Consider the following 50,119-nt stretch of genomic DNA (forward strand, 5'->3'; position numbering starts at 1 on the left):
CTCAAGCGGCAGTGGATGCTCTGGTTGCATCAGGAATTGGTATTGGCGCATCAGCCATTCAGGCGGATGGCAGTGGTACCATCACCCAAAATATTAAAGTCAATATTTTATCTGCGGCCACACAAGGTGAAGTTGCATATTTGACTAGTGATAGTGACCGTACAATTGCCACAACAGGCGGAACGTCAACCATTACCGTTAAAGCTTTTAATAGTGATGGCACAGCCTTAGGCGGTAAAACAGTTAAATTGAACCTAAACAATGTCCCAGCAGGTCTGGATGTTAAGGTTGATGCCGCAACGAAAACAACGGCTGCGGATGGTACAGCTCAGTTTAACGTGACCTATACGGCACCAACAGTTTTAACACCTGAACAGATCAAGGCATTATTAGCAGGCATTCAAGCCCTTGCAACGTATACCAATAGTGCAGGCAAGAATACTACTCAGAGTACTATGCTACAGTTCTATGCTGATCAAGTGAATATTCAGCGTATGGACTTGGTGGTTGAAAAAGGCTTGGCTTTAGTCGTAAACACTACGACATCACAGGAGTTATTAACAACCGTCACCTTAAAAGATAAAGATGGTAATCTGATTAAAAACCGTCAAGTGACAGTATCACTGGATGATCTAGGTACAGATAACAACATCCTATTTACAAGTGTGAATTTTAAAGGCGTGATTGGTGGTTCAACTGTTGTTTCAACAGATGCCAATGGTCAGGCAGTGGTGACACTGGAAGTTCATCCAGATACTCAGAAAGCAGTTGATGCGCTTGTTGCCTCGGGGATCGGTATCCGTGCTGCGGCAGTACAAGGTGATGGTTCAGGCACAGTGACGCAAAGCTTAAAAATCAATGTGTTATCTGAGGCATCTCAAAATGAAGTGGGTTATTTAACCTCTGAGAGTAATAACACGATTGCCACAACAGGTGGTTCATCGATTATTACGGTGAAAGCCTTTAGTGCAGACAATAAAGCACTGAGTGGTAAAGCGGTTAAATTAAGCCTGAATAATGTACCAGCAGGTGTCAATATTCAAGTTGATCAAGCCAGCCAAACAACAGATGCAACAGGTAGTGCTAAATTTAATGTGACTTATAATGCCTCTACCAGTTTAACCCCTGAACAGATCAAGGCGTTGCTGGCTGGTATTCAGGCAAGTGCAACCTACACGACTAGCGCAAATAAGGCAATTACACAAAATACCGTCATCCAGTTCTATGCGGATCAAGTCAATATTCAACGTATGGACTTGGTGGTTGATAAATCAGCTTTAGTGATGAATACCACAGCGGCACAAACCGTTAAAACCACAGTCACCTTGAAAGATCGCGATGGTCAGGCCATTAAAAACCGTCAAGTGACCTTGGCCCTGAATGCAGAAGCTGTCCAAAATGGCGTGAGCTTCGCTGCTGCTGGTGGTTTAATTGCGGTTTCAACTGATGCAAATGGTCAAGCGGAAATTATTTTAAGTATCAATCCAACCTCTCAAGCGGCAGTGGATGCTCTGGTTGCATCAGGAATTGGTATTGGTGCATCAGCCATTCAGGCAGATGGCAGTGGTACCATCACCCAAAATGTTAAAGTCAATATTTTGTCAGAAGCATCTCAAAATGAAGTGGCGTCCCTAATTACTGAAAGTAACAATGCGATTGGTACCGCAGGTGGTACATCAACAATTACTGTTAAAACATTGAATAGTGATGGTAAGGCACTAGGTGGTAAAGCGGTTAAGTTAAGTCTGAATAACGTGCCAGTTGGTTTGGATGTTAAAGTTGATACTGCAACTCAAACAACTGCTCTGGATGGTACAGCACAGTTTATCGTGACTTATACTGCACCAACTAATTTAACAGCTGAACAGATCAAGGCATTGCTGGCTGGTATTCAAGCCAATGCGGTCTATACCACCAGCACCAACAAAAATATCACACAGAGCACCATGTTGCAGTTCTACGTTGATCAGGCAAATATCCAGCGTATGGACTTGGTGGTTGATAAAGCCGCATTGGTTGTGAATACTACAGCTGCACAAACGGTTAAAACTACGGTTACGCTCAAAGACCAAAATGGTCAGGTGATCAAGAATCGTCAAGTGACCTTGGCGTTGAATGCAGAAGCTGTCCAAAATGGCGTGAGCTTCGCAGGTGCGACAGGTGGCCTTGTTGTAGTTTCAACGAATGCCAACGGTCAGGCGATTATTGATTTAAATGTCAATCCAACAACTGAAAATGCAGTGAATGCCTTAATGGCATCGGGAATTGGTATCACTGCTTCCGCAGTACAATCTGATGGTAGTGGGACAGTTACACAAAATACCAAAGTAAGCATTAGCTCTGAAGCAGTTGGTTATATGACTGTGAACAGTTCTGGACTGATTGCGACAACTGGCGGTACTTCAACCATTATCGTTAAAGCGTTTAATAGTACAGGTACAGCTTTAAGTGGTAAAACGATTCAGTTAGGCCTTAATAATGTGCCAACAGGTTTAGATATTAAACTTGATATGGCAAGCAAACCAACAAATGGCAATGGTGAAGCAACATTTACGGTGACTTATAATGCAGCAAAAGTTTTAACACCTGAACAGATCCAGGGCTTATTGTCAGGGGTTCAAGTGATTGCAACGTATACCAATAATAAAGGTATTAATACAACGCAAAACATGACGCAACAATTTGCGATTGATCAAGTCAATATTCAGCGTATGGACTTGGTGGTTGAAAAACCTAGCTTGGTAATGGATACCAGCACACCTCAAACAGTTTTGACCACAGTCACTTTAAAAGACAAAAATGGTAATTTGATTAAAGGTCGCCAAGTAACTTTAGCGATTGATAACTGGGGTGTTGATAATAACATCATTAGAAATAGCGTTAATTTTAAAGATGTTATTGGTGGATCAACCGTTGTTGAAACAGATGCAAATGGTCAGGCTGTTGTTGTCTTAGAAGTTAAAACTACGACGAAAGAAGCAGTAGATACTTTGGCTGCATCAGGCATTGGTATTAGTGCGTCAGCTACGCAGGGTGATGGTTCTGGTACATTTACACAAACAACCCAAATCAATGTAAGCTCTGCTGCTACATTATCAGAACTCAGTTATTTAACACTGGATAATGTAAATGGTGCAATTAAGACAACAGGTGGCACAACAACTCTTATAGTAAAAGCCTTTAATAACAAGGGCAAGGCGCTTGCAGGTAAGTTAATTAAACTTGCTTTAAATAATGTTCCAGCAGGTTTGACGATTAACGTCACCCCAACAAATCAAACAACAGGAGCTGATGGTTCAGTAAACTTTACTGTAACTTATACTGCTCCAGCAAACTTAAGTGCTGAACAAATTAAAGGTTTATTGGCAGGTGTGCAGGCAACGGCAACTTATACTCATGATGCAGGTACAAATGTGACACAAAATACGGTGTTACAGTTTGTAGCAGATGAAGCAGAAGTTGCTAAAGATGCACAACGTGTAGAACTGGTGACTTCAAAAGGTATTGTTACTGCTGATAATGATACTTTCACCTTTACCACGAAAGTATTTGATAAAGATGGTAACCCACTCAAGGATAAATTAGTCGGCTTTGGTTTAAATGCTGCAGCGACTGCAAATGGTGTAACCTTTGTGGGTGGTGCAAGTAAAAAGACAGATGTAAATGGCAATGCAACCTTTACAGTAAACGTAAAAGCTGGCAATGATCAAATGATTGAAAATTTGGTTGCTAATGGTATTACACTTGCTGCATCTGTTGTACAAGCTGATGGTTCTGTACTGAGCCAAACCATGCAGGTGATGGTGAAAGCTCCAGTTGCAAAAGATGTTGTAGCATTAACCACAACATTGTCAGAGCCAGTAATTTCAGTTTTAGGTGGTACAAGCATTGTAGCTGTTAAGGCTGAAGATGCGAATGGCAATCCTTTGGCAAATAAAGAAATTAATTTTGGTTTGGCGGCAGGTTTAAGTTCACGAGTCAAAGTGGATAAGACCAGTGCGACAACCAATGTAAATGGTATCGCTTATTTTACTGTGACGGTAGAGAATGGTGATAGCATTGATCAACTGTTAGTTGAAAAAGGTATTACTTATGCTGTTTCAACCTATAACAATAACAGTACGACGCAGCCTGTTGTTACTCAAGTTGGTAGAGTGAATGTTTCTGTGCCAACAGAAGCAATGAACCTAAGCATGAATACATCAAAAGATGATTTATTGGCAAGTGGCGATACTTCTGAAGTGTTTGCTAAATTAGTTGATAATACGGCAACAGGGATTAAGAGTTATCCTGTAACATTTAATGTGATTGATTCTGCATTAAATGGTGTGACGATCAATGGTCAAGAAACGGCTGTTATTACAACTGACACAAGTGGTAATGCAAAAGTCACCCTGAAATTAACTAAAATTACAGGCAAGCAATATACGGACTTATTGGCAAATGGTGTAGATGTTCGTGCTTCAATTACTTTACCGAATGGGGTTGTTCGTACCCAAACAGTTCATTTTAATGTGAATCAGCCAAGCAGTAATTACCATCTTGTATTTAGTAATGTCAGTAAGTCAGCCATGGATGTGAATGGTGATCGTTCAATTGTGACGGTGACGTTGTTGGATCGAGCTAATCAACCTGTACGCAATCAGGAAGTCACACTTGCAGCAAATAATGCAGGTGGATTAACTATTGGTAATCCTGGTTCTAGTGGTCCAGTCAATACAAGTGGTGGGCCAGTAACAGTCAAAACGGATTCAAATGGTAATGCTTTCTTCTCTGTTGCTATTAATGGAGCAACTGTAGATAAAGACTTATTATTGGCAAGTGGTATTGAGTTAACAGCAACGAATACGGATGAAATTGGTGAAAAAGCCACTCAAATTTATCGTATTGCAACAGTTGATAATTCAGGTACAACAACAGTACAACCTGCTCGATATTCTTTACGTATTGCAGCAAAACCAACCATGAGTGTACGTGATGACACAGCAGATGTTACTGTGACTTTACTTGATACGAATGGTGGTGGTGTTTCTGGAAAATATATTACGCTAGGTCTTACTGATTTTGCTCGCAATGGTGCTGTTATTGTTGGTGCTTCAGGTTTAACCACTGATGCGAATGGTCAGGCTGTGTTTAAAATCAAGGTAGATGAAAATGCACGCCGAAATTATACAGCTACCGAATTCGTTAATGATGATTTGCATTTGACAGCACGCTTTAGTGAAACAGGCTATGCCGATGCCACACAAATCTCAATGATTGATATCGTACAGGCTGCAGTACAAGCACCTGTTGCTTCAATTGTAATTGGTGTCAATCCAACAGAAGTCGCATCTTCAAGTGATGGAGTTTATTACACCAAGAATATGTCTGTGAGTGTGGTTGATTTTGATGGTAAGCCATTAGCTAATCAAGTCGTCACTTTAGATTCTACACCACTGACGTATATCAAAGGACGGAACTTATGGGCATTGGCTCCGAAAGCTGGTTCTGATCCAGCACAGAAATGGGTGTTTGCAGGGCAGCCATACTATGATGGAGCTATTACGCAGGATACTGCAAATATCTATACAAATGCTGGAGTAAGAAGACATAATAACTATACACCGTCTGATACAACGGATGATGTGATTGTAAGTAATATTTATCTGGATTCTTTTGGTCGACCAGTGAATAGTAATGGTACAGTAACTGATTTAACAGATGATGTTCTGCTCAATCCAGCATCAAATAATGTCCATGCATGTGCAGCAGACCCAGCAGGTACGGCTGTGGGAGCGAATAATACGCCTGTGAAAGTGGTGACGTTTGTGAGCCAGTCTGGTGCCGAGCAAAATACATTTACCACTGATGCTAATGGTAAGTTTGACTTTGCCATGCGTTATCCAAAAATCTATGCACAGTGGTTAACAGTGCAGGTAGGAGCATCAGCAACTGTTGCATCATTACCAAATCGTACGACTTATAGTTTAGGTCTAGCTTCACTAGCAAGTGATTATTCTAGTGATGGTACATATTCACCAAATGAAGTTAGTCCTTATGGTACATCATTCACTTGTCCATAATGCCTGAATGAAAAAATGGAAGCTTTCGAGCTTCCATTTTTATTTGAAGATTTTTTATTAATCCTCCAACAAATCCATTTGCTTGGCTAACTGATACAGATTGTTAGAACGATTCCCAGTACGGCAGAACATCAGGATTGGCTTGGGTAATTCATTATAATGGTTTGCAAATGTGCGAACATCCAACTCGGTAATCTGACCTGCAACAACTGGTTGGTAAACATAATCCAAACCTGCGTTACGTGCTGATTCTTCAATCTGTGCGCTGGTTGGTTGTTCAGGACCGCCCTCCAAATCAGGGCGATTATTGATTATGGATTTGAATCCTTTTTCAACCACTTGTTCTACGTGTTCAGGGCCGATTTGACCCGCAAAACCAACATTCTCTGACATCTTGTCACTCCAAAAACAAACAAAACATTTTATGCTCTATCATAGCATTAAGCTTGATCTTGAGTTTAAATGTCTATAGTAAATAAATCATGATAAGTCATAAGATAAAGCATTGGAGCGCGCATGCACACCTATACAGTTGAGCCGTTGTATGTTCCTAGTGGCGAAGAAACCATAGCAGCAGATTTCTACCTACCAAAGACCAATATTAAACCTGCCGTCATTCTTATGGCGCATGGATTTGCGGGTTTGCGTCAATTCAAACTGGTTCAGTATGCACAACGTTTCGCTCAGGCAGGTTATGCCGTTATCCTGTTTGACTATCGTTATTGGGGTGGCAGTACAGGGAAACCACGGGAATTGGTTTCACTTAGTGCTCAACTGGATGATTGGAAAACCATTGTTCAATATGCTTCGAATTGTAAATTAATTGATAGTCGACGTATTATTTTATGGGGAACTTCTCTAAGCGGTGGATATGCGCTTAGTTTAGCCACTGACCTTAAAAATATTCAGGCCGTGATGGTACAAGTACCTTATGTAGATGGCGCTGAAACAGCAAAATTATACCCATTACAACGTTATCCAGAGGCTTTAAAGCGTTCTAGTCAGGATTACATGGGGTCTAAGATGGGTTTAGACCCTAAAACTTTGCCAGTTGTAGATCAGCATAAACTATGCTTTTTACCGACCTCCGATAGTTATTATGGTTATCATTCGATTGTAAATCCTGACTATTATTGGAGTGGTGAAGTTCCTGCACGTGTATTTTTTAATTTAATGCGCTATCGTCCAATTCAATTTGTACGCAAAATTAATATTCCTGTTTTGTTTATTGCTGCGAAACATGATTCTTTGATTCCAATTGCATCCAGTCGTGAAGCTGCGACCAATATTGCACCATTTGTAAGCTATCATGAGTGGGATATGAAACATTTTGAGGTTTATCACGGTTCATGGTTTGAAAAAGCAGTCACAACCCAATTAGAATTTTTACATCAACATATCGGAGTGATGTAAATGATTATTGTCTGTGCATCCTGTGGTGCAAAAAATCGTGTACCTGAAGAAAAATTGGCCGTTCATCCAAACTGTGGGCAATGCCATCAGCCATTGCTAACTTTAGCGCCAATTGAACTCAATGAACAAAACTTTAGTCAGTTTATTGCCAATACTGATTTACCTGTGCTGATCGATTTATGGGCAGAGTGGTGTGGACCTTGTAAGATGATGGCTCCCCATTTTGCCCAGGCGGCAAAGCAAAATCCGTATGTGGTTTTTGCCAAGATTGATACCGAGGCAAATCCACGTTTAAGTGCTGCATTTAATGTTCGCAGTATTCCGACTTTGGTCTTAATGAATAAGACGACTGAATTGGCCAGAATAAGTGGTGCATTAAGAGCACCAGAACTTCAGCAATGGTTAAATCAGCAATTACAGCACCATCAAGGACATTAACATGACTGAACGTTCAAATCATCCAGAAGGGGTTTTATCCTTGCAGAATATTGCTATGCCAGCAGATACAAACTGGAGTGGTGATGTTTTTGGAGGATGGATTGTTTCACAGATGGATCTCGCAGGAGCGATTCATGTTGAACGTTTGAGTAAGGGACGATGTGCAACCATTGCGATTAATGAAATGACTTTCCTTGTGCCTGTTAAGGTTGGAAATGTGATTAGTTGCTATACTAAAATTTTGAAAGTCGGCAATACTTCCGTACAGGTGCAAATCGAGGTATGGAATAGTCACGACAATTCACGTGAACCGATTCGAATTACTCAAGGTGTTTTTACATTTGTTGCTGTGGATGTGAATGGTAATAAACGACAAATCTCAGAACAAATTAAGCAAGATTTTTTAGCAAGCTGATAAAACAATAAAGCCCAAATTGAATTGGGCTTTATTTTAAAATCTAAGATTATTTTTTACGTTTTGGTAACCATGCCCAAAGCATTTGGCATTGGATCGGCTCGTTACCAGAATCATCAATAACGGTCACAGGAATCAATAACTCGCCTTTTTCATTGTCAGCGATAAACTTTTGTTGATCGGCTGATAATGTTGCGTTTGCCGTTAAACCACCCTGTGCAACCTTTAAATAGTCTACGTGCAGTGATTTGATCAACAAAATCCGATCATCAGGAATATGTAGACCTGTTAGGAAACCCGTTGCCGTTTCAGCGAGTAAGGCCATTGCTGCTGCGTGAACCCCTTTAATATGATTTTGCATATTACGTTGGTTTTCAATGCGCACAGTGACATGGTCTTTATCGACTTCCAAATAGCGAATGTTTGCAGTGCCCACCATTGGAACAACTCGTCCAAAGGCTTTGCTCCATAATGTACTGCGAATACCTTTTGGAAATTTAGAAGTGGTTTTAACCAGCGTATAAAGACGGTTATCTTTTGCCATAGTGAACCTATTGCTTAGTCTTTGAAATTATTAAATTGAAGCGGTAGACCAAATTGCTGTTCACGTAAAAAGTTCATGACCTGTTGCAAAGTATCACGCTTTTTATCAGTGACACGGATTTTGTCTCCTTGGATAGAAGATTGCACCTTGATGCCACTTTCTTTAATGGCTTTATTAATTTTTTTTGCGGTATCTGAGTCAAGTCCATCTTTCAGCTTGATCACTTGGACCACATTTTTACCAGAAGCAGTCGCTTTTTGTGGATCTAAAGCTTGTACATCAATCTTACGTTTATAGAAGTGATTTTCAAGCATGGTATAGACTTGTTCACATTGGAAGTCACTTTCAGTTGAGATTTTGATTTCTTTATTTTTTTCATTTAACTCAATTGAAACGTCTTGTCCACGAAAGTCAAAACGTGTTGCAATCTCTTTTTCTGTATTTTGTACAGCATGATTGACTTCAAATAACTCTAATTCAGAAACAATATCAAAAGAAGGCATGGTTAGACCTTTACAAAGGGAAAGAATATTTGAGATGCTAAGGGTGTTTTCTTCATTTGCCAAGTGTTGTTTACATCAAAGGAGTGCACAATGATCCGTAAACAAGAAATTACAACATTTGAGTTCCCAGAAGGCGCAGTCATTTGGGATGTCCGAGATGCCAAAGCTTATGCAGAGGCACACGTCAAAGGGGCGTTGAATCGTCCAATTGCTGAATTAACTGCGGATAGTTTGACTCAGGTTGCAGCGGATCAGCCGATTTATATTCTATGTGGTGGTGGTAGTAAAGCACCACGCGCAGCAGAGCTTTTAGACGGTTTAGATGATTCTCGTGAATATGTTGTATTGATGGGCGGTACACGTGCGGCACGTGATGCTGGCTTAGCTTTAGAACAGGGCGCATAGATCAGTTAAATTTGCCAAAATACTTGGGTATTTTGGCAAATTTAAAGAATGAACAACTAAAATAACAATTTACCCAGAATAATAAGGTTTTTTAGCTTTTAATTTCTTTTCAAATCTTTGAGGATTTAATTTATCCAATAAACTTTGAGGAACTGGGCAAAGTTCACCTAAAATTAATGCTGCCAAGATTTCACTACATAATGGCGCAAATAAGAAACCTTTCGATCCTAAACCAGCAAAAGTATAGATTTGACCAAGATTTTGTATTTTCCCAACTAAGGGGAGATAATCCAAACTTTGTGCCCGCACAGATGCTCGACCTTGCCAAGTATCTACAGAGGGAAGTCCTTGCGCATATTTTGGAAAGACATTGTGGATAAGTTCGTAGTTATGCACATGGTCTTCTGTTAGCACTTCTGCATCATCCCGATTAGGATAAAAAGATGCGCCTAGAATCAATTGAGCAGTATCCAGTTGCATGCAATAGCCGCCATAACTATAAGCCTGATCCAGTGCTAAAGGCCGCTGGCTATTCTCAACCCAGCTGACTTGTCCTCGAATTGGCTTTAAGACAGGATAATTTTCAAATAACTCAGCACTTTGTTTAGCACAACAGACAATCGCATGATCCGTTATGGCAATTATTTGTTGGTCTTGCCAGAGTGTAACTTGGCTATCAGTCGACTCTAATCGAGAAATTTTTACTTTTTCTATTCGAATATTAGCATGTTGTAAAATCTCATCACGTAACTGATGAGGGGAAACTGCACCTGCCTGATGTAAAGTGAGGCTTGGAAACTCTGTTTCAGGAAAGCATTCAAGCGTTGTATTTGCAGTTAAAACGTTTTCAGGATATTGCTCAACTAGACCTGATAATTCATCCGCATTTTTTAAGGCAATCTGCTGTATTTGAATCGGTCTAAAAGCCTTGAATTGTGGATAAAAATTCAAGGCATGTTGCCAACTCAAGGTCATCAAGTGTTCATGCGCCTGTTCAATTGGGCATAGTTTTGGATTGAGCAACGCCAGTGGATTGCCAGATGCACCTGAAAGCGGCTCATTTTGCTCGTAGATCGTAACTTGATGTCCTCGTTGAGCAAATGCCCACGCTGAGCTTAAACCTGCGATTCCTGCGCCAATGATGGCGATTTTACGTTGCTTTGATGTTTCGGACTTTGGTGGAGCTGCAATAGTTGTTTCTGAATCTTGCGACTGGGTTTCAGTTTGGGAGGTATCTAGCCAAATCGCCTTGAGCATTTCTCGTTTATGACCAAAACCTCGTGGACGGCTGATTTGGATGCCGTGTTGTTTAAGCCCACGTTTGATTATGCCTGCGACACTAAAGGATGCGAAAGTTGTTCCAAAATCAGATAAACGCACCATATGATCTAAGACATTTGCTTGCCACATATCTGGATTACAAGATGGGGCAAAACCGTCCAAAAACCATGCATTCACTGTTTGGGTTTTGGGAATCGTTGGAAAAATATCCTGAGCATCACCTAGCCATAAATCAATACTAAAACGTTCTTCAGGAAAACTTAAGCGATGACAACCTGCAATTGGCAAGGGATATTGCTGAATCAGTTTTTCTGCTAAAGGTTTGAGTTCAGTCCAAACATTCAGTGCACGGATCAAATCAGCTTTATTTAATGGAAATTTTTCAACGCTGACAACATGTAAATGGCTGTGATTATCTAAGCGAACTTGTTGCCAGAGTTGCCACAGGGTCAAAATATTGAGTCCTGTACCAAAACCAGTTTCACCTACACAAAAATATTGATAATCATGTAATTGAGAAAGGCGTTCGGTTAAATCATTGCCATTTAAAAATACATGTCGGGTTTCAAGCAAACCATTGTCTTTAGAGAAGTAAACATCACCGAATTGCTTAGAAATAGGAATTTCGATGTCATCGACTATTTCCCAGTCTAATTCAGCAGTTTGCAATTTTGATGAGTGAGACATAAATAAAGAAATCGTGTTTTACCACTGACGGCGGCGTTTAGTGTGAACATAACTGGCAATAAAGAAACCTAGAATGACACCGACCGCAATGGTCATCGCGCCATAAAGGAACATTTGGGCACTGCGTTCACTTTGTAGAACCTGCACCTGAACAGTAAGATTGTCATTTTTGAGTTGTAATTCTTGATTTTGCGAGAGCGCTTCAAGATTGGCATTTTCAAGTTGTTTTAGGCGATTGGCTTGATCTTGAACCAATGCTTTGACTTTGGCTTCTTGTTGCTGTTTTGCCTTGGCAATTTGTTCAGCCGTTAAAGGCTTTGCTGCCGTGCCAGTCACATTTGTAGCAGTGGCTGTAACAGATGATTTCGGTTGTACTGCTGGTGTGGGAGATGGAGGTTCAACGGCCCATACGCTTGAGCTGAATAAACAAAAAGCGAATAGACTTTTAACGGCAACTTGCATGATTTACCCTTTTGGAAAAGCTTTGTTGAAAGGTTTTACTTCAATCTTTGCGTAAATCCCTTCTTTTAAAAATGGCTCTTCCTGAATCCATGCATCCACTGCCTCACGAATCTCAAATTCAACAATGATGGTGCTGCCTAAAAATCCAGCCTGTGGATCATTCGGGTCTTTTGGATGCGCACCCGCAGCAATTAAGCGACCCTCATCATCCAGCTTTTGTAGACGCTCTACATGCTGGGGGCGAATTGCTAAACGTTTTTCTAAGGTACCTTCGTGATCAGTACAGGTCAGCACAAAATATGGCATAGTAGTCGCTCAAATGATTCAGGTTAGTCAGTGGCTTTAAAATGCTTTCTTAAGCAAATCAGTATAACAGCAAGGTAACTGATAGAAACGATAATATCGCCGAAAGCCGTGAATTCGCCCCAGTATTTTCCCTGCATAAATACAAAGCCAAAGAAGAAATGCAGTGACGCCAACAAGAAGAACTGCCCACACCATGCCCAGTTTAGACGCATCCAGCCTTTTGGTGTCAGTTCAAGCAACGAACCCAAAAGTTTTTTAATAATCGGTTCACGTTCTTTGTTAAACAGGGGCGTAACCAGAAAACCTATTCCAATCCCGATATTGATAATGACCGCTTTCATTTTGATATAGGTCACATCACTGAATGCCAGTGTAATTCCACCAAAAACCACTGACATGACAACGATAAACCACTGCATTTTTTCCAGTTTGAACTTCTGGAAAAAGAACAGGCAACCATAGACCACAAGGGTCGAGATCAGTAGCGCACAGGTCGCAACCAGAATATGGTTTTGATCAGTATTTCCTGCACTGCCCACAAGCTCCAGTAATGGATGGTGACTATCTTTGGGGTCGGTGGTTTTATAAAAATAAAAGAAGATAATCAGCGGGAGGTAGTCGAGCAACGCTTTCATGTTACAGTACAGTGGTGAAATAGGTCAGATAGCATAATACAAAGCATGTTCGGTGTCGATTTACATACGCATAGTTTCATTTCAGACGGTACCTTGTCTCCTGAACAATTGGTACAGGCTGCGGTTGACTTAAAAATAAAGATGCTTGCCGTGACAGATCATGACACGATGGACGGTGTGGCAAGGGCGACAGATTATGCTCAACAGCATGATATTCAAATTATTTCTGGTGTGGAAATTTCCAGTCAGTGGTCACGTCCCAGCACTAAAAAGAGTTATGGAGTGCATATCGTTGCATTGAATATGCTGGATGAAGTTCCGATCAAGGTAATGCTGGAAAACCAGAAAAAAGTGCGGGCTGAGCGGGCAAAACTGATTTGTGAGTTATTGGAAAAATGTATCGGTTTTGATATTTATCCAGATATATTGGCAAAAGTGGATGGTCAGGCAGATCGGGTGACGCGAACCCATATTGCCAAGACTCTGGTTGAAAAAAATGTTGTCGCTCGTCCTCAACAGGCATTTGACCGTTTCCTGAAAGAGGGCAAAAAGGCTTTTGTCAAATTTGATGGGGTAGGTTTAAAAGAGACCATTGATGTGATTCATGCCAGCCAGGGCTTTGCAGTCTTGGCACATCCGACCCGTTATGATTTGTCTGCAACCAATATCCGTTATTTGATTCAGTTATTTGCTGAGTTTGGTGGTGATGCGGTTGAGCTTCCTGCCAGTAGTGAAGCGCTTTCTACGCGACACATGGTGGATCGGATGATTCAGGAATATGGTTTAGCGGTTTCAATTGGCAGCGATTTTCATGGAGACAACATGCCGTGGATTAAGCTTGGTAATACCCCAAAAGTTGCTGATGGACAAAAAGGGGTGTGGGAAAGTTTTAGATGATAATGGAATGAAAAAGTTAGAAATATTTTTGATCAATTATATTCTTCATGATTCTGTTATGGAGAGCGCATTGGATGCCTCATGGATTTCCATTGTTCTATACTACGACTGCCAAATAATATCTTGAGTCTGCTGGTTCTTAATGGTCAGGTATTGCTTTTGTGAGAACATTAAAAGCTTGGTGAAGAAAATTGTTTCCATCAGCTTAAGTTGGTTTTCATCCAGTGGTATTTGAAAATTTTGTTGTTTAAGCCAAATGCACAATCGTGTCTCTGTTTGAGAAGTGCCGATTTCAACTTTTGAATATTGTTATATCGACACTTTTTATATTGACCACATAAGTGAAAAAATCATAATTTACAATAAATTATGATTATTCGCCTGAATTGGTGGTGGTGTTGGACGGCCTAAGGTACTCAATAATTCAATTTCAATGGTACGTACCATTGCATCCAGTGGCAGGTCATTACTCTGAGTACCGAAAGGCTCTTCAATTTCTGTACTTAAGGCATCGAGGCCTAGAAAGGTATAAGCCAAAATTCCAACCAAGAGGGGTGTCACCAAACCCAGTAAAGAACCCAGGCTAAAAGGCAACATAAAGCAGAAGAAATAAACGGTTCGGTTCAGCAAAACTGAATAGGCAAAAGGAATTGGGGTATTGGCAATCCGATCACAACCCGTATGCATTTCACTTAAGGCCGCGACATGGTGATTCATCTGCGTATAAATAATATCGGAGATTTCCCCATCTTTCAGGGCCTGTAACAGCTCCCACTGGATCAGGCTCAGGGTATATTGTGGCGCATTGTGCTGCTGGTAAAGCTGGTTAAGCGCCTGCTGGCTTAAACCACTGGTTTCTGTCAGTTCAGTTGGGTTGGCGGTTTGATGGCGTAAACGGTCGCGTAACACATTGGCAAATACAATCACATGCTGAATTACACGTTCACGCCGTGCCTGGGTCAAGATTCGGCAATCGCGGTCAAAGTGTCGTGATGTGGCAATCAAAACGCCCCAAAGTTTACGTGCTTCCCACCAACGGTCATAGCATGCGGTATTTTTAAAACCAAGGAAGATAGAAAGCACAACACCAATCAGGGTAAAGCCGACAAGGGGGATTTCAGGGAAGCGGTATAGATCAATATATTCAATTCCACCAATAATGGCGGAGATCAACATGACAAAACCAAGAGAGGGTAAAATTTTGGGTAAAATCGTCCCACGCCATGAAAATAAAACCTTAAAAATACTTGGCTGGTCACGGACAATCATGTTGTTTGAATCATTAATTTTATCTGCTGATGTTCCTGTTTGCTCTAGGCTTTGTCAAGATCAGATTGCTTGATTCTGGCAGGTTTGAGTAGTTGTTGCTCAGAAAAGGAAAAATGGTTTTCAGGTGAAATAATAAAGTGATCAAGCAACTGGATTTCAAGTAAAGAGCAGGCTTGTTTCAGTTGCTGGGTGAGGTAAATGTCTTCGGGTGAGGGCTGGGCAATGCCATAAGGATGATTATGTGCAATCACGATTTGGCAGGCCTGTTGCTGAAGCACATAACGCAAGGTCTGGTTAATGGATACACTGCAACTATGCTGTGATCCAAAAAACAGTTTCTTAAAATGCAGTTTCCTGAGCTCAGCATCCAGACACAGCACCGCAAACACTTCCTGTTTTTCACCTTGCAGTTCATAGCGTAGATAGTCAAGCACCAATGTAGATGTATTTAGGCAAAGCCGTTGCTGGTGAAAGTAATTATTCAGATAACGCCGTCCAAGTTCCTTTACCGCCATCAGTTGTGCGTATTTGGTATCGGCAATGCCGTTAAACTGGGAAAGTTCTTCAAGTGATGCATCAAAAATTGGGTTGAGTCCACCAAAATGCTGGATCAGAATACGGGCAAGCTCAACCGCCGAGTGCTGTCTGGAGCCTGAGCGTAGGAAAATCGCCAGTAACTCGGCATCGGATAAACTCTGCGCCCCCTGTGATAATAAGCGTTCCCGTGGTCGTTCTTGTTCTGGCCATGCCTTGATGGACTGTTTTATGGATTGATTCATGCTGAATATTCACGTTCATTTTATTGTAGTGTATGTTTTTCCGAGCGCATGGCTTGGGTATGACTGTATTTAATGCTATTGTGAGCGCCACTGCAACAGCAAGGTATCCTGTTTGTGAGCTTCGATCTTAGTGTTATTCCTCATAAAAACATTATATTGGCGGTTACGGGTGGCATTGCTGCTTATAAAAGTGCCATTGTGGTTCGTCGTCTAAAAGATTATGGCTTTGATGTCCGTGTGGTGATGACACAGGGCGCACAGGCTTTTATTACCCCGCTTACTTTTCAGGCCCTTTCAGGTAATCCAGTGCATACTGAACTGCTTGACCCAGAAGCCGAAGCAGGCATGGGGCATATTGAGCTGGCACGCTGGGCAGATTTGATTCTGGTTGCGCCTGCAAGCTGTGACAGCATTGCCAAGTTTGCCAATGGCTTGGCGGACGATTTGCTGAGTACTTTATATTTAGCCACCAAAGCACCTGTCTGGGTTGCGCCTGCCATGAACCAGCAAATGTGGGCAGCCAAGGCGACACAGCGCAACTTGCAAACACTGGTAGAAGACGGTGTGCATGTGATTATGCCAGATGCAGGTGAGCAGGCGTGTGGTGATGTCGGGTTGGGGCGTATGCCCGAACCTGAGGACTTGGCGCGTCAGGTGGCGGCTTATTTCCATAAAGCCCAGCGTGCTATTGCAGAAAAGTTTGGTTTATTGGCGGGTAAACGTGTCACCATTACCGCTGGCCCGACCCGCGAAGCGATTGATCCTGTACGTTATATTTCCAACCACAGCACTGGAAAAATGGGCTTTGCCTTGGCGGCAGCCTGTTATGCCGCAGGGGCAAAAGTGACTCTGGTGGCAGGGCCTGTCAGTCTGGATACTCCAAATGGTGTGCAACGTATCAATGTCAGTTCAGCCATGCAAATGCTGGATGTCAGCATGAATCAGCTTAAAGAAGGTTGTGATATTTTTATTGCGACGGCGGCAGTTGCTGATTATCGTGTGGCACAGGTTGCAGAGCATAAAATCAAGAAAGCAGGCGATGAGCTTGCGGTATCCTTGGTGAAAAATCCTGATATTGTGGCAACGATTGCCCAGCAACAGCAGCGTCCATTTATGGTTGGTTTTGCCGCTGAAACCCAGAATGTTGAGGAATATGCCGCAGGCAAACTGGTCGCGAAAAAGCTGGATATGATCGCCTGTAATGATGTGTCGCGCCCTGATATTGGTTTTGCATCTGATGAAAACGCCATGACGGTGTTCTTTGCCCAGTCCTATCACATGAATAAGCGTGAACTGGAAAAAGCCTCAAAACAGGAAATCTCACAACAATTGGTTGAGTCTATTGCCGATGCGTTGCGTCGTCGTTTATAAAAAGCCTGGGAGGGCGTGTGTTTACGCCCTCTTTTTTTTAAATTTGAGCTGATATAAGCAAATGGATGTGCCAACCATTGCCATAAAAATGCAGCTATAAAAAAGAGCAGAATAAGAAATTAAATTCGATAAAGGATTTTTTAAAATCCACGGATAAAAGAAATACACATCGTGATGCATAAAGGCATCCAGTAAAATATGGCTATAGCTTCCGATCAAGGCACTGGCTGCGGCGGTTTTCCACGAAATTCTCCAACCTCCATATTTTAGGATGAATCGTAACACCCATTCACTGATGGGCTTGCCGATCAAAAAAGCCAGACAGCCAATTAAGCTTGCACCCAATAGATTGTGCGTGATGATATGTAAATATTGCCAGCCATAGATCATGCCAAATAGCGGTTCCAGATCCATCAGGATTTGTGTGCCAGCGAAAATCACAAAGCTAAAACGTTGTGGTGCGATGGCTTTACAGCAGGCACCCACACCCAAATGTAAGGGGGTAAACGGCATAATTGATGCTCTTGTTGTTTTATTGATCTTTAGATATTTGCCATCATAAATGAGGATGTTGATAAATGAATAGCATCTTTCGGATTTTCTTGGCGCAAGAAGCTTGTTAGTGTGGAGAGACAGCAGCAATTAGAGGATAGAGAAATGCAACAGCAGCGTACTTATGATCGTATTGCTCAAGCGATTGCCTATATCCAGCAAAATTTTCAGCAGCAGCCGCAACTGGGTGAAGTGGCAGCACATATTCATCTCAGTCCAGCACATTTCCAGCGTTTGTTTACCGATTGGGTGGGAACCAGCCCTAAAAAATTCCTGCAATACACCAGTGTTGAATATGCCAAAAATATTTTAAAACAACAGGGCAGTGTGCTGGATGCGACCTTTGAGACAGGACTTTCCAGTACCAGTCGTTTGCATGACCTGTTTATCCAGATTGAGGGCATGACCCCAGCCGAATATAAACAGGGCGGACAAGATTTAATAATTCATTATTCCTTTGCTGAAACCTTGTTCGGTGAGGTGCTGGTTGCTTCCACACATAAAGGCATCTGCACATTAAGCTTTGTGGAAGATCAGGTGGAAGCATTGCAACAATTGAAATTACAGTTTCCTAAAGCTCAGCTTGTTGAGCAAATAGATGAATTTCAGACTAATGCGCTGGCTTTCTTCCAAAAAGACTGGGAAAAACTGCCTGAAATTAAACTGCATCTAAAAGCAACCGATTTTCAACTGAAAGTCTGGCAAAGCCTGCTTCGGATTCCAATGGGACGGCTTTCCACCTATGGGCAGATTGCGCAAAATATAGACCATGCCAAGGCAGCCCGTGCGGTGGGCACAGCGATTGGCAGTAATCCCGTGGCTTTCCTGATTCCATGCCATCGGGTGATTCAGTCCACGGGTCTTTTGGGTGGCTATGAATGGGGAACCCTAAGGAAAACAGCGATGATTGGCTGGGAGGGAGCACAGACACATGCAATTGTTTGATATTGAGGCTGACCCAAGGCATAACCATTTACCCTATGATGGAACGGTACAGTATTATGGCAAAGTCATACAGGAAATGGTCGCTGATGATTATTTTGAAAAGTTGATGCAAAACATTGCTTGGGAAAATGATCAGGCCATTATCTTTGGTCGGCAGATTACCACCAAAAGAAAAGTGGCATGGTATGGTGATCAGGCTTATGAATATACCTACTCCAATGTCAACAGATATGCCTTGCCGTGGACGGTTGAACTGCTTGAGTTAAGGCAACGGGTGCAGCAGTTGACAGGTGAGCGCTTTAATTCATGTCTACTGAATCTTTACCATACAGGTGAGGAGGGAATGGCCTGGCACAGTGATGATGAAACCGACTTGAAGAAAAATGGCGCGATTGCATCACTCAGCTTTGGTGCGGAACGGAAATTTGCCTTTAAACATAAACAAAGCAAGGAAAAGGTGGAGCTGTATCTGGAACATGGCAGTCTACTGGTGATGAAAGACACCACACAAAGCCACTGGCTGCACCGTTTGCCCCCCACTAAAAAAGTAACAACTGCTCGTATCAATCTGACCTTTAGAACGATTGTTGAGTAATATCATCAGTGGTTAAACATAGTGATAAAGCTCAACGTCCGTAAAAGTCTGGTTAAATGCCTCGATCAGGTGATTAATCTGTTCAGCCTGATCTGGAACCAGCATCCAATAAGGGTTTTCATTCGAGATTAATAACAGTGCCAGCCCATGTTGTTCTGCAACCGTATAGATGTTTTCAAAGAGGATGGTATAGATATGTTCGGTAACATCAGGCTCATTTTATCTTATCCATATCGTTCTCATTATAAAATAATAAAAAACCACAGCAGGTGCTGTGGTTTTTTGCGCGCTTAAAGCGTTATGCCTGACCTTGGGCATCACCTTCAGCTTGTAGACGCTGCATATTGGCTTCAAATTCAGCATCAAAGTTAATTGGGGTAAGCAACAATTGTGGAAAGCTACCCTTGGTCACTAGATCATTCACTGCTTCACGCAAGAACGGGAACAGGATATTCGGGCAGTAAGCACCCAGAACGTACGGAAGACGATCTTCCTCCACGCCATCAACCAGGAAAATCCCTGACTGGGTCACATCAACAATGAATGCGGTCTCACTTTCATTGGTGGCCTGAACCACAACTTTTAAAGAAACTTCATAATGATTTGGATCAATCTTTTCTGCCGCAGAAGATAAATTGATGTTGAGTTCTGGCTGCCACTGCTTGGTAAATACCTGTGCGCCTGGAACTTCAAAAGAAATATCTTTGGTGTAAATACGTTCTAATGCGAGTTGTGGTTGAACTTGTTCTTCGCTCATTGTTTTTCCTTAAATCATGGAGTGTTGTTAAGCTAATAATTGGTCGAGTTTCCCTTCACGCTCTAAGGCATAAAGTTGGTCAAAACCACCGATAAACTGGTCTTTGATAAAAATTTGAGGCACGGTACGGTGATTGGTACGTTGCATTAACTCAATACGAACTTCAGGCGCCTCATTGGAAAGGTTAATTTCCTTATAGGCAACACCCTTACGCTCAAGGAGCTGTTTTGCTCTCACACAATATGGGCAAGAAAGCGTTGAATAAATGGTGACGTTTGTATCGGTCATTTTATTTCTCCTTAAGCTTTGGTTTTGCTTTTAACTAAGGGTAAGCCCTGGGCTTTCCAATTGCTGACACCACCATCTAGACGGTAGCTGTCGGCATGGCCGACTTTCTGCAATGCGGAGCCTGCAACTTGCCCTAGGTTGCAAATAAACACCAATGGACGGTCACTTGCTTTTAATTCATCAACATGGCTTGTGATTTGGCTGTATGGAATGTTGCGGCTGCCACTGATGTGGCCATCACGGAAATCCTTAGCATCCCGTAGATCGATCAGCATGGCATTTTTTGCCTTGACCAAAATACCGAGTGATTGTGGTGAAATTTTACGACCATTGCGCTGACCCTCTAAAATGAAGAACAGCACGATGAGCACACCGAGCGTACCAAACAAAAAGGGGTGGTTCCCCATAAACTCTAACCAGCGTTCCACAAGTCACCTAAAGTTAAAATCAAAATTGACCCTGAGTATAACTTATCTCTATGGTGATCAAAAATGTTAGTTCAAGGGTAAAAACCCAAGAAAACTAACTTTTTTGCTGGGCTTCCTGAATTTCATCCATTAGGCGTAGATAGCTGTCCAAACGTCTTGGTAAAATCTCACCTGCATCAACTGCCTGTTTTAAGGCACAATTTTTCTCATGGCTATGGGTGCAGTTACGGAACTGGCAATGGCCCAGATGGGTTTCAATCTCAGGAAAACCTGTTCGCACCTTTTCCAGGCTCAAATGCCACAGACCAAATTCACGGATTCCTGGGGAGTCAATCAGTGCGCCGTTTGTTCCAAATTTAATCAAACGGGTTGAGGTGGTGGTGTGTTGTCCCAGTGCCGAGTTTTCGGAAATGACATTGGTCTTCTGTGCCGCATCTGGAACAATGGTGTTAATCAATGAGCTTTTACCCACGCCTGACTGACCAACAAATGCAACCGTTTCATTGTCGATTCGTGCTGAAAGTGCGGATAAATCACCTTTTGCATGACAAATCAGGGTTTCATAACCCAGAGCTTCATATTCACTGAGCATGGTTAGGATTGGGTCATTTTCAGTGAGCAGGTCTGATTTGTTCAGTACCAGCAATGCAGGAATGTTGGCATCGGCACAGGCGACCAGATAACGGTCAATCAGTGTGGGTGCGGGTTCTGGCAGTGGTGCGAACACAATCACAATCAGGCTGATATTGGCGGCAACGGGTTTTACCTTGTGGTAGCGGTCTGGGCGGGTCAATAATGATTGTCTTGGATAAATCGCGGTGATAATCCCTAGGCCTGTATTTGGGTCGGCCTGCCATTTCACACGGTCACCTGTCACCAGCAACTCCAGGTTGGTACGGGTATGACAGCGCCAAATACTGTCCAGTTCAATCGGTTTCCAGAATGGTTCAGGTTCGCCCTCTGCCACCTGTGGTTTTTCAGGGTGCTGTTCAGGTATGGACAGGGCTTGTACTTCGAGTTGACGGCCATAATGCTGAACAACCAGCCCATCTAAATCCTGCGACGTGTCAATATCATCCTGACGCGATTTATGCTGTTTTTCAATACGGCGCTGCTGTTGCTCGGTTAAACGACGCTTACGAATTAAAGCCATTCATATCCCAGAAAATCCACATGTTGAAGACCGCAAAAATAGCATGAAGCCGCTATGGAATTACAGCCAAGATGTAATTAATTTGCTACTATTGGTGTTTTTAAGCACTTTAGAATCAGCATTCATGAGCAGTACCCCTGATACACGATTAATCTGGATCGACCTGGAAATGACAGGCCTTGATACCGATAACGACAAGATCATTGAAATCGCAACCATTATTACAGATGATCATTTAAATATTCTGGCTGAAGGGCCTGTTTTGGCTGTACATCAATCTGACCTGATCCTGAACGCAATGGATGAGTGGAATACCAGGCAGCATGGACAGTCGGGACTGATTGAACGGGTGCGCCGCAGTAAACTCACCGCTCAGGATGTAGAGCAGCAAACGCTGGAATTTCTGAAAAAATGGGTCAATCCAAAATCATCACCCATGTGTGGCAACTCGATTTGTCAGGATCGCCGTTTCCTGCATCGTTTAATGCCTGAACTGGAACAGTTTTTTCATTACCGCAATCTGGATGTATCTTCAGTCAAGGAACTGGCGAAGCGCTGGAGACCTGAAATCATGAGTGGTCTCAAGAAAAATGCCTCACATTTGGCGATGGACGATATTCGTGATTCGATTGCTGAATTAAAATATTATCGTGAATACTTTTTTATTATGAATAAATAAATTAAGGGGCATAAGCCCCTTTTTTTATGTGAATAAAAGATTTGGGCCTGATCAAAAAATCGCTTAAACTCGGTTTTTTATTGCCAACTATAAAAAGAGGGTGTACATGCAAAGTCATAATCCTATTTTAACTCGGGTGGAAACCTACAGCGATTTGGCTGAGCCAATGACCATTCAGGGGGCAATTCAGAAGTCAGTGCTTTTAACTGTGATTGCCGCTGTTTTAGGTATCGCATTGTTTTTCTATTGTGCCATCACTGCAAACCTGTCCATTGCCTATGCGGCCGCGATTGTCGGGGCTGTGGGTAGTTTTATTCTGGCCTTGATCACGACATTTAAAACCAATACCGCACCAGCTTTGGCGATTCCCTATGCCTTGTTTGAGGGAGCTTTCTTAGGTGGTATCTCCTTTATTTTCCAGTTGAAATTCCCTGGTGTTCCTTTACAGGCATTGCTTGCCACTTTTGTAACCACACTGGTGTTATTTGGGCTGTATAAATTCCAGATTATCCGTGCCACCGAAAAATTCAAGGCGGTTGTAATTTCAGCCACTATTGCCATTGCGCTGGTTTTTGTGGTGCAGATCATTCTACGCTTGGCATTTGGCTCAAGCATTCCTTATATTTTTGAAAGCAACTGGCTGGGCATTGGTTTTGCCGCCTTTGTTGCGGTGATTGCCTCACTCAACCTGATTCTGGATTTTGACCTGATTGAGAGTGCCGCGGCACAGCGTGCGCCTAAAGCATTTGAATGGGTATGTGCGATTGCTTTACTTGCAACTTTAGTGTGGATGTACTATTCATTCATGCGCTTATTAAGCCTAATTCAAGGTGATGATTAAATTTAAATTGATATAAAACATAAATCGTCTTCATATGAAGGCGATTTTTTTATGCAAGATTGTAAAAAAGGTGGATTATGCAATTCCGAAAAATCAGGAATGTTGGCATGATGTGGTGAAAATTTTTCGAGTGAGAATAAGATGTCACAAGGACTTTTAGCTGGTAAACGTTTTTTAATTGCGGGGATTGCAAGTAAACTCTCTATTGCTTACGGTATTGCGGCTGCCTTGCATCGTGAGGGAGCTGAACTGGCGTTTACCTATCCAAATGAAAAGCTAAAAAAACGTGTTGATGACTTTGCAGCACAGTTTGGTTCAAATCTGGTTTTTCCTTGTGATGTTGCGGTTGATGCAGAAATTGACAATACTTTTGTTGAGTTAGCAAAACACTGGGATGGTTTAGATGGTGTTGTGCATTCGATTGGTTTTGCACCTGCACATACGCTAGATGGTGACTTTACCGACGTAACGGATCGTGAGGGTTTTAAAATTGCACATGACATCAGCGCTTACAGTTTTGTGGCAATGGCACGTGCTGCCAAGCCGTTGTTACTTGCCCGTCAGGGCTGTTTATTGACCCTAACTTATCAAGGTTCTGAGCGTGTGATGCCAAATTATAACGTGATGGGTATGGCAAAAGCATCTTTAGAAGCGGGTGTTCGTTATTTAGCACTAAGCTTGGGTAAAGAGGGGATTCGTGTGAATGCGATCTCTGCGGGCCCAATTCGTACTTTGGCTGCATCTGGTATCAAATCATTCCGTAAAATGTTGGATGTGAATGAAAAAATCGCGCCGTTAAAACGTAATGTCACGATAGAAGAAGTAGGCAATGCAGCATTATTCCTTTGTTCGCCGTGGGCTTCGGGTATTACTGGTGAAATTTTATATGTCGATGCAGGGTTTAATACTGTTGGTATGAGCCAGTCGATGTTGGATGATGAATAATTAGTTTGCTCTAAATTATTGAATAAAGCCGCTTTTATAGCGGCTTTGTTTTTCAAGATTGTGAGATCTTCAAATTATAAAGTTGGGGTTAAGGCGGCGCGAAGCGTCCGCCTTAAATGAGTTGTTAGATTACTTTGTTGTACCCACAGTGCGATAGTTGCAGCACACGCAGGAGTGGATAATTCTCAGATATTGCGTTGCTCCTCATGACGCCACACCCAATAATTTTTGAGCGAATCTCTGCCATTAGCTCATCAATGGATAAAATCTGAGCGCCAGCAATAGTGTGCCTATCTTTCGGGTGTGATGGGAATACGGCAATTTGACGTAGTGGTGTTTCTGGCGGTAGCCAAGAAAAAACCTCCAAGAAGATGAGCTTTCTAGCGGCATCAAATTTCTTCTTGTATCTCATTTCTCTAGTTTCCCAAGTATGGGCATCTACAGATGGTTCATAGTGAACAAGATCACCGCTGTGGGGATTGAAGCCTATGACATCAAGTTCCATTTCCCATCCACCATGCTTCAATCGTCCGACTTTAGTATTTCTGCGAACGAGATAGCCTTGCCAATCAAGGTATTCAACGATAAGTGACTCTAGATGTGACATAAAAGTAATCTAACGATTAAGCTAAGGGGCGGGCTTTAGCCCGTCCCAGTGAGCGAAGCGAACGACTTGAGCGCCATGTTAGGCGAGGTGCCCAGGCGAGCGCGGTGATTGAAGGCTACCCGAACAGCGTGCGTGAAAGCACAACGAAAACGGCAGGCAGGACCTATTTAAGGGTCTTTTTTGTTTTTTAAAATGAGTTTATTTATTGGCCATAAAATAGGTTTTGGCACGCACCCGAATACTTGTGATCTTTGTCAAGTATATAATTTGTGATTAGTTTTGATTGGTTGTTTGTTCGAAGTATTAGTTTGCATCTCATGGTTACATTTTTTGTGTCGTATACGATTCCAGTTGTCATGCCTGGGCGATCTGTATTGTAGTAAGCATAGCTGTCAGACTCATAAGTTATGCTTTTTGTGCGAGAAAAATCCCAAATATAATCGGTTGTTTCATTGTTGATATTTTTGGCCATCAAAGGATTCCCCCATTTAGCTATGGCGGCATCAATTGGCTTTCCTTCCCATTGATTCTTTTGAATTACTTCAGGGATGGAAGGGATAGAGTTGCAGGCGCTTAATGCAAGGATTGATGCAATAATTATTGAGATATTAATGATTTTTTTCATTTAATTGCCTATGAATGTAAGGATTGTCCGTAATGTCGATTTTGATTGCCTAACTACAGTTATACGGCATATTATGCCGCATAACCAAAATGAAAATGCCATATAACCAATTTGAATCCTATTGGATGTAACTATATTTTGATAAGCATATAAAATAGCAATATTTGCATCAACACACAAACAATGTGAGATTAAATCAAAAGCGATCAACCCATTAAAAATTAACTAGAAGTTGAAAGGAATAATCATTAAAACAAGAGCACGCTCAATGCTATTGTTCAGGTAATTCTTTCACAGGACTCCCACCCAACGCTTGCATCAAAGTCACATAAGCATTGTATTGATTCTGCTTAGTTTCAACCAAGCTGAGTCGTGCATTACGGGCAGTTTCCTGCGCATCCAGTAAATTTTTTAATGCAATTGCCCCATTACGATAACGTACTTCGGTCAAACGTGTTGTTTTGTCTGCTAACTCAAGATTGCGTTGTTGCAGCTGTACTTGTTGGTCGAGTTGAGTTCGATTGGATAGCGCATTTTCAACATCAGCAAAAGCTTGGTACAGCGTTTGGCGATATTGAGTAATGGCTTTTTCATACTCAAGCTCGCTGATCGCAATATCTTTTTTCATATCATTATATTGAAGAAAAGGTAGGCTCAGGCTTGCCCCTAAAGTTAAAGCAGGGTTCTTTAACAGTTGGGTTAAAGAGGTGCTGGAAGTACCCAGATTACCCGTTAAATTGATGGATGGATAATAGCTGGCTTTGGTCGCATCTTTATTTGCTAAGGTTTTGCGTAGGCGTAATTCAGAAGCTTGTAAGTCTGGACGACGCGATAAAATATCAGCAGGGAGTCCAACCGCGATATTCGGTAGGGGATTGCGCGGTAACTGTGCGGGTTCCTGAATATTCAGTTGCTGTACAGGCATATGTAGCAATACAGCAATCGCAGTACGCGCTTCAACACGAAGCTGCTCAATTTGGCTTAAACTTGCTTTTTGGCTTTGCACCGATTGTTCCGCTTGAGTTAAATCTAAACCTGAAACCGCACCCGCTTTATATTGTGATTGCACCAATGAATAAATTTTTTGAGTAGAAGCTAAGTTTTGCTGAATGGTTTGGTAGCGTTCATTCAAATAGCCCAATTGCCAATATAATTTTGCCGTTGTGCCCACAAGGCTTTGTGCAGTGGCTTGTAAGTCTTGCTCACTGGCTAAGGCTTCCCAGCGGCTCGCTTCAGTTTGATTCATCAATTTACCGAATAAATCCAGTTCATAACTGACCCCAACACTGGTCGATAAACCACGGTCAGAGCCATCGCCTGAACGGAGGTCATAGTTATGACCTGTGGAAACACTCGAACTGGTACGAATGCCTTGTTTATTTTCAGCCAAACCTGCCTGTAAACGAGCTTGTTTAAGGGTAATCCCTGCAACGCTTAAATCACTATTTTTAGCGAGAACCTGATCGACCAATTGATTAAGTTGGGCATCATTAAACAGTGTCCACCATTGATCAGTGAGATTCACATTCTTATTTTTTTGCGCATCGTACTGGAACTGTTGGGGCACTTGGACTGTTGGTGCGTTATAGGGTGTTTTAACCACAGCAGAACAGCCAACTAGAGAGCTACTTAAACATAACGCAAGACTAAGCTTTTTCATTTCAGGTGTCCTTTATAGAAACAGGGCGGTGTCTTGCCGAGTTCTCATCGTATTACAGAGTAAGCCGTCGGCTTGACCTACTTTTCTTTCGGGATGAGGAGCGAAGCTCCGCAAGGGCAACCATCTTGCGCAGCTATCGCTGCTCACCGCAAAACTCGTTGACTACCGTCACTTAAGCTAATGAATCGCAGAAACAATACTTTATTAACGGAGTCCTGTCTCAAACAATTGCGGATGACGTTTCCGAGTATCATATTTTTTGATCAGTCCTAGTGGGCTTGAATTTATTCTCTCGCTAAAGCAGCAACTGGATCGAGTTGCGCCGCATTTCGTGCTGGTAAGAAACCAAAAACGATACCAATCAGACTCGAACATACAAAGGCTGCAACAATAGATGTCGTTGAATAGCTCATCTCAATAATGCCTTTGGCGAAGTGTCCGATGATCTGTCCAATACCCAGAGAAAGCAGCACACCCAGCACACCACCCAATAAGCAGACTAAAATTGCTTCAATCAGAAATTGCTGCAAAATGTCACTTTGTCGAGCGCCAACGGCCATACGTACGCCAATCTCTTGGGTTCGTTCGGTCACAGAAACCAGCATAATGTTCATGACCCCAATACCACCGACCACCAGAGAAATCACCGCAATCGCTGAAATCAGCAGGGTCATAGTGGCTGTGGTTTGCTGAATGGTTTCCCGAATACTGTCGGAGTTTTGGGTAAATACGTCCTGTGCGCCGTGACGTTGTTCAAGTAGAGTCAAAATGGCATTTTCAGCGGCACTACTTGGATATTCATCTTTGATACGAACAATAATGCTGCGTACATTAGACTGCCCCAACATACGGCTCATGACTGTCGAATAAGGCAAGTAAACATTCAAGCTGTCAGAGTTACCCATAAAGCCTTGTTGAGCATCAATCACGCCAATAATACGGCTGGGTACACTGCCCAACAACAACACTTGACCAACAGGGTTGGTCCCATCAGCAAAGAAAGTTTTTTCCGTATTGGTATCAATCACCACGTCTTGGGCACGCTGAGTAACACTATTTTTGTCAAAAGCCTGTCCTGATTTAAATGTCATGCCACGGACATAGAAGAAATCTGCACTGACACCATTTACGGTTGCCGATGCTTCAGTATCTTTGTAACGTAGCGTCACACTGGTATTGGCAGATGGACTGACTCCATCCACATAGGGTTGTTCTGCCAAGGCTTCTGCATCAGCAGGCACTAGGGTTTTGACTTGTGAAGCGCGTGAGTTATCGCCAAAGCCACGTCCCTGATATACAGTAATAGTGTTGGTGCCGAGACTGCTGATATTTGCCAGAATCTGCTTTTGCGAACCATTGCCCAGTGCAACTACAGAGACCACTGAGGCAATCCCGATAATAATCCCAAGCATGGTCAGGAAAGTCCGCATGCGGTGGGCATTCATGGCCAGCAGTGCCATACGGAATGCTTCACCGAGACGGTCAAAGAAAGAACGCCAAGCCGAGGTTTTCTTTTGTGGTGTGCGTTGCAGGGTTTGATGTTCTAAATCTGAATCTGCATTTTCAGGTGTATTGGCACGGTCTGAAATAATATTACCGTCACTGATCTCGATAATACGAGTCGCATTTTTTGCAACATTAAGATCATGTGTGACCAGAATAATAGTATGACCTTTGGCGTTCAGCTCACGCAGAATGCGCATCACTTCAATACCACTATTCTTATCCAATGCACCTGTTGGCTCATCGGCAAGAATCACATCACCGCCATTCATCAAGGCACGGGCGATCGAAACGCGTTGCTGTTGACCACCTGAAAGTTGGCTTGGGCGATGGTGTAAACGTTCTTCGAGTCCGAGTTCTGAGAGTAGCTCGGCCGAACGCTGTTGGCGAAGTTGGCTGTCTACGCCAGCGTAAATGGCTGGGACTTCAACATTACCAGAAGCACTCAAATCACCGAGTAAGTGATAACGCTGGAAAATAAAACCAAAATATTCACGGCGTAGTTGTGCCAGTTCATCAGGCTCTAACTGGCGGGTTTCTCGACCATTGACCTGATAGCTACCTGCGGTTGGTTTATCCAGACAGCCCAGAATATTCATTAGGGTGGATTTACCAGAACCTGATTGTCCAACAATGGCAACCAACTCACCTGCATAAATTTTTAAATCAATGCCTTTGAGAATTTGTACTGTACCTTCACCCGCAGGGAACTCACGGGTGAGGTCACTCACCTCAAGTAATGGTTGTGAAGAATGTATTTGATCTCGGGTCATATTACATTCTCATTACACGTTGACTGCTACGTTTTGCCTTATCATTGGAACTGTCTGAGGCATCGGCAATCACCACTTGATCGCCTTGCTTCAAACCTCTAAGTACTTGCGCTGTGACACGGTTGTTCAGGCCAATCAGGACAGGTTGCGGCTGGGCTGTACCATCAGTCTGTAGTACCCGAACCATTGCCATTGAAGCCTTGCCTTGTGCAATCAGGGCCTTGTCATCCTCAGTTAAATCCAGACGTTTAGGATGCTCGGTTGTTTCAGCACCTGATTTTTTCGCCTGATCGCTGGATTTATTAGCATTGGCTGAACTGTCCTTACGATTTGCACGCTGGCTTTGGATCGCTGCCGCTGGAATGGTCAGTACATTTTTTGCCTCATTTAACACAATGTAGACCTGTGCAGTCATGTCAATACGCAGTTTGCCATCTTCATTTGGGACATCAAACAGGGCATTGTAGTACACGGCTGAACTTGAAGAAGATGAACTGCCACTGGTTGTTTCTGTATTAATGGAATTTGGTGCTGGTTCAACCTGACGCAGTTTTGCATAATGTTTTTTATCACTATTACCTAATGTAGTGAAATAAACGGTTTGGCCCTGTTCAACTTTCATCACATCGGCTTCTGAAATCTGTGCCTTGATGGTCATGGTATCCAGTTTTGCCAGCTTCACAATGGTTGGTGCAGACTGATTGGCATTTACCGTCTGGCCTTCTTCCGTGACAATCGCCACAATGGTTCCATCCATCGGTGCAACAATACGGGTATAACCCAGGTTTTCCTTTGTGGTTGCAAGGCTCAAACGCGATTGTTCAATCTGTGCATTAATCGAGGCAATCTGGGCCTGTGCCGTTTTATAGTTTGCCAATGCCGCCTCAAGTTCAGCGCGTGAGGTGGCATCCTGACTAAACATTGCCTGTTGACGTTTATATTCAGCTTCAACCTTGGCTAAGTTGGCCTGTTGCACTGCCAGTTGTGCCTGTTGGTTTTTAATGTTGGCTTCGGCGGTTTTAAGCTCATTCTCCTGACGAATGGAGTCAATCTGGGCAATCAATCGGCCCTGTTTAACCTGATCGCCCAACTGCACATACATTTTTTTCACCTGACCTGAAACTTGCGCACCGACACTCACCATTTTGGTGGCCTCAAGTACACCTGTTGCCAGCACTGAATCTTCAATATCACCTTTGCTGACTTCGGCACTAATGTACTGAGGCGCTTGATCTTTAGGTTTAAAGAAAAACCATGCAACGGCTGCAATAATCGCGACACCGATAGCGATTATTATTATTTTACGGAATGGTATTTTTTTAGAACTTGTTTTTTGCATGGCCACAGGTCAAAAATGAGAAACTTGGGCTAGTATAAAAGTGAAATGAGAAGAAAGCGTGGATGTTTTTAATCTATAATGAGAATTATTTGCTATTTTATGGAGGATTTATTCCATAAAAATCTGATAAATACTTTGAGAGATGGTCCCACTTGTTTGAACAACTAAAAGCTTATTTATAAGTGATATTCTGCTCTAGTTAAGCTACCTTATTTTGTTGTGGTAGCTGGAATAGAAAAACTCATCTGGAGTCATTTTGTCCAGACTCGAATGAGGCCGTTTCAAATTACAAAATTCAAAATATGCGTTTAATTGCTTCTTCGCATCCAAAACATTGCTGTAGGCTTTGAGATACACCTCTTCATATTTAACGCTTCTCCATAACCGTTCAACCATCACATTATCAATCCATGAGCAGTATATCGATGTTTATAACATCATTTGGGGAGCAAAATATCACTTATAGCTGTTGTTCAAATTTCCTGATTCACCTCTCTGCTTAATGTTGCGAATGTAGTGATTTTATCGGAATATGATTTAAAAGATTGTCAGAATGACCGTATTAAAACCTCAATGAAGCAATCTTTTGATGAAAGTTCTTATGCTCAAACATATCATTTAAAAGCCGTGATCATTGAAACAAAGCAGAAAAAAGCAAGACAAGGTTATTTATTAAGATGTAATGCAAATATTACTTTGAATAATAGCGAAACCTTGTCTTTCACTTTCAATTTCTCCAAAAAAAATGATCAGTATTTAATTGAGGGGACACCAAATTATTAAGTTGTGTTGGGAAATAGTCTTTTTCCACACAATTCCCCAACAGCCTGCAACATCAGGTGTTCTGGATTCTCTTTGGACATGCCTTTAATGGCGGCATCAATACGCAACAGTAAATCAGACCAGGTCAGAAATTGACGTGGGTTTAAACGCCGTAACGCTTGTTGATATTGTGAAACTTTAGTATTCCAGATACCAAGCTGTAGGGCATTATGTGGCTGTTCAAACAACTGCATCAATAGGCGCATTTCTTTGCTGAGTGTCCATAAAATCAGGCTGTCAGGCTCGCCAGCCGCAATCAGGTACTGATAAATCTTGACTGACTGCGCCAGGTTGCCAGCCAACAAGGCATCACTCAAGTCATAGGTGGTATAACGGGATTGATCCTGTAAACAGGCATACAGTTGTTCAGTCTGAATTTGCTTAAGATCTGGAAATGTGTCCGCAACCCGCATCAGGCTGTTTTTTGCAGCCAGTAAATTATGTTCATGGTGCTGCATCAGCCATTGCCATGCATCATTATTGAGTTGAATCCCTAGTTTTTCTGCCTCAATACCTAGGATACGTTGCCGATCCTGTGGATAGGTGGCGGTGAGTGCAACCACCACGCCATTGGCTTCCACGGTCTGAAAAAAGGCTGTCTTTAAACTGCTGCTGTCCTGTTTGGGTAAAACTATCAGGAGTAAGTTGTGTTCATTATGCTGAATATAATTTTTAAGCTGTTTTAGACCGTTGGCATCAGGCTTGATATTGCCATGCACTTCAATCGCCAGTTGTTGTGAAAATAATGACAAACTATTCAGCGCATTAAAGACATTTTTCCAGTCATTGACACTACTGATGTCATAACGCTGACGTTCAACTTCATGCTGTTGCCAACTTTTACGAAATGCATCCAGCAGGTTTTGTTCAAGCAGGGGTTCCTGACCGTGCATAATCCATGCACCACGGGCTTCATGGACACGCTTTAGGGCTTGAACATAATCCAGCTTCATAATGACAGCTTAGGGTTGAGCTTTAGGTAAGCGGTTTGCGGCAATTTGACGCGTCAATTGTTGGGCCAAGTCATCAATCACAATACGGTTGAGATAGGCTTCCTGCTGGTTGTCAGTGTTGACGGTTGCCACATCATATTGATAGTTTCGTGAGGCAGTCAAGGTACGTGGTTCAGTCATCTTGCGGCCCTGATGGTCCTCAATCTGAAAAGTCACCGTTAAACGCAGTAGCACCTCTGTCAATTTACCATTCAACAACTGGCGGCGAGGGGTGTAATCCAGAATGCGCAATACATAGGCATCATTGGCATTACTGAGCTGTACACCTGTTGCACTGAGGTAGATACTTAAACGATTTTCAAGCTCATCGGTATTGTCAGGTAGAACCAGGGTGAGTTTATTATAGACCAATGGTATTGCGGCTGGGTTGCTTCCCTTAAGATGAAAACCACAACCGACTAAGCCAGCACTTAGACCCAAAGTTAAAACAATAGCAGCGAGACGTTGCGCTAAGTGCATAAATATCCCTCATAGACAATGAGGGCGTATACAATACGCCCCTACGGTTTAAACGACTAAATTCACCAATTTGTTTGGCACAACAATTTCTTTCTTGGTTGGACCTGTCAGGAATTGCTGAACTTCTGCCAAGGCTTTTGCCTGTGCCAATAAATCTTCTTTGGAAATATCAACAGCAACTTCCAGCTTACCACGAAGCTTGCCATTCACCTGTACAACAATCGTTTGCGTATTGCGGGTCAAGGCTGACTCGTCCACCTGAGGGAATTCAGCCGAGGTTAAATCAATACCAAACTGAGCCAACAAGGTCTGGCTTAAATGTGGTGCAAATGGTGCAAGTAATGTCAGCAATGTTGTGATTGCTTCACGTTCAACTGCAACATCGTGATCATCTTTGGCTTCAAACTTGTTGGTTGCATTCAACAATTCCATTAATGCAGCAATAGAAGTATTGAACGCATGACGACGTTCGATGTCATCACCCACTTTCTGAATCGTTTCATGGGTTTTACGGCGTAGATCCTGTGCATCTTTAGAAAGATTTGCGCTATCAATTGCACTCGTCTGATTGCCTTTTTCCAAGAAACCAGTAGTCAAACGCCATACACGTTTTAGGAAGCGGTTGGCACCTTCAACCCCTGCATCTGACCATTCCAAAGACTGGTCAGGTGGGGCAGCAAACATCATAAACACACGGGCGGTATCTGCGCCGTATTGGTCGATGATCGCTTGTGGATCAATACCGTTGTTTTTCGACTTGGACATTTTTTCTTGTCCACCGATAACCACATCCTGACCATCACCTGAGTATTTTGCAGAAAGCACACGGCCTTTTTCATCTTTTTCTAAAATAATGTCGGCAGGGTTGAACCAGGTTTTTTTGCCATTTTCAGCTTCACGGTAGAACGTATCTGCCAAAACCATGCCCTGTGTCAACAAGTTGCTAAATGGTTCGTTGCCCTGAACAACACCCTCATCACGCATCAACTTATGGAAGAAACGTGCATAAAGTAAGTGCAAAATTGCGTGCTCTACACCACCGATATATTGATTCACAGGAAGCCAGCTTTGCGCCGCTTCTGGTTTAACCATTCCGTCAGTAAAGTCTGGAGATGCATAACGCGCATAATACCAAGATGATTCTACAAAGGTATCCAAGGTGTCTGTTTCACGACGCGCATCGCCGCCACAGCTTGGACATTTGGTTTCATAGAATTCAGGCATCCTATTCAATGGGTTACCAGAACCATCTGGAACCACATCGGTCGGTAATACCACGGGCAATTGATCTTCTGGCACTGGCACTTGACCACAGCTGTCGCAGTTAATCATTGGAATTGGGCAACCCCAGTAACGTTGACGAGATACACCCCAGTCACGTAAACGAAATTGAACCTTCGCATTTGCTAAATTTTGAGGTTCTAATTTTGCCAGCAAAGCATCAAACGCGGCTTGAAAATCTAAACCGTCGAACTCACCTGAATTGGTTAGTTTACCGTCTTTAGAACCGTACCATTCTTGCCACTGGGTTGCAGAAAAAGCTGCATCATCTGCGCCTTTGGCATCAATGACTTGCTTGATTGGCAGGTTAAATTTGTTGGCAAATTCAAAGTCGCGCTCGTCATGTGCAGGAACTGCCATTACAGCGCCTGAACCGTATGACATCAACACATAGTTCGCAATCCAAACAGGCAGGTCTTCACCTGTCACTGGATGCTTCACACATAAGCCTGTTGCCATGCCTTTCTTTTCAGCAGTGGCGAGATCAGCCTCTGCCACTGATCCCATACGACATTCTTCAATAAATGCAGCCAATTCAGGATTGCCTGCTTCTAATTGGAGGGCAGCAGCTTTGAGTGCCATAGGGTGTTCTGCTGCAACAGCAACATAAGTTACACCCATTAAGGTATCAGCACGCGTTGTATAAACGGTTAGGCCATCTGCATAAATTTCAGGATTCGCAGAAAGGAAAGTAATTTCCATCCCTGTCGAACGACCGATCCAGTTACGTTGCATGGTCAAAACCTGCTGTGGCCAGCCATCCTGCAAGGTGTCTAGATCATCCAGCAACTCTTGTGCATAGTCGGTGATGCGGAAGTAGTACATTGGGATGTCGCGTTTTTCCACCAATGCACCTGAACGCCAGCCACGGCCATTTTCAACTTGCTCGTTGGCCAACACAGTCTGGTCTACAGGATCCCAGTTCACTGTTGACAGCTTACGATAGATCAGGCCTTTCTTATAAAGCTGAACGAACAACCATTGTTCCCAATGATAGTATTCTGGTGTGCAGGTCGCAAATTCACGATCCCAATCGACAGACAAACCCAATTTTTTTAATTGGTCACGCATGTAGGCGATGTTTTCAAAAGTCCATTTTGCTGGTGCAACTTGATGAGCAATCGCTGCGTTTTCAGCAGGCAAACCAAACGCATCCCAACCCATTGGCTGTAACACTGTTTCGCCCTTTAAACGGTAAAAACGGCTAATCACATCACCGATGGTGTAGTTACGCACATGCCCCATATGCAGTTTGCCACTTGGGTAGGGGAACATCGACAGGATATAGCGATGTTTACCCTCTACAGTGTCGGCAACTTTGAAAACTTTGCGATTGTCCCAGTCTTGTTGAACTTGGGGCTCAATGGCACTTGCTTGATATTCGGTGTCAATGTGAGAAGTCGTCATAGGGATATGCGATACAACAAAAAAGTAAGATTAAGATTGCTGCACAGCATAGCGCAAAACTGGGTGAAATGTCAGTTTTTAGATTGGGATTTTATCTTCAAGGCGGTTAGATACTGCCTTGATCTATTTAGGCTACTTTATCGGTCTGAATGTGATGGTGCAGATGGTACCTGAGCAGGAGGTGAGGTTGTTGCAGCCGCTTCAACCGCCACATTTGCTACTTGTGATACATGTTGCGCAGCATTCTGGGCTTGCTGTGTGGCCTGATTTGCTGTTGTGGCTGGTGCTTGTGTCGGCTGATTTCCACCATAGGTTGAAACTTTTTTTAAACGTTTTGCACCTTTAGGCGGAGGTGTGGTGGTGTAGTGGGTCGATCCATTTGCATCGACCCATTTGTAGTACTGTTGAGCATGGTTTTGAGTTGAACAAAACAACAGTGCTGTTGTAGCAATCGTATATAAGCCCGTTTTTAAATAAGATGGTTTCATGTTTGATCTCTCCAAGAGAATTCTGTCTATATTCGATCAAAGTGTATTCAGGATGCAATTTACAATGCATCGTTTTATGTAAAAAGAAAATGAATTTTTGATAAATGGACGTTTCAATAGACTAAACCACAACCTTGAATAAGCCTAAAAAAACAACAGCTAAAAAATATTATAGAAAAACCTTTCCTTTATTCTTGACTTTGTGTATGAAAGCAACAAAAATGCTTGCTTTAGTTTTATATGCGCTTATTTGATCACCCTTCGAATAAATGTCATGGCTTGCAATGGACATTCTTTCTAGCCGAGAGAATGATTTTTTGAAATATGCTTATCCCAGCATATTTTGATTCGAGATGTAAAAACAGCTTATACGGCTGATGAGTCAGAAAATTTTTCCTATTGCAGCAAAAACGAGTAGAATACGCACACTTAAAAAAGTGCATAAGTTAATGAATGAAACACGGTTTATGTCTCCTATAAACTGTGCAAATACTAGGGTGAATCACGTTGGAACTTTTATCTGGTGGTGAAATGCTCGTTCGTGCGCTTGCGGACGAAGGCGTAGAGCATGTTTTTGGTTATCCAGGCGGCGCAGTTTTACATATTTATGATGCGCTTTTTCAACAAGACAAAATCAATCATTACCTTGTACGTCATGAGCAAGCTGCTGGCCACATGGCAGATGCATACTCGCGCGTAACAGGGAAAACTGGTGTTGTTCTTGTGACTTCTGGTCCAGGTGCGACAAATACTGTGACTCCTATCGCAACAGCGTATATGGACTCGATCCCAATGGTGATTTTGTCTGGACAGGTTGCAACTCATTTAATTGGTGAAGATGCATTCCAGGAAACGGACATGGTCGGAATTTCCCGTCCAATCGTAAAACACAGTTTCCAGGTTCGTCATGCCAGCGAAATTCCTGCAATTATCAAGAAAGCATTTTATATTGCCTCTTCTGGTCGTCCAGGCCCAGTGGTTGTTGATATTCCTAAGGATGCCACCAATCCAGCAGAAAAATTTGCCTACGAATATCCTGAAAAAGTGAAGATGCGTTCGTATCAACCGCCTTCACGTGGACATTCAGGTCAAATCCGTAAGGCAATTGATGAACTGATTACCGCTAAACGCCCAATTATCTATACGGGTGGTGGTGTTGTTCAGGGTAATGCTTCTGCATTATTGACTGAACTTGCACATCTATTGGGTTATCCAGTAACCAATACTTTAATGGGCTTAGGTGCTTTCCCTGGCAATGATCCACAGTTTGTCGGTATGTTAGGGATGCATGGTACTTATGAAGCCAATATGACGATGCACAATGCAGACGTGATTTTGGCCATTGGTGCACGTTTCGATGACCGTGTAACCAATAACCCAGCGAAATTCTGTTTGAATGCGAAAGTTATTCATATTGATATTGACCCAGCAACAATTTCGAAGACGATTATGGCGCACATTCCTATCGTTGGTGCGGTTGAGCCAGTTCTTCAAGAAATGTTAGCTCAGCTTAAACAGATGAATGTGTCTAAACCAAATCCTGAAGCAATTGCTGAATGGTGGTCTCAGATTAATGAGTGGCGTAAAGTTCATGGCTTACGCTATGAAGCGGCTCAAAATGGTGAAATGAAACCACAACAAGTGGTGGAAGCGCTTGATCGTGTGACCAATGGTGAAGCGATCATCACATCTGACGTAGGTCAGCACCAAATGTTTGGTGCAAACTACTACAAATACAAACGTCCACGCCAATGGATTAACTCTGGTGGTCTAGGCACCATGGGTGTTGGTTTGCCGTATGCAATGGCAGCGAAGCTTGCATTCCCAGATCAACAAGTCGTGTGTATCACAGGTGAAGCATCAATTCAGATGTGTATCCAGGAATTATCAACATGTAAGCAATATGGCTTAAATGTGAAAATTCTTTGCTTGAATAACCAGGCTTTAGGCATGGTGAAGCAGTGGCAAGACATGAACTATGAAGGGCGTCATTCAAGCTCTTATGTCGATTCTTTACCTGATTTTGCAAAATTGATGGAAGCTTATGGTCACGTAGGTATTCAAATCAATCATGCAGATGAATTGGAATCTAAACTGGCTGAAGCAATGGCAATTAATGATAAATGTGTATTCATTAATGTCATGGTTGATCGTACAGAACATGTTTATCCAATGTTGATTGCAGGTCAGTCGATGAAAGATATGTGGTTAGGTAAAGGGGAGCGCACGGCATGAGACACATTATCTCTGTACTTGTAGAAAATGAAGCAGGCGCGCTTTCTCGTTTGGTCGGTTTATTCTCTCAACGTGGTTACAACATTGAGACTTTAAACGTTGCACCTACTGAAGATGAGACTTTATCTCGTTTGACGCTCACCACTTATGGTGATGATCACAAAATTGAGCAAATCACTAAACAACTGAATAAATTGGTTGAAGTAGTTAAAGTGGTTGATTTGTCAGAAGGTGCACATATTGAGCGCGAGCTTATGTTGATTAAAGTCAAAGCTTTAGGTGCCGCTCGTGCGGAAATTAAGCGTACAGCTGATATTTTCCGTGCTCAAATCGTTGATGTAACACCAACCACTTATACGATTCAAATTGCTGGTACGACTGATAAGATCGATGGTTTTATTGATGCACTTGCTGAAAATACCATTTTAGAAGTTGTACGTTCAGGTGTATCGGGCATCGCTCGTGGTGAAAAAGTTTTAAGTATTTAACGCTTCCCCAATTCTTCATATAGAAATGCAAGAATTGGGAAGTTTCAAAGAATCTATCCTTGTATAACAAGGGAAATGACAAAAATTTTAGCGGAGAAAACAGATGCAAATTTTTTACGATAAAGACTGTGACTTATCAATCATCCAAGGCAAAAAAGTTGCAATCATTGGTTATGGTTCACAAGGTCATGCTCATGCACTTAACTTGAAAGATTCTGGCGTTGACGTAACTGTTGGTTTACGTGCTGGTTCAGCATCTTGGAAAAAAGCTGAAAATTCAGGTCTTAAAGTATCTGAAGTTCCAGCAGCTGTTGCTCAAGCTGACTTAGTGATGATTTTGACTCCAGATGAGTTCCAATCTCAACTTTATCGTGATGTGATTGAGCCAAATATCAAAGAAGGCGCGACTTTAGCATTTGCTCACGGTTTCTCTGTACTTTATAACCAAGTTGTTCCACGTGAAGACTTAGACGTCATCATGGTTGCACCTAAAGCACCTGGTCACACTGTACGTTCTGAATTCCAACGTGGTTCAGGTGTTCCTGATCTTATCGCGATTCACCAAGATGCTTCTGGTAATGCACGTAACGTTGCTCTTTCTTACGCTTCAGGTGTAGGTGGTGGTCGTACAGGTATTATCGAAACTTCTTTCCGTGAAGAAACTGAAACTGACTTATTCGGTGAGCAAGCAGTTCTTTGTGGTGGTGCTGTTGAATTGGTTAAAATGGGCTTCGAAACTTTGGTTGAAGCTGGTTATGCACCAGAAATGGCTTACTTCGAATGCTTACATGAACTTAAGTTAATCGTTGACTTAATGTTCGAAGGCGGTATTGCTGACATGAACTACTCAGTTTCTAACAATGCTGAGTACGGTGAATATGTGACTGGTACTGAAGTAATCAACGAACAGTCTCGTGAAGCAATGCGTAACGCGTTGAAACGTATCCAGTCTGGTGAATATGCGAAAATGTTCATTCAGGAAGGTGCGTTGAACTACCCATCTATGACTGCTCGCCGTCGTCAAAATGCTGCACACGGTATCGAAGTAACAGGTAATAAACTTCGTGCAATGATGCCTTGGATTCAAGCAAACAAAATCGTTGATAAAGAGAAGAACTAAATTTTAGTTTAATCTTTAAAAGCCCTTGTTTGTACAGGGGCTTTTTTATTGGATCATCCTAATGTTGCGCATTGGTGAGGTATAGCTCCAATCTTACGTATTGGTCTTACGAAGTGATGCTTCACATGCTTTTCTATTTCGTTGCTCCTTGCGCAGGATACCCTAATAAGTGTTGAAGCAAACAAAATCGTAGAAAAAGAGAAAGCTCAGTTTTATCTCTGAGTTAAAAGAACCCTCTTGTTGGTAAACGAGGTTTTTAATGCTGCTGATAACAGAGTTATAATAGTATAAAAATTAAAAAAGTTTATATGTGTCTCTGATAAGCATTTTATATCGTGCTTAGTGCACGAGAAAAACAAAAAAACTGCAATCAGACTTAAGTTCATAGGGCAGTTTAAAACAAATAAGAAGTAGCTACTTAAATAAGAAAAACACTTAGCAAAAATAAATTGGTCTTTCGGTGAAAAGTGCAATAAAAAAAGCAAGTCTTTTTATAGGTTTGGAGTAATTATATGTTTTTATTCTATTGATTTATAAAATGAAAAAGACTTGACCTTATGTTATATGATGTTATTGTTAAGGAAAGATTATGACTGCTATTCGTATCTTTTTTTGAGTGTGAAAGATCGTTCTGAGCCTAGGCAATTTGCTCGGCAAATAAAAAAGTCATGGATAATCATGGAATTCCTTTATGGTACACGTTGATTACGATAGTACATTGGTCATCGTTTCCATTCTGGTTGCGGTGGCAACATGCTATGCCGCATTTTCAATGGAAGAGCTGGTTTTCAAGACCGCTTATAAAAAGTTTGAAAAAAGCATTCTGGTTGCGAGTGGCTTAATCCTGGGGTTGGCGATATGGGCAATGCATTTTGTGGGAATGCTAGCGATTCATTTGCCAGAAAGCTATCATTTTGATCTGGGGTTAACGACGCTTTCCTATATGGTGGGTACAATTGCCTCTATTTTTGCGGTGTGGCTGACTTCACGTCCAACCTTGCCTTTGCCTCGCCTGATTCTTGGTGCTGTGTTTATGGGCTTGGGTATAGCGGGTATGCATTATACAGGCATGATGGCTCTGACAGTTGAATATTATCAGATGCATTATGATCCCTTATTGGTTATTTGCTCAGTTTTAATTGCAATCAGTGGGGCTGGTCTAAGTTTCTTCTTTATCTTTAAAGATAAGTCAGCAGTCAGGTATCGGATTGGGCTAAAAGCCATTGTTGCGCTGTTAATGGCGCTGAGTATTGTCGGTATGCATTACACAGGTATGGCGGCAACCTATTTTGATGCAAGTATTATTAAGGCCTTGAATGCAGCACAGACAGAGCAAAGTGTATTGTTGTTCACAATCATCTTTATTACCAGTCTGGTGTTTGTCGCAGGTTTTGCTGTTGCGGTTTTAGAATCTAGACTGGAAGAGCGTAATCAACAACTCACTTTTATAAATAAAGAGCTTGAGATTCAGTCTCTGCATGATGCCCTAACCAAGCTGCCTAACCGTATGTATTTAACCGAGTATGCAGAGGTTGTGTTTAGCCATCATCGCTTGCATGAGCAAAAGGCTGCCTTTTTATATATTGACCTGGATGGTTTTAAGTCGGTGAATGATGCTTTTGGGCATCATATTGGGGATCAGTTGTTGGTCCAGATGGCCAATCGTCTACACAATAAGCTAAATCAAAGCCATAAGTTATTCCGTATAGGTGGCGATGAATTTGTCCTGATATCTGAAAATACCGATATCAACGAGGCAATACAGCTTGCCGAAGAAATTCTGCATTTTATTCAGGGAACTTATTTAATTGCCAGCAAAGACATAAACATATCCGCGAGCCTTGGGATTGCGATGTATCCTGAACATGGCACCAATATTCAGGATTTGTTGATTAATGCCGATGTTGCCATGCTGGTGTCAAAAGATCAGGGGCGTAATACCTATACCGTGTTCCAGTCCATGAGCGATCAGCAAGATGTACGCAGCCAGTCCAAACTGATCAATGATTTATATAAGGCGGTTGATGAGCAGCAGTTTGTCTTGTTTTACCAGCCAAAATTTACCGCGAACTATGAAGTCTGTGGTGTTGAGGCCCTGATTCGCTGGAAGCATCCAGCTTTGGGGCTGCTTACGCCACAAATGTTTATTGAAAGTGCTGAAAAAACGGGTTTAATTATTCCCATGGGATATTGGGCGCTGGAACAAGCCTGTCAACAAATTCAGAAATGGGAGCAGAGCAAGAACCCGTTTTATCCAATTGCAGTGAATCTGTCAGCATTACAGTTTGAAAATAAGAAATTATTTAGTGTCCTTGAACAATTATTGGAAAAATATCAAATCCAACCTCACAACCTGATACTGGAGATTACTGAATCAACTGCAATGCATCACATTGATTCAACTATTCGTACCCTGGAACGCCTGCGTAAGCTCGGTATTCGAATCGCAATAGATGACTTTGGAACGGGTTACTCAAGCTTCCTGTATTTAAAAGATTTACCTGTCGATGAACTCAAAATTGACCGTGGTTTCCTGATGGATTTACAACCCAATTCCAAAGAAGAGGCGATTTTAGAAAGTATTATTCATCTTGCTGCAAAATTAGGTTTGATTGTCACGGCTGAGGGAGTGGAAACACAGCAACAAGCGGATATTCTTAAAAAATTAGGCTGTAATCAATTACAGGGATACTTGCTTGGCAGGCCTGTTAAGATTGATAGTTTGGTATTGCAAGGGCAGCCACATTTTGCCTAATTTTAAATAATCTGGTTTTATAACAGATGAATTTAATTCAATTTTGTCTATATAAATATTGTCTGCTCAATTGTATTGACACAAGCTAAGGCATGTTTTACTGGTTTATTAGTATGTTAGAACTTCGTCATTTAAAGACATTAACCGCCTTGCGCGAACACGGTTCATTGGTTGCAGCGGCAACTGACCTGTATTTAACACCGTCTGCGATTTCTCATCAATTAAAAGAGCTGGATCAATGGTTTGGCGTGGAGGTTGTGAATCGCCGTAGCCGACCTGTTTCATTTTCCCATGTTGGTTTACGTCTGTTAAAGCTGGCGGATGATGTGTTACCGCAGATCCAGATCGCACATACCGATATTGCTCGTATTGTGCATGGGCAAACAGGCAGAATTATCTTCTCTTCGGAATGTCATAGTTGCTTTGACTGGCTGATGCCGTTGTTGAATCAATACCGCCAGCAATATCCAGATGTTGATCTGGATTTTGTCTCAGGTTTCGAGTCCAATCCTCATGAGTTATTACAAAATGAGGAATTTGATTTACTGATTACTGCAGACCCAATTGCTTTAAAAGGTATTGAGTATTTTCCAATTTTTGAATATGAATCCAGACTGGTTTTGTCCAACACTCATCCACTGGTTCGGGTGGAAAAGATTACGGTACAGGAGTTGGCGGAGCAAACATTAGTGACTTATCCCGTGGATAAACACCGTTTGGACATTATGGCGAAACTATTTATTCCAGCCAATCTGCATCCGAAAGAAATCCGCACAACGGAACTAACGCAAATGTTGATCCAACTGGTTGCCAGCGGGCGCGGGATTTCGGCACTCCCTGACTGGGTGGTAAATGAATATGAGCAAAAAGGTTGGGTCACTTCGCGCCGTCTGGATTGTGTCTCACCCAAAGGTCTCCGACGCACACTCTATGCAGGCTATCGCACTGAAGATAAAGACAAGAGTTATTTTGAGGGCTTTTTAAATCAACTGGATAAGTTTTCTAAAAAGCGTAATCATTATTATGACTAGGCTTGAATGGGCTGGTTGTATGTCGATTGGAAACACGGACAAACATTATCAATTCAGGCAAATCCCTCTATAATGCGGCATATATTATCTTGGCTTATCATGAGTGCTCATTGATCGTGATGAACCTCATTTATTATTCTGTTGAAGCCAATTTCAGATCGTTATTCTATTCATATTTACACGCTTATGTGCCGATGCTGGTACATAAGAGGTATTAGGTACCAGCATGGAAATCAAGGTTAATTATCTCGACAATCTTCGTCAGGAAGCCAAGTTCGATGATTTTACAGTAATTGCAGATCAACCGATCCGCTATAAAGGCGATGGCTCAGCCCCAGGACCATTCGACTACTTTTTGGCTTCATCGGCATTATGTGCTGCCTATTTTGTAAAAGTGTATTGTGCGGCGCGGGATATTCCAACCGACAATATCCGCCTGTCACAAAACAATATTGTTGACCCTGAAAACCGCTACAAACAGATTTTTAAGATTCAGGTCGAGTTGCCTGCTGACATTTCTGAAAAAGACCGTCAGGGGATTCTACGCTCGATTGACCGTTGTACCGTGAAGAAAGTGATCCAGACAGGCCCTGAATTTATTATTGAAGAAGTTGAAAGTATTGATGCTGATGCACAGGCATTGCTGATGCCAAGCCTGACTTCGGAAAGCAGTACTTATATTCAGGGCAAGGATTTACCTTTAGAACAGACCATTGCCAATATGTCTAGCATTTTGGCTGGCTTGGGCATGAAGATTGAAATTGCATCATGGCGTAATATTGTTCCGAATGTCTGGTCACTGCATATTCGTGATGCACAATCGCCGATGTGTTTTACCAATGGCAAAGGTTCAACCAAGGAAAGTGCTTTGGCATCGGCACTGGGCGAATTTATTGAGCGTTTAAACTGTAACTTCTTCTATAACGACCAGTTTTGGGGAGAGGAAATCGCCAATGCTGAGTTTGTGCATTATCCTGATGAAAAATGGTTCCAGCCAGGCCCGAATGGTGAATTGCCAGTAGAAATTCTGGATGAATACTGCCTTGAGATTTATAACCCTGACGATGAATTGCTGGGCACGCATTTATATGATACCAACTCAGGTAATACCGAGCGAGGCATCTGTTCATTGCCATTCGTACGGCAGTCGGATGGTGAAGTGGTGTATTTCCCATCCAATCTGATTGAAAATCTCTATCTCAGTAACGGCATGAGTGCAGGCAACACTTTGGCTGAGGCACAGGTACAGTGTCTTTCTGAAATCTTTGAACGTGCAGTGAAACGTGAGATTCTGGAGGGCGAAATGACGCTACCAGATGTACCGCAACAGGTTCTGGAAAAATATCCAGCAATTCTAGCTGGCATCAAGGGGCTGGAGGAACAGGGCTTCCCTGTGCTGGTGAAAGATGCCTCGCTTGGTGGTCAGTTCCCTGTGATGTGTGTCACCCTGATGAATCCACGTACAGGCGGAGTCTTTGCTTCATTCGGTGCGCATCCAAGTTTTGAAATTGCGTTGGAACGTAGCCTGACTGAGTTGTTGCAGGGGCGCAGTTTTGAGGGTCTCAATGATTTACCACAGCCAACGTTCCAAAGTAATGCGGTGACTGAACCAAACAACTTTGTGGAACACTTTATTGATTCCAGCGGTTTGGTGTCATGGCGCTTTTTTAGTTCCAAAGCTGATTTCGATTTTGTCGAGTGGGACTTTACCAATCAGAGTCAAAACAGCAATGTTGAAGAAGCAGAAGAGCTGTTTGCTATCCTTGAACAGATGGGCAAAGAAGTTTACATGGCGGTGTATGAACATTTAGGTGCAACCGCCTGCCGTATCTTGGTGCCTGACTATTCCGAGATTTATCTGGTAGAAGACCTGATCTGGGACAACACCAACAAGGCCCTGTTATTCCGTGAAGATATCCTGAACCTGCATCGTCTGGATAATGACAGCCTTGAGGCCTTGGTTGAGCGTCTGGAGGAATGTGAGCTGGATGACTACACCGAAATCGCCACCTTGATTGGTATCGAATTTGATGACAATACCGTGTGGGGGCAACTGACCATTCTTGAGTTAAAACTGTTGATTTATCTTGCTTTAGAGCAATTTGAAGAAGCAAAAGAATTGGTCGGGCAGTTCCTGCAATACAACACCAACACGGCTGAGCGAGGCTTATTCTATCAGTGCATGAATGTGGTGCTGGAGGTGATTCTGGATGATGAACTGGAATTGGATGATTATCTAATTAACTTCCGCCGTATGTTTGGTGATGAACGAATGGACGCGGTACTTGGATCGGTAGATGGCAGTGTCCGTTTCTATGGTCTCACCCCAACCAGTATGAAACTGGAGGGGCTAGATCGACACTTACGCCTGATTGACAGTTATAAAAAGTTGCATGCCGCACGTGCCAGAGCGGTTGCTACCTAGTGAGCTAAAAGTTATGGGTGCAATCCTTGTATTTGTAGATTGCACCTTACGGTTTCAGGTTTAAAACGCTTCCTGATACGAAAAGGAATTTATCCATTGGAGCGTAAAACCTCGGGGTTTAGCCCGAGGATATAAGCGACTGGCGTAAGCCATACGACATGAAATGTCGTTTTAAATACTTTTGCTATAATCACTATTAAGAAAAATACGGTTAAAATAATTGTATGAAGACACTCAAATTACGAATAAAAGACAAACATTGCAAGATGCTAGACCAACTAGCGTTGGAGGTAAACTTTGTTTGGAATTATGTCAATGATTTGTGTTTTAAACATCTACAACGCAAACAACAATTCTTTTCAGCATACGATATTGCTAAATACACGAAAGGCACATCGAAAGAATGCAATTTGCATAGTCAAACCATTCAAGCCATAACAGAAGAACTCATTACACGCAGAAAGCAATTCAAAAAAGCAAAATTAAAATGGCGTGTCAGCAACAAGAAATCTGCTAGACGTTCACTAGGTTGGATACCATTCAAAAAAGTAGCAATCAAATATGCTGATGGATATGTTCAATACGGCAAGCATCAATTCAAACTATGGGACAGCTACGGACTAAGCAAATACAATGTTAAAACAGGCTCGTTTGTAGAGGATAGTCGTGGGCGTTGGTATGTCTGTCTTGTAGTTGATTCAATTAAAACAGAGAAAACCAGCGCTAAAACCTCAATTGGCATAGACTTGGGTTTAAAGGATTTAGCCACTTGTTCAGATGGAGTAAAGCTCAAAGCTCCTAAAATCTATCGACAATACGAACAAAAACTTGGCATAGCCCAACGAGCTAGAAATAAGAAACGCGTCAAAGCGATTCACGCCAAGATTAAAAATATACGTCAAAACATGCTGCATCAATTCAGCCATAAACTGGTGAATGAACATGCAGCAATCTTCGTTGGCAATGTGAATGCCAAAGCACTCGCACAAACTAAATTAGCTAAATCAGTGTTAGATGCAAGTTGGACAACACTAAGAACCATGCTCAAGTATAAATGCGAGAACGCAGGGGCATGGTATGAAGAAGTCAATGAAGCGTATACCACCCAAACGTGTTCGTGCTGTGGCTCACGCTGTAGTAGTCCGAAAGGTAGGACAGGTCTTGGAATAAGAGAATGGCAGTGCATGGAGTGCGGTACGCTCCATGATCGGGATGTAAATTCCGCACTGAATATTCTTGCGCTCGGACATGAGCGTCTCGCAGGAGGAATCCCCGTCCTTTAGGTCGGGGAGGATGTCAACTATTTCATCAAACATCCCGTAAGATGGTTTGCCCTGTACGTGGATTGGTGAGCGTTACATTTTCCAAGGCATGGATTTGCCATAAATGATTCTGTCTTAACTGTGCTAACGTAATAAACTATTGAAGATTAAGTATAAAACCACAGCGGTTGATCATTGATTGAGGATAAAGAATGAACTCATTGGAACAAAAGTTTCTAAATGACTTAGATGATAAGCTTTGGAAAGCCGCTGATAAATTACGTAGCAGCTTAGATGCTGCCAACTACAAGCATATTGTGCTTGGGTTGATTTTCCTAAAATATGTATCAGATGCCTTTGATGAACGTCAGTCTGAACTTAAAGATTTATTTGCTCAAGCGGATGATCACAACATCTATTACATGCCTCGTGATCAATACGACACAGAAGAAGAATATCAACAAGCAATCGCTGATGAATTAGAAATTATTGATTATTATCAAGAAAAAAATGTGTTTTGGGTGCCCAAAGCAGCACGTTGGACGACGTTACAAAATACAGCCGCTTTAGCCATTGGCTCGATTATTTGGCAAGATGAACATGGGCAAGATGTCAAACTGCGTTCTATCTCTTGGTTAGTGGATAATGCTTTTGATGAAATTGAGAAAGCTAATCCTAAATTAAAAGGTATTCTGAATCGTATAGGACAGTACCAGCTTGATAATGACAAACTGTTGGATTTGATCAATACATTTTCAGACACAAGTTTTACCAAGCCTGAATACAATGGTGAAAAACTCAGTCTGCACAGTAAAGACATTCTCGGGCATGTCTACGAATACTTTCTAGGGCAGTTTGCTTTAGCCGAAGGCAAGCAAGGTGGGCAATATTACACACCTAAAAGTATCGTGACCCTCATTGTAGAAATGCTGCAACCTTATAAAGGTCGAGTCTATGACCCTGCAATGGGTTCAGGCGGTTTCTTCGTTTCCAGTGAAAAGTTCATCGAACAACATGCACAGGAAAAGCACTACAAAGCATCTGAACAGAAAAAGCATATTTCGATTTACGGACAAGAAAGTAATCCAACCACCTGGAAACTTGCTGCCATGAATATGGCAATTCGTGGCATTGATTTTAACTTTGGTAAAAAGAATGCTGATACCTTTTTAGATGATCAGCATCCAGACTTACGTGCTGATTTTGTCATGGCAAATCCACCATTCAATATTAAGGATTGGTGGCATGCTTCACTGGAAAGTGATGTACGTTGGAAATATGGCACACCGCCACAAGGCAATGCCAACTTTGCTTGGATGCAGCACATGCTGCACCATCTCTCACCAACAGGCAGCATGGCACTTTTACTTGCCAATGGTTCGATGAGTTCCAATACCAACAATGAAGGTGAGATCCGTAAAAATCTGATTGAAGCCGATCTGGTGGAATGTATCGTGGCATTACCAGGGCAACTGTTTACCAATACGCAAATCCCTGCCTGTATTTGGTTTTTGACTAAAGACAAAAAGAATGGTTTGTCCCTGGATAAAAAGAAAGCCAATCGTGAAGGCAAGACTTTATTTATTGATGCTCGTAACTTGGGCTATATGAAAGATCGTGTACTACGTGACTTTACCGATGCTGATATTGCCAAAATTACTAATGCCTTACACGCTTGGCAACAAGGCGAAAATTTTGAGGGCGAAGCTTATCAGGATGAAAAAGGCTTTTGTTTCTCGGCTGAGTTAAAAGACATTCAAAAGCATGATTATGTATTGACCCCAGGGCGTTATGTGGGTGCAGTCGAGCAGGAAGATGATGGTGAACCTTTTGCCGAGAAGATGGCACGCTTAACAGGACAATTGAAACAGCAATTTGCTGAAAGTGCTGTACTGGAAAGTGAAATCAAAAAGAATTTAAAAGGTTTGGGTTATGAGTTTTGAGTTAAGCTCTGATTATCGGCAATGGTTGCAACAGCTTAAAAGCCAATTTCAGCATACCCAACAAAATGCAGTTCGTGCGGTCAATACTGAGATGCTCAAATTTTATCCATTGGAGCGTAAAACCTCGGGGTTTAGCCTGAGGATATAAGCGACTGGCGTAAGCCATACGACATGAAATGTCGTTTTAAATACTTTTGCTATAATCACTATTAAGAAAAATACGGTTAAAA

The 50,119-nt window shown here is 42.3% G+C and carries 45 protein-coding genes and 2 pseudogenes; 22 read left to right on the top strand and 25 right to left on the bottom strand.

What is annotated here, in order from left to right; genetic code table 11:
* Positions 1 to 6,065, top strand: a 6,065-nt coding sequence (locus F973_RS15035; protein WP_004760734.1) for a beta strand repeat-containing protein, incomplete at its 5' end; no start/stop codon positions are given.
* A gap of 57 nt (positions 6,066 to 6,122) precedes the next feature.
* Here the strand turns inward: F973_RS15035 and F973_RS06420 are convergent.
* On the bottom strand, positions 6,123 to 6,458 hold the full coding sequence (locus F973_RS06420) for a protein tyrosine phosphatase family protein (protein WP_004760735.1): 336 nt from the start codon (positions 6,456 to 6,458) through the stop codon (positions 6,123 to 6,125).
* A gap of 123 nt (positions 6,459 to 6,581) precedes the next feature.
* Between F973_RS06420 and F973_RS06425 the strand changes: the two genes are divergently transcribed.
* The 3 genes from F973_RS06425 to F973_RS06435 are packed head-to-tail and all read left to right on the top strand — an operon-like array spanning position 6,582 to position 8,331.
* Entirely contained in the window at positions 6,582 to 7,478 is an 897-nt protein-coding gene (locus F973_RS06425) for an alpha/beta hydrolase (protein ID WP_004678462.1), read from the top strand.
* Positions 7,479 to 7,916, top strand: a complete 438-nt coding sequence (gene trxC, locus F973_RS06430) for a thioredoxin TrxC (protein ID WP_004760736.1) — start codon at positions 7,479 to 7,481, stop codon at positions 7,914 to 7,916.
* 1 nt (position 7,917) lies between these two features.
* Positions 7,918 to 8,331, top strand: coding sequence for an acyl-CoA thioesterase (locus F973_RS06435; protein ID WP_004678459.1), 414 nt, complete (start codon positions 7,918 to 7,920; stop codon positions 8,329 to 8,331).
* 49 nt (positions 8,332 to 8,380) lie between these two features.
* Here F973_RS06435 and F973_RS06440 read toward each other — a convergent pair whose 3' ends face one another.
* Together F973_RS06440 and F973_RS06445 are read right to left on the bottom strand one after the other, a co-directional pair.
* Entirely contained in the window at positions 8,381 to 8,875 is a 495-nt protein-coding gene (locus tag F973_RS06440) for a DUF4442 domain-containing protein (RefSeq protein ID WP_004678458.1), read from the bottom strand.
* Between the two features lie 14 nt (positions 8,876 to 8,889).
* Positions 8,890 to 9,378 (bottom strand): YajQ family cyclic di-GMP-binding protein, encoded by a 489-nt coding sequence (locus F973_RS06445; protein ID WP_004756136.1) that lies wholly within the window; start codon positions 9,376 to 9,378, stop codon positions 8,890 to 8,892.
* Between the two features lie 90 nt (positions 9,379 to 9,468).
* Here F973_RS06445 and F973_RS06450 point away from each other — a divergent pair, with 90 nt between their 5' ends.
* Complete coding sequence (locus F973_RS06450) at positions 9,469 to 9,783, top strand: rhodanese-like domain-containing protein (protein WP_004678456.1); 315 nt, start codon at positions 9,469 to 9,471, stop codon at positions 9,781 to 9,783.
* Positions 9,784 to 9,852: 69 nt separating this feature from the next.
* On the opposite strand, the gene mnmC is transcribed toward F973_RS06450, so the two are convergent.
* From mnmC to F973_RS06470, 4 genes are read right to left on the bottom strand one after another with little or no spacing between them, the layout of a single operon-like run.
* Complete coding sequence (gene mnmC, locus F973_RS06455; protein WP_004760737.1) at positions 9,853 to 11,751, bottom strand: bifunctional tRNA (5-methylaminomethyl-2-thiouridine)(34)-methyltransferase MnmC2/FAD-dependent 5-carboxymethylaminomethyl-2-thiouridine(34) oxidoreductase MnmC1; 1,899 nt, start codon at positions 11,749 to 11,751, stop codon at positions 9,853 to 9,855.
* 18 nt (positions 11,752 to 11,769) lie between these two features.
* Positions 11,770 to 12,213, bottom strand: coding sequence for an SH3 domain-containing protein (locus F973_RS06460; protein ID WP_004760738.1), 444 nt, complete (start codon positions 12,211 to 12,213; stop codon positions 11,770 to 11,772).
* A 3-nt stretch (positions 12,214 to 12,216) separates the two neighbouring features.
* Positions 12,217 to 12,519 carry a YciI family protein gene (locus F973_RS06465; RefSeq protein ID WP_004760740.1) on the bottom strand — a complete coding sequence of 101 codons (303 nt, stop codon included), beginning with the start codon at positions 12,517 to 12,519 and terminating at the stop codon, positions 12,217 to 12,219.
* Between the two features lie 23 nt (positions 12,520 to 12,542).
* On the bottom strand, positions 12,543 to 13,154 hold the full coding sequence (locus F973_RS06470) for a septation protein IspZ (protein ID WP_004678451.1): 612 nt from the start codon (positions 13,152 to 13,154) through the stop codon (positions 12,543 to 12,545).
* Positions 13,155 to 13,199: 45 nt separating this feature from the next.
* Between F973_RS06470 and F973_RS06475 the strand changes: the two genes are divergently transcribed.
* Positions 13,200 to 14,051, top strand: coding sequence for a PHP domain-containing protein (locus F973_RS06475; protein ID WP_004760741.1), 852 nt, complete (start codon positions 13,200 to 13,202; stop codon positions 14,049 to 14,051).
* Positions 14,052 to 14,408: 357 nt separating this feature from the next.
* Here F973_RS06475 and F973_RS06480 read toward each other — a convergent pair whose 3' ends face one another.
* Together F973_RS06480 and radC are read right to left on the bottom strand one after the other, a co-directional pair.
* Entirely contained in the window at positions 14,409 to 15,320 is a 912-nt protein-coding gene (locus F973_RS06480) for a bestrophin family protein (protein ID WP_004760743.1), read from the bottom strand.
* 44 nt (positions 15,321 to 15,364) lie between these two features.
* Complete coding sequence (radC, locus tag F973_RS06485; RefSeq protein ID WP_004760744.1) at positions 15,365 to 16,099, bottom strand: RadC family protein; 735 nt, start codon at positions 16,097 to 16,099, stop codon at positions 15,365 to 15,367.
* Between the two features lie 114 nt (positions 16,100 to 16,213).
* On the opposite strand from radC, the gene coaBC reads away from it, so the two are divergent.
* Positions 16,214 to 17,470 carry a bifunctional phosphopantothenoylcysteine decarboxylase/phosphopantothenate--cysteine ligase CoaBC gene (coaBC, locus tag F973_RS06490; RefSeq protein WP_004760746.1) on the top strand — a complete coding sequence of 419 codons (1,257 nt, stop codon included), beginning with the start codon at positions 16,214 to 16,216 and terminating at the stop codon, positions 17,468 to 17,470.
* A gap of 21 nt (positions 17,471 to 17,491) precedes the next feature.
* Here coaBC and F973_RS06495 read toward each other — a convergent pair whose 3' ends face one another.
* Positions 17,492 to 17,983: a phospholipase C/P1 nuclease family protein gene (locus tag F973_RS06495; RefSeq protein WP_004760747.1), complete on the bottom strand. Its 492-nt coding sequence runs from the start codon at positions 17,981 to 17,983 to the stop codon at positions 17,492 to 17,494.
* 144 nt (positions 17,984 to 18,127) lie between these two features.
* Between F973_RS06495 and F973_RS06500 the strand changes: the two genes are divergently transcribed.
* Together F973_RS06500 and F973_RS06505 are read left to right on the top strand one after the other, a co-directional pair.
* Entirely contained in the window at positions 18,128 to 18,967 is an 840-nt protein-coding gene (locus tag F973_RS06500; RefSeq protein WP_004760749.1) for a bifunctional transcriptional activator/DNA repair enzyme AdaA, read from the top strand.
* Positions 18,954 to 19,562, top strand: a complete 609-nt coding sequence (locus tag F973_RS06505; protein ID WP_004760750.1) for an alpha-ketoglutarate-dependent dioxygenase AlkB family protein — start codon at positions 18,954 to 18,956, stop codon at positions 19,560 to 19,562. The genes F973_RS06500 and F973_RS06505 overlap by 14 nt, the downstream gene beginning before the upstream one ends.
* Positions 19,563 to 19,860: 298 nt before the next feature.
* On the opposite strand, the gene secB is transcribed toward F973_RS06505, so the two are convergent.
* The 4 genes from secB to rsgA form a co-directional block, all read right to left on the bottom strand.
* Entirely contained in the window at positions 19,861 to 20,319 is a 459-nt protein-coding gene (secB, locus tag F973_RS06515; RefSeq protein WP_004681803.1) for a protein-export chaperone SecB, read from the bottom strand.
* Positions 20,320 to 20,346: 27 nt separating this feature from the next.
* Positions 20,347 to 20,607 (bottom strand): glutaredoxin 3, encoded by a 261-nt coding sequence (gene grxC / locus F973_RS06520; protein ID WP_004681801.1) that lies wholly within the window; start codon positions 20,605 to 20,607, stop codon positions 20,347 to 20,349.
* 11 nt (positions 20,608 to 20,618) lie between these two features.
* Positions 20,619 to 21,035, bottom strand: a complete 417-nt coding sequence (locus F973_RS06525) for a rhodanese-like domain-containing protein (RefSeq protein WP_004760751.1) — start codon at positions 21,033 to 21,035, stop codon at positions 20,619 to 20,621.
* Positions 21,036 to 21,129: 94 nt separating this feature from the next.
* Positions 21,130 to 22,188, bottom strand: a complete 1,059-nt coding sequence (gene rsgA / locus F973_RS06530; protein WP_004760753.1) for a ribosome small subunit-dependent GTPase A — start codon at positions 22,186 to 22,188, stop codon at positions 21,130 to 21,132.
* Positions 22,189 to 22,312: 124 nt separating this feature from the next.
* On the opposite strand from rsgA, the gene orn reads away from it, so the two are divergent.
* The 3 genes from orn to F973_RS06545 all read left to right on the top strand — a co-directional run bounded on the left by orn (position 22,313) and on the right by F973_RS06545 (position 24,653).
* Positions 22,313 to 22,867: an oligoribonuclease gene (gene orn, locus F973_RS06535; protein WP_034432460.1), complete on the top strand. Its 555-nt coding sequence runs from the start codon at positions 22,313 to 22,315 to the stop codon at positions 22,865 to 22,867.
* A gap of 106 nt (positions 22,868 to 22,973) precedes the next feature.
* Positions 22,974 to 23,708, top strand: coding sequence for a Bax inhibitor-1/YccA family protein (locus F973_RS06540; RefSeq protein ID WP_004760756.1), 735 nt, complete (start codon positions 22,974 to 22,976; stop codon positions 23,706 to 23,708).
* Positions 23,709 to 23,849: 141 nt separating this feature from the next.
* Complete coding sequence (locus F973_RS06545) at positions 23,850 to 24,653, top strand: enoyl-ACP reductase FabI (RefSeq protein WP_004760758.1); 804 nt, start codon at positions 23,850 to 23,852, stop codon at positions 24,651 to 24,653.
* A gap of 124 nt (positions 24,654 to 24,777) precedes the next feature.
* Here F973_RS06545 and F973_RS06550 read toward each other — a convergent pair whose 3' ends face one another.
* The 6 genes and pseudogenes from F973_RS06550 to F973_RS06575 form a co-directional block, all read right to left on the bottom strand.
* The gene (locus F973_RS06550) at positions 24,778 to 25,260 is read right to left on the bottom strand and encodes a hypothetical protein (protein ID WP_004760759.1); all 483 of its coding nucleotides are present in this window, start codon (positions 25,258 to 25,260) and stop codon (positions 24,778 to 24,780) included.
* A 202-nt stretch (positions 25,261 to 25,462) separates the two neighbouring features.
* On the bottom strand, positions 25,463 to 25,885 hold the full coding sequence (locus F973_RS06555; RefSeq protein ID WP_004760761.1) for a hypothetical protein: 423 nt from the start codon (positions 25,883 to 25,885) through the stop codon (positions 25,463 to 25,465).
* Between the two features lie 271 nt (positions 25,886 to 26,156).
* Positions 26,157 to 27,545, bottom strand: coding sequence for an efflux transporter outer membrane subunit (locus F973_RS06560; RefSeq protein WP_004760762.1), 1,389 nt, complete (start codon positions 27,543 to 27,545; stop codon positions 26,157 to 26,159).
* A 284-nt stretch (positions 27,546 to 27,829) separates the two neighbouring features.
* Positions 27,830 to 29,821, bottom strand: coding sequence for a MacB family efflux pump subunit (locus F973_RS06565; protein ID WP_004760763.1), 1,992 nt, complete (start codon positions 29,819 to 29,821; stop codon positions 27,830 to 27,832).
* Between the two features lies 1 nt (position 29,822).
* A complete protein-coding gene (locus tag F973_RS06570; RefSeq protein WP_004760764.1) occupies positions 29,823 to 31,160 on the bottom strand; it encodes a MacA family efflux pump subunit in 1,338 nt (445 codons plus the stop codon).
* A gap of 199 nt (positions 31,161 to 31,359) precedes the next feature.
* Positions 31,360 to 31,571, bottom strand: a pseudogene (locus F973_RS06575) (integrase core domain-containing protein); the annotation flags it as partial.
* A 105-nt stretch (positions 31,572 to 31,676) separates the two neighbouring features.
* Between F973_RS06575 and F973_RS06580 the strand changes: the two are divergent.
* The gene (locus F973_RS06580) at positions 31,677 to 31,943 is read left to right on the top strand and encodes a hypothetical protein (RefSeq protein ID WP_004678417.1); all 267 of its coding nucleotides are present in this window, start codon (positions 31,677 to 31,679) and stop codon (positions 31,941 to 31,943) included.
* Here the strand turns inward: F973_RS06580 and holA are convergent.
* The 4 genes from holA to F973_RS06600 form a co-directional block, all read right to left on the bottom strand.
* A complete protein-coding gene (gene holA / locus F973_RS06585) occupies positions 31,940 to 32,935 on the bottom strand; it encodes a DNA polymerase III subunit delta (RefSeq protein ID WP_004760765.1) in 996 nt (331 codons plus the stop codon). The two genes, F973_RS06580 and holA, sit on opposite strands and share 4 nt — an antisense overlap.
* Before the next feature lie 9 nt (positions 32,936 to 32,944).
* Positions 32,945 to 33,454, bottom strand: a complete 510-nt coding sequence (gene lptE, locus F973_RS06590; protein WP_004760766.1) for an LPS-assembly lipoprotein LptE — start codon at positions 33,452 to 33,454, stop codon at positions 32,945 to 32,947.
* 48 nt (positions 33,455 to 33,502) lie between these two features.
* Complete coding sequence (gene leuS, locus F973_RS06595; RefSeq protein ID WP_004760767.1) at positions 33,503 to 36,142, bottom strand: leucine--tRNA ligase; 2,640 nt, start codon at positions 36,140 to 36,142, stop codon at positions 33,503 to 33,505.
* A 137-nt stretch (positions 36,143 to 36,279) separates the two neighbouring features.
* Positions 36,280 to 36,630 (bottom strand): DUF4124 domain-containing protein, encoded by a 351-nt coding sequence (locus F973_RS06600; protein ID WP_004760768.1) that lies wholly within the window; start codon positions 36,628 to 36,630, stop codon positions 36,280 to 36,282.
* 507 nt (positions 36,631 to 37,137) lie between these two features.
* Between F973_RS06600 and F973_RS06605 the strand changes: the two genes are divergently transcribed.
* From F973_RS06605 to F973_RS06635, 7 genes are all read left to right on the top strand, one after another.
* Complete coding sequence (locus F973_RS06605; protein WP_004760769.1) at positions 37,138 to 38,865, top strand: acetolactate synthase 3 large subunit; 1,728 nt, start codon at positions 37,138 to 37,140, stop codon at positions 38,863 to 38,865.
* Positions 38,862 to 39,353: an acetolactate synthase small subunit gene (gene ilvN / locus F973_RS06610; protein ID WP_004760770.1), complete on the top strand. Its 492-nt coding sequence runs from the start codon at positions 38,862 to 38,864 to the stop codon at positions 39,351 to 39,353. Before F973_RS06605 ends, ilvN begins: the two co-directional genes overlap by 4 nt.
* 103 nt (positions 39,354 to 39,456) lie before the next feature.
* Positions 39,457 to 40,473 (top strand): ketol-acid reductoisomerase, encoded by a 1,017-nt coding sequence (gene ilvC / locus F973_RS06615; protein WP_004760771.1) that lies wholly within the window; start codon positions 39,457 to 39,459, stop codon positions 40,471 to 40,473.
* Between the two features lie 691 nt (positions 40,474 to 41,164).
* The gene (locus F973_RS06620) at positions 41,165 to 43,228 is read left to right on the top strand and encodes a putative bifunctional diguanylate cyclase/phosphodiesterase (protein WP_004760772.1); all 2,064 of its coding nucleotides are present in this window, start codon (positions 41,165 to 41,167) and stop codon (positions 43,226 to 43,228) included.
* 113 nt (positions 43,229 to 43,341) lie between these two features.
* Positions 43,342 to 44,259 (top strand): LysR family transcriptional regulator, encoded by a 918-nt coding sequence (locus tag F973_RS06625; protein WP_034431022.1) that lies wholly within the window; start codon positions 43,342 to 43,344, stop codon positions 44,257 to 44,259.
* Between the two features lie 226 nt (positions 44,260 to 44,485).
* A complete protein-coding gene (locus F973_RS06630) occupies positions 44,486 to 46,684 on the top strand; it encodes an OsmC domain/YcaO domain-containing protein (RefSeq protein ID WP_004760774.1) in 2,199 nt (732 codons plus the stop codon).
* A gap of 224 nt (positions 46,685 to 46,908) precedes the next feature.
* Positions 46,909 to 47,967, top strand: coding sequence for an RNA-guided endonuclease InsQ/TnpB family protein (locus F973_RS06635; protein ID WP_034432369.1), 1,059 nt, complete (start codon positions 46,909 to 46,911; stop codon positions 47,965 to 47,967).
* Between the two features lie 25 nt (positions 47,968 to 47,992).
* Here the strand turns inward: F973_RS06635 and F973_RS14570 are convergent.
* Positions 47,993 to 48,082 (bottom strand): annotated as a pseudogene (locus tag F973_RS14570) (DUF4440 domain-containing protein); the annotation flags it as partial.
* Between the two features lie 76 nt (positions 48,083 to 48,158).
* On the opposite strand from F973_RS14570, the gene F973_RS06640 reads away from it, so the two are divergent.
* Together F973_RS06640 and F973_RS15220 are read left to right on the top strand one after the other, a co-directional pair.
* A complete protein-coding gene (locus F973_RS06640) occupies positions 48,159 to 49,889 on the top strand; it encodes a class I SAM-dependent DNA methyltransferase (protein WP_004678400.1) in 1,731 nt (576 codons plus the stop codon).
* On the top strand, positions 49,879 to 50,037 hold the full coding sequence (locus F973_RS15220; protein WP_004760777.1) for a hypothetical protein: 159 nt from the start codon (positions 49,879 to 49,881) through the stop codon (positions 50,035 to 50,037). The genes F973_RS06640 and F973_RS15220 overlap by 11 nt, the downstream gene beginning before the upstream one ends.
* Positions 50,038 to 50,119 lie beyond the last annotated feature (82 nt).

Source organism: Acinetobacter sp. CIP 102129 (genome assembly GCF_000368305.1).
GTDB lineage: Bacteria > Pseudomonadota > Gammaproteobacteria > Pseudomonadales > Moraxellaceae > Acinetobacter > Acinetobacter parvus.

Bases quoted from the DNA above. Each gene is read 5' to 3' on its own strand.
- F973_RS06420 (WP_004760735.1), bottom strand. From the start codon at position 6,458: ATGTCAGAGAATGTTGGTTTTGCGGGTCAAATCGGCCCTGAACACGTA.
- F973_RS06425 (WP_004678462.1), top strand. From the start codon at position 6,582: ATGCACACCTATACAGTTGAGCCGTTGTATGTTCCTAGTGGCGAAGAA.
- trxC (WP_004760736.1), top strand. From the start codon at position 7,479: ATGATTATTGTCTGTGCATCCTGTGGTGCAAAAAATCGTGTACCTGAA.
- F973_RS06435 (WP_004678459.1), top strand. From the start codon at position 7,918: ATGACTGAACGTTCAAATCATCCAGAAGGGGTTTTATCCTTGCAGAAT.
- F973_RS06440 (WP_004678458.1), bottom strand. From the start codon at position 8,875: ATGGCAAAAGATAACCGTCTTTATACGCTGGTTAAAACCACTTCTAAA.
- F973_RS06445 (WP_004756136.1), bottom strand. From the start codon at position 9,378: ATGCCTTCTTTTGATATTGTTTCTGAATTAGAGTTATTTGAAGTCAAT.
- F973_RS06450 (WP_004678456.1), top strand. From the start codon at position 9,469: ATGATCCGTAAACAAGAAATTACAACATTTGAGTTCCCAGAAGGCGCA.
- mnmC (WP_004760737.1), bottom strand. From the start codon at position 11,751: ATGTCTCACTCATCAAAATTGCAAACTGCTGAATTAGACTGGGAAATA.
- F973_RS06460 (WP_004760738.1), bottom strand. From the start codon at position 12,213: ATGCAAGTTGCCGTTAAAAGTCTATTCGCTTTTTGTTTATTCAGCTCA.
- F973_RS06465 (WP_004760740.1), bottom strand. From the start codon at position 12,519: ATGCCATATTTTGTGCTGACCTGTACTGATCACGAAGGTACCTTAGAA.
- F973_RS06470 (WP_004678451.1), bottom strand. From the start codon at position 13,154: ATGAAAGCGTTGCTCGACTACCTCCCGCTGATTATCTTCTTTTATTTT.
- F973_RS06475 (WP_004760741.1), top strand. From the start codon at position 13,200: ATGTTCGGTGTCGATTTACATACGCATAGTTTCATTTCAGACGGTACC.
- F973_RS06480 (WP_004760743.1), bottom strand. From the start codon at position 15,320: ATGATTGTCCGTGACCAGCCAAGTATTTTTAAGGTTTTATTTTCATGG.
- radC (WP_004760744.1), bottom strand. From the start codon at position 16,099: ATGAATCAATCCATAAAACAGTCCATCAAGGCATGGCCAGAACAAGAA.
- F973_RS06495 (WP_004760747.1), bottom strand. From the start codon at position 17,983: ATGCCGTTTACCCCCTTACATTTGGGTGTGGGTGCCTGCTGTAAAGCC.
- F973_RS06500 (WP_004760749.1), top strand. From the start codon at position 18,128: ATGCAACAGCAGCGTACTTATGATCGTATTGCTCAAGCGATTGCCTAT.
- F973_RS06505 (WP_004760750.1), top strand. From the start codon at position 18,954: ATGCAATTGTTTGATATTGAGGCTGACCCAAGGCATAACCATTTACCC.
- secB (WP_004681803.1), bottom strand. From the start codon at position 20,319: ATGAGCGAAGAACAAGTTCAACCACAACTCGCATTAGAACGTATTTAC.
- grxC (WP_004681801.1), bottom strand. From the start codon at position 20,607: ATGACCGATACAAACGTCACCATTTATTCAACGCTTTCTTGCCCATAT.
- rsgA (WP_004760753.1), bottom strand. From the start codon at position 22,188: ATGGCTTTAATTCGTAAGCGTCGTTTAACCGAGCAACAGCAGCGCCGT.
- orn (WP_034432460.1), top strand. From the start codon at position 22,313: ATGAGCAGTACCCCTGATACACGATTAATCTGGATCGACCTGGAAATG.
- F973_RS06540 (WP_004760756.1), top strand. From the start codon at position 22,974: ATGCAAAGTCATAATCCTATTTTAACTCGGGTGGAAACCTACAGCGAT.
- F973_RS06545 (WP_004760758.1), top strand. From the start codon at position 23,850: ATGTCACAAGGACTTTTAGCTGGTAAACGTTTTTTAATTGCGGGGATT.
- F973_RS06550 (WP_004760759.1), bottom strand. From the start codon at position 25,260: ATGTCACATCTAGAGTCACTTATCGTTGAATACCTTGATTGGCAAGGC.
- F973_RS06555 (WP_004760761.1), bottom strand. From the start codon at position 25,885: ATGAAAAAAATCATTAATATCTCAATAATTATTGCATCAATCCTTGCA.
- F973_RS06560 (WP_004760762.1), bottom strand. From the start codon at position 27,545: ATGAAAAAGCTTAGTCTTGCGTTATGTTTAAGTAGCTCTCTAGTTGGC.
- F973_RS06565 (WP_004760763.1), bottom strand. From the start codon at position 29,821: ATGACCCGAGATCAAATACATTCTTCACAACCATTACTTGAGGTGAGT.
- F973_RS06570 (WP_004760764.1), bottom strand. From the start codon at position 31,160: ATGCAAAAAACAAGTTCTAAAAAAATACCATTCCGTAAAATAATAATA.
- holA (WP_004760765.1), bottom strand. From the start codon at position 32,935: ATGAAGCTGGATTATGTTCAAGCCCTAAAGCGTGTCCATGAAGCCCGT.
- lptE (WP_004760766.1), bottom strand. From the start codon at position 33,454: ATGCACTTAGCGCAACGTCTCGCTGCTATTGTTTTAACTTTGGGTCTA.
- leuS (WP_004760767.1), bottom strand. From the start codon at position 36,142: ATGACGACTTCTCACATTGACACCGAATATCAAGCAAGTGCCATTGAG.
- F973_RS06600 (WP_004760768.1), bottom strand. From the start codon at position 36,630: ATGAAACCATCTTATTTAAAAACGGGCTTATATACGATTGCTACAACA.
- ilvN (WP_004760770.1), top strand. From the start codon at position 38,862: ATGAGACACATTATCTCTGTACTTGTAGAAAATGAAGCAGGCGCGCTT.
- ilvC (WP_004760771.1), top strand. From the start codon at position 39,457: ATGCAAATTTTTTACGATAAAGACTGTGACTTATCAATCATCCAAGGC.
- F973_RS06620 (WP_004760772.1), top strand. From the start codon at position 41,165: ATGGTACACGTTGATTACGATAGTACATTGGTCATCGTTTCCATTCTG.
- F973_RS06625 (WP_034431022.1), top strand. From the start codon at position 43,342: ATGTTAGAACTTCGTCATTTAAAGACATTAACCGCCTTGCGCGAACAC.
- F973_RS06630 (WP_004760774.1), top strand. From the start codon at position 44,486: ATGGAAATCAAGGTTAATTATCTCGACAATCTTCGTCAGGAAGCCAAG.
- F973_RS06635 (WP_034432369.1), top strand. From the start codon at position 46,909: ATGAAGACACTCAAATTACGAATAAAAGACAAACATTGCAAGATGCTA.
- F973_RS06640 (WP_004678400.1), top strand. From the start codon at position 48,159: ATGAACTCATTGGAACAAAAGTTTCTAAATGACTTAGATGATAAGCTT.
- F973_RS15220 (WP_004760777.1), top strand. From the start codon at position 49,879: ATGAGTTTTGAGTTAAGCTCTGATTATCGGCAATGGTTGCAACAGCTT.